The organism is Agrobacterium tumefaciens (assembly GCF_013318015.2).
Lineage (GTDB): Bacteria > Pseudomonadota > Alphaproteobacteria > Rhizobiales > Rhizobiaceae > Agrobacterium > Agrobacterium tumefaciens.
This window is the reverse complement of sequence record NZ_CP115844.1, coordinates 1-57210: the sequence shown is the minus strand read 5'-3', so window position 1 is coordinate 57210 and position 57210 is coordinate 1. Positions and strand designations below refer to the sequence as shown.

53 protein-coding genes and 4 pseudogenes (1 of these 57 only partly in view) are annotated in these 57210 nt (G+C 58.0%); 24 read left to right on the top strand and 33 right to left on the bottom strand.

The features are described 5' to 3' along the window. Window positions 1-936, bottom strand: partial view of a Fic family protein gene (locus G6L97_RS26435; RefSeq protein WP_236776399.1) — the 5' portion only. Its footprint begins 276 nt before the window's first position; the window shows 936 of its 1212 coding nt (coding positions 1-936); it begins with the start codon at window positions 934-936; the stop codon falls past the left edge of the window. Between G6L97_RS26435 and G6L97_RS26430 the strand changes: the two genes are divergently transcribed. Next, complete coding sequence (locus G6L97_RS26430; RefSeq protein WP_236776398.1) at window positions 925-1062, top strand: hypothetical protein; 138 nt, start codon at window positions 925-927, stop codon at window positions 1060-1062. The genes G6L97_RS26435 and G6L97_RS26430 overlap by 12 nt on opposite strands. Window positions 1063-1100: 38 nt before the next feature. Here G6L97_RS26430 and G6L97_RS26425 read toward each other — a convergent pair whose 3' ends face one another. The 3 genes from G6L97_RS26425 to G6L97_RS26415 all read right to left on the bottom strand — a co-directional run bounded on the left by G6L97_RS26425 (window position 1101) and on the right by G6L97_RS26415 (window position 2347). Continuing rightward, the gene (locus tag G6L97_RS26425; RefSeq protein ID WP_174004475.1) at window positions 1101-1346 is read right to left on the bottom strand and encodes a hypothetical protein; all 246 of its coding nucleotides are present in this window, start codon (window positions 1344-1346) and stop codon (window positions 1101-1103) included. 172 nt (window positions 1347-1518) lie between these two features. Continuing rightward, window positions 1519-1830: a DUF736 domain-containing protein gene (locus tag G6L97_RS26420; RefSeq protein ID WP_174004473.1), complete on the bottom strand. Its 312-nt coding sequence runs from the start codon at window positions 1828-1830 to the stop codon at window positions 1519-1521. Window positions 1831-2194: 364 nt separating this feature from the next. Beyond that, on the bottom strand, window positions 2195-2347 hold the full coding sequence (locus G6L97_RS26415; protein ID WP_174004471.1) for a hypothetical protein: 153 nt from the start codon (window positions 2345-2347) through the stop codon (window positions 2195-2197). Window positions 2348-2416: 69 nt separating this feature from the next. Between G6L97_RS26415 and G6L97_RS26410 the strand changes: the two genes are divergently transcribed. Continuing rightward, a complete protein-coding gene (locus G6L97_RS26410) occupies window positions 2417-3559 on the top strand; it encodes an AAA family ATPase (protein ID WP_174004469.1) in 1143 nt (380 codons plus the stop codon). Between the two features lie 186 nt (window positions 3560-3745). Next, window positions 3746-4120 (top strand): annotated as a pseudogene (locus tag G6L97_RS26405) (primosomal protein N'); the annotation flags it as partial. Between the two features lie 65 nt (window positions 4121-4185). Here the strand turns inward: G6L97_RS26405 and G6L97_RS26400 are convergent. The 12 genes from G6L97_RS26400 to G6L97_RS26345 form a co-directional block, all read right to left on the bottom strand. Continuing rightward, window positions 4186-4368 (bottom strand): hypothetical protein, encoded by a 183-nt coding sequence (locus G6L97_RS26400; protein ID WP_174004467.1) that lies wholly within the window; start codon window positions 4366-4368, stop codon window positions 4186-4188. A 290-nt stretch (window positions 4369-4658) separates the two neighbouring features. Beyond that, window positions 4659-5600, bottom strand: coding sequence for a hypothetical protein (locus tag G6L97_RS26395; protein WP_174004465.1), 942 nt, complete (start codon window positions 5598-5600; stop codon window positions 4659-4661). Beyond that, entirely contained in the window at window positions 5600-6148 is a 549-nt protein-coding gene (locus tag G6L97_RS26390; protein ID WP_174004463.1) for a hypothetical protein, read from the bottom strand. Before G6L97_RS26390 ends, G6L97_RS26395 begins: the two co-directional genes overlap by 1 nt. Further along, complete coding sequence (locus tag G6L97_RS26385) at window positions 6148-7074, bottom strand: ArdC family protein (RefSeq protein WP_174004461.1); 927 nt, start codon at window positions 7072-7074, stop codon at window positions 6148-6150. Before G6L97_RS26385 ends, G6L97_RS26390 begins: the two co-directional genes overlap by 1 nt. Window positions 7075-7259: 185 nt before the next feature. Further along, window positions 7260-7679, bottom strand: coding sequence for a helix-turn-helix domain-containing protein (locus tag G6L97_RS26380; RefSeq protein ID WP_174004459.1), 420 nt, complete (start codon window positions 7677-7679; stop codon window positions 7260-7262). A gap of 33 nt (window positions 7680-7712) precedes the next feature. After that, complete coding sequence (locus G6L97_RS26375; protein ID WP_272438529.1) at window positions 7713-8156, bottom strand: ProQ/FINO family protein; 444 nt, start codon at window positions 8154-8156, stop codon at window positions 7713-7715. 150 nt (window positions 8157-8306) lie between these two features. Further along, window positions 8307-8906 carry a hypothetical protein gene (locus tag G6L97_RS26370; RefSeq protein WP_174004455.1) on the bottom strand — a complete coding sequence of 200 codons (600 nt, stop codon included), beginning with the start codon at window positions 8904-8906 and terminating at the stop codon, window positions 8307-8309. Window positions 8907-9287: 381 nt separating this feature from the next. Then, window positions 9288-9653, bottom strand: coding sequence for a dsRNA-binding motif domain-containing protein (locus tag G6L97_RS26365; protein WP_172691417.1), 366 nt, complete (start codon window positions 9651-9653; stop codon window positions 9288-9290). Then, on the bottom strand, window positions 9650-10537 hold the full coding sequence (locus G6L97_RS26360) for a DUF7007 domain-containing protein (protein WP_174004453.1): 888 nt from the start codon (window positions 10535-10537) through the stop codon (window positions 9650-9652). The genes G6L97_RS26365 and G6L97_RS26360 overlap by 4 nt, the downstream gene beginning before the upstream one ends. Then, a complete protein-coding gene (locus tag G6L97_RS26355) occupies window positions 10534-11007 on the bottom strand; it encodes a hypothetical protein (RefSeq protein ID WP_174004451.1) in 474 nt (157 codons plus the stop codon). The genes G6L97_RS26360 and G6L97_RS26355 overlap by 4 nt, the downstream gene beginning before the upstream one ends. Window positions 11008-11103: 96 nt before the next feature. Further along, a complete protein-coding gene (locus G6L97_RS26350; RefSeq protein ID WP_174004449.1) occupies window positions 11104-12867 on the bottom strand; it encodes a ParB/RepB/Spo0J family partition protein in 1764 nt (587 codons plus the stop codon). Between the two features lie 417 nt (window positions 12868-13284). Continuing rightward, window positions 13285-13608 carry an integration host factor subunit beta gene (locus G6L97_RS26345; RefSeq protein ID WP_174004447.1) on the bottom strand — a complete coding sequence of 108 codons (324 nt, stop codon included), beginning with the start codon at window positions 13606-13608 and terminating at the stop codon, window positions 13285-13287. A gap of 65 nt (window positions 13609-13673) precedes the next feature. Between G6L97_RS26345 and G6L97_RS26340 the strand changes: the two genes are divergently transcribed. Together G6L97_RS26340 and G6L97_RS26335 are read left to right on the top strand one after the other, a co-directional pair. Then, complete coding sequence (locus tag G6L97_RS26340) at window positions 13674-14033, top strand: transcriptional regulator (protein ID WP_174004445.1); 360 nt, start codon at window positions 13674-13676, stop codon at window positions 14031-14033. Window positions 14034-14117: 84 nt separating this feature from the next. Beyond that, the gene (locus G6L97_RS26335) at window positions 14118-14501 is read left to right on the top strand and encodes a ParB N-terminal domain-containing protein (RefSeq protein ID WP_272438528.1); all 384 of its coding nucleotides are present in this window, start codon (window positions 14118-14120) and stop codon (window positions 14499-14501) included. 82 nt (window positions 14502-14583) lie between these two features. On the opposite strand, the gene G6L97_RS26330 is transcribed toward G6L97_RS26335, so the two are convergent. The 4 genes from G6L97_RS26330 to G6L97_RS26315 form a co-directional block, all read right to left on the bottom strand. Continuing rightward, window positions 14584-19671 (bottom strand): lactate dehydrogenase, encoded by a 5088-nt coding sequence (locus G6L97_RS26330; protein WP_174004440.1) that lies wholly within the window; start codon window positions 19669-19671, stop codon window positions 14584-14586. A 100-nt stretch (window positions 19672-19771) separates the two neighbouring features. Next, window positions 19772-20173, bottom strand: coding sequence for a DUF3085 domain-containing protein (locus G6L97_RS26325; RefSeq protein ID WP_174004438.1), 402 nt, complete (start codon window positions 20171-20173; stop codon window positions 19772-19774). 13 nt (window positions 20174-20186) lie between these two features. Continuing rightward, on the bottom strand, window positions 20187-20795 hold the full coding sequence (locus G6L97_RS26320) for a DUF1419 domain-containing protein (RefSeq protein WP_174004436.1): 609 nt from the start codon (window positions 20793-20795) through the stop codon (window positions 20187-20189). A 141-nt stretch (window positions 20796-20936) separates the two neighbouring features. Continuing rightward, window positions 20937-21899, bottom strand: a complete 963-nt coding sequence (locus G6L97_RS26315; protein ID WP_236773705.1) for a DUF3991 and toprim domain-containing protein — start codon at window positions 21897-21899, stop codon at window positions 20937-20939. A 271-nt stretch (window positions 21900-22170) separates the two neighbouring features. Between G6L97_RS26315 and G6L97_RS26310 the strand changes: the two genes are divergently transcribed. From G6L97_RS26310 to G6L97_RS26290, 5 genes and pseudogenes are all read left to right on the top strand, one after another. Continuing rightward, window positions 22171-22437, top strand: a complete 267-nt coding sequence (locus G6L97_RS26310; protein WP_323131710.1) for a helix-turn-helix domain-containing protein — start codon at window positions 22171-22173, stop codon at window positions 22435-22437. A gap of 37 nt (window positions 22438-22474) precedes the next feature. Beyond that, window positions 22475-22906 (top strand): helix-turn-helix domain-containing protein, encoded by a 432-nt coding sequence (locus tag G6L97_RS26305; protein WP_174004432.1) that lies wholly within the window; start codon window positions 22475-22477, stop codon window positions 22904-22906. 225 nt (window positions 22907-23131) lie between these two features. Further along, window positions 23132-23815 (top strand): annotated as a pseudogene (locus tag G6L97_RS26300) (SOS response-associated peptidase family protein); the annotation flags it as partial. Between the two features lie 409 nt (window positions 23816-24224). Further along, complete coding sequence (locus G6L97_RS26295; RefSeq protein WP_174004431.1) at window positions 24225-24902, top strand: hypothetical protein; 678 nt, start codon at window positions 24225-24227, stop codon at window positions 24900-24902. Between the two features lie 149 nt (window positions 24903-25051). Continuing rightward, window positions 25052-25293 (top strand): annotated as a pseudogene (locus G6L97_RS26290) (transposase); the annotation flags it as partial. On the opposite strand, the pseudogene G6L97_RS28275 reads toward G6L97_RS26290, so the two are convergent. Both G6L97_RS28275 and G6L97_RS26285 read right to left on the bottom strand, forming a co-directional pair. Continuing rightward, a pseudogene (locus G6L97_RS28275) lies at window positions 25294-25496 on the bottom strand (IS66 family transposase); the annotation flags it as partial. It abuts the pseudogene before it with no gap. A gap of 41 nt (window positions 25497-25537) precedes the next feature. Beyond that, on the bottom strand, window positions 25538-26059 hold the full coding sequence (locus G6L97_RS26285) for a hypothetical protein (protein WP_174004429.1): 522 nt from the start codon (window positions 26057-26059) through the stop codon (window positions 25538-25540). A gap of 123 nt (window positions 26060-26182) precedes the next feature. On the opposite strand from G6L97_RS26285, the gene G6L97_RS26280 reads away from it, so the two are divergent. From G6L97_RS26280 to G6L97_RS26270, 3 genes are all read left to right on the top strand, one after another. Next, a complete protein-coding gene (locus tag G6L97_RS26280) occupies window positions 26183-26569 on the top strand; it encodes a helix-turn-helix domain-containing protein (RefSeq protein ID WP_174004427.1) in 387 nt (128 codons plus the stop codon). A gap of 77 nt (window positions 26570-26646) precedes the next feature. Continuing rightward, the gene (locus G6L97_RS26275; RefSeq protein ID WP_174004425.1) at window positions 26647-27465 is read left to right on the top strand and encodes a hypothetical protein; all 819 of its coding nucleotides are present in this window, start codon (window positions 26647-26649) and stop codon (window positions 27463-27465) included. 273 nt (window positions 27466-27738) lie between these two features. Further along, window positions 27739-27945 carry a hypothetical protein gene (locus G6L97_RS26270; protein WP_174004423.1) on the top strand — a complete coding sequence of 69 codons (207 nt, stop codon included), beginning with the start codon at window positions 27739-27741 and terminating at the stop codon, window positions 27943-27945. Window positions 27946-27949: 4 nt separating this feature from the next. Here the strand turns inward: G6L97_RS26270 and G6L97_RS26265 are convergent, their stop codons facing one another. Continuing rightward, window positions 27950-29494, bottom strand: coding sequence for a M36 family metallopeptidase (locus tag G6L97_RS26265; RefSeq protein ID WP_174004422.1), 1545 nt, complete (start codon window positions 29492-29494; stop codon window positions 27950-27952). A gap of 218 nt (window positions 29495-29712) precedes the next feature. Here G6L97_RS26265 and G6L97_RS26260 point away from each other — a divergent pair, with 218 nt between their 5' ends. Both G6L97_RS26260 and G6L97_RS26255 read left to right on the top strand, forming a co-directional pair. After that, on the top strand, window positions 29713-30660 hold the full coding sequence (locus G6L97_RS26260) for a hypothetical protein (RefSeq protein ID WP_174004420.1): 948 nt from the start codon (window positions 29713-29715) through the stop codon (window positions 30658-30660). A gap of 8 nt (window positions 30661-30668) precedes the next feature. Further along, a complete protein-coding gene (locus G6L97_RS26255) occupies window positions 30669-30983 on the top strand; it encodes a hypothetical protein (protein WP_174004418.1) in 315 nt (104 codons plus the stop codon). Between the two features lie 186 nt (window positions 30984-31169). Here G6L97_RS26255 and G6L97_RS26250 read toward each other — a convergent pair whose 3' ends face one another. Further along, window positions 31170-32234 (bottom strand): hypothetical protein, encoded by a 1065-nt coding sequence (locus tag G6L97_RS26250; protein WP_174004416.1) that lies wholly within the window; start codon window positions 32232-32234, stop codon window positions 31170-31172. A gap of 175 nt (window positions 32235-32409) precedes the next feature. Beyond that, window positions 32410-33552 (bottom strand): hypothetical protein, encoded by a 1143-nt coding sequence (locus G6L97_RS26245; RefSeq protein ID WP_272438527.1) that lies wholly within the window; start codon window positions 33550-33552, stop codon window positions 32410-32412. Window positions 33553-33563: 11 nt separating this feature from the next. On the opposite strand from G6L97_RS26245, the gene G6L97_RS26240 reads away from it, so the two are divergent. Continuing rightward, the gene (locus tag G6L97_RS26240; RefSeq protein WP_272438526.1) at window positions 33564-34424 is read left to right on the top strand and encodes a hypothetical protein; all 861 of its coding nucleotides are present in this window, start codon (window positions 33564-33566) and stop codon (window positions 34422-34424) included. Between the two features lie 173 nt (window positions 34425-34597). Next, window positions 34598-36343 carry a DUF262 domain-containing protein gene (locus tag G6L97_RS26235; protein ID WP_174004412.1) on the top strand — a complete coding sequence of 582 codons (1746 nt, stop codon included), beginning with the start codon at window positions 34598-34600 and terminating at the stop codon, window positions 36341-36343. Window positions 36344-36444: 101 nt separating this feature from the next. Here the strand turns inward: G6L97_RS26235 and G6L97_RS26230 are convergent, their stop codons facing one another. Continuing rightward, the gene (locus tag G6L97_RS26230) at window positions 36445-38280 is read right to left on the bottom strand and encodes an SIR2 family protein (RefSeq protein WP_174004410.1); all 1836 of its coding nucleotides are present in this window, start codon (window positions 38278-38280) and stop codon (window positions 36445-36447) included. Window positions 38281-38886: 606 nt separating this feature from the next. Between G6L97_RS26230 and G6L97_RS26225 the strand changes: the two genes are divergently transcribed. Continuing rightward, the gene (locus tag G6L97_RS26225) at window positions 38887-42300 is read left to right on the top strand and encodes a DEAD/DEAH box helicase (protein ID WP_174004408.1); all 3414 of its coding nucleotides are present in this window, start codon (window positions 38887-38889) and stop codon (window positions 42298-42300) included. After that, window positions 42297-44096 carry a hypothetical protein gene (locus tag G6L97_RS26220; RefSeq protein WP_174004406.1) on the top strand — a complete coding sequence of 600 codons (1800 nt, stop codon included), beginning with the start codon at window positions 42297-42299 and terminating at the stop codon, window positions 44094-44096. The genes G6L97_RS26225 and G6L97_RS26220 overlap by 4 nt, the downstream gene beginning before the upstream one ends. Window positions 44097-44312: 216 nt before the next feature. Here the strand turns inward: G6L97_RS26220 and G6L97_RS26215 are convergent, their stop codons facing one another. From G6L97_RS26215 to G6L97_RS26205, 3 genes are all read right to left on the bottom strand, one after another. Beyond that, the gene (locus G6L97_RS26215; protein WP_174004404.1) at window positions 44313-45623 is read right to left on the bottom strand and encodes a hypothetical protein; all 1311 of its coding nucleotides are present in this window, start codon (window positions 45621-45623) and stop codon (window positions 44313-44315) included. Between the two features lie 352 nt (window positions 45624-45975). Beyond that, window positions 45976-47046 carry a hypothetical protein gene (locus G6L97_RS26210; RefSeq protein WP_174004402.1) on the bottom strand — a complete coding sequence of 357 codons (1071 nt, stop codon included), beginning with the start codon at window positions 47044-47046 and terminating at the stop codon, window positions 45976-45978. Window positions 47047-47188: 142 nt separating this feature from the next. Continuing rightward, the gene (locus G6L97_RS26205) at window positions 47189-48286 is read right to left on the bottom strand and encodes an RHE_PE00001 family protein (RefSeq protein ID WP_174004569.1); all 1098 of its coding nucleotides are present in this window, start codon (window positions 48284-48286) and stop codon (window positions 47189-47191) included. A 230-nt stretch (window positions 48287-48516) separates the two neighbouring features. On the opposite strand from G6L97_RS26205, the gene G6L97_RS26200 reads away from it, so the two are divergent. The 4 genes from G6L97_RS26200 to G6L97_RS26185 all read left to right on the top strand — a co-directional run bounded on the left by G6L97_RS26200 (window position 48517) and on the right by G6L97_RS26185 (window position 50863). After that, window positions 48517-48759: a type II toxin-antitoxin system Phd/YefM family antitoxin gene (locus tag G6L97_RS26200; protein ID WP_045025105.1), complete on the top strand. Its 243-nt coding sequence runs from the start codon at window positions 48517-48519 to the stop codon at window positions 48757-48759. Next, the gene (locus G6L97_RS26195) at window positions 48759-49178 is read left to right on the top strand and encodes a type II toxin-antitoxin system VapC family toxin (RefSeq protein ID WP_174004400.1); all 420 of its coding nucleotides are present in this window, start codon (window positions 48759-48761) and stop codon (window positions 49176-49178) included. The genes G6L97_RS26200 and G6L97_RS26195 overlap by 1 nt, the downstream gene beginning before the upstream one ends. Further along, a complete protein-coding gene (locus tag G6L97_RS26190; protein WP_174004398.1) occupies window positions 49168-50334 on the top strand; it encodes a site-specific integrase in 1167 nt (388 codons plus the stop codon). Before G6L97_RS26195 ends, G6L97_RS26190 begins: the two co-directional genes overlap by 11 nt. Window positions 50335-50617: 283 nt before the next feature. Further along, window positions 50618-50863: a hypothetical protein gene (locus G6L97_RS26185; protein WP_174004396.1), complete on the top strand. Its 246-nt coding sequence runs from the start codon at window positions 50618-50620 to the stop codon at window positions 50861-50863. A gap of 461 nt (window positions 50864-51324) precedes the next feature. Here the strand turns inward: G6L97_RS26185 and G6L97_RS26180 are convergent, their stop codons facing one another. Further along, a complete protein-coding gene (locus G6L97_RS26180; RefSeq protein WP_174004395.1) occupies window positions 51325-52527 on the bottom strand; it encodes a GGDEF domain-containing protein in 1203 nt (400 codons plus the stop codon). A gap of 172 nt (window positions 52528-52699) precedes the next feature. Between G6L97_RS26180 and G6L97_RS26175 the strand changes: the two genes are divergently transcribed. Continuing rightward, window positions 52700-53557: an alpha/beta fold hydrolase gene (locus tag G6L97_RS26175; protein WP_236776397.1), complete on the top strand. Its 858-nt coding sequence runs from the start codon at window positions 52700-52702 to the stop codon at window positions 53555-53557. A gap of 28 nt (window positions 53558-53585) precedes the next feature. Here G6L97_RS26175 and repC read toward each other — a convergent pair whose 3' ends face one another. The 3 genes from repC to repA form a co-directional block, all read right to left on the bottom strand. Beyond that, window positions 53586-54800: a plasmid replication protein RepC gene (repC, locus tag G6L97_RS26170; protein WP_174004393.1), complete on the bottom strand. Its 1215-nt coding sequence runs from the start codon at window positions 54798-54800 to the stop codon at window positions 53586-53588. Window positions 54801-54997: 197 nt separating this feature from the next. Continuing rightward, window positions 54998-55996: a plasmid partitioning protein RepB gene (gene repB / locus G6L97_RS26165; RefSeq protein ID WP_174004391.1), complete on the bottom strand. Its 999-nt coding sequence runs from the start codon at window positions 55994-55996 to the stop codon at window positions 54998-55000. Continuing rightward, window positions 55993-57210, bottom strand: coding sequence for a plasmid partitioning protein RepA (repA, locus tag G6L97_RS26160; protein ID WP_174004389.1), 1218 nt, complete (start codon window positions 57208-57210; stop codon window positions 55993-55995). The genes repB and repA overlap by 4 nt, the downstream gene beginning before the upstream one ends.

Below are 57210 nucleotides of genomic sequence, written 5' to 3'. Positions count from 1 at the left end.
ATCCATCAGCGCGGCGTCTGGCAAGCGGACCTCTATCCTGCCCCGTTCAGTAAGCTGCAGCTTTTCGCTGGCGGCTGCCTGACGGATTCCATGAGCCACCGAGATCAGCTGCTCCGCAGCGCCTATCAAACCAGCTCGCGCTACAACCGCATCGCGATGGGCGTTTCTTTCTTGCTGGCCGGAGAAGATGCCGGTCGATCCCTTGTAGGATCCATAGGAATTCGGATCCAGTTCGATCCGTCTGAGAACTGACCGATCGCCAATGATCCCTGTGAGGGCGGCGTGGCGGATGTCCTTGATGATTGGCGAGGGGTCCTTGTAGACTACCGCGGCGATCTTCTCGAACTTGGTATTGCTGCCAACGAAAGTGCTATTTGCGGCCAGGGCCGTGTTTATCTCAGCCTTCGTCAAGACCGGGTTCATCTCGCGCTTGGGGACGATAACCGGTCCTTGCTGAGGATCCGTCGAAGGCCCAAGCCCCGGCAAACGGCGAAGCATGTTTGCAGCCTGGGTCTGGCCAAGAGTTTCGATCCGAACGAATGGCTTCAGATAAAGGTCGAGGTGACCTTTGCCAGGAGCGTCCAGTTCTTTCGTCAATGCGTTGAGATAGTCGGTCTTGTTGGTCTGCGACCAATCGATGTGGATTCCTGCGCGGCGACAAAGCTCAGCGTGCACGGTCATGATCGTGCGCCCGTTTCCATCAAGAAATGGGTGCGCGTATGCGAGATAGCCCATGATCTCGCCCGGCTTGGTCCGCATCGTGCTGCGGTCGGCCGCCATTTCGAGGGCGGTCTCGACAGCTCTGCGAGAATCTGCGGGATGAGAGAAGAGATCGAAATTGCCATTCTTTCCGATGGCACTGCCAGGAGCAGTGACGGTACGATCCTGGCCAGCCCATGGATATAGGCCCGAAAAAAGCTTCGCGTGGGTCTGCAAAACGTCTTCGTAGGAAAGTTCGGTTCTCGACTTGAGGTAATCGAGCGCGAAATCGAGTTCGCCACGGAAAGCGGCGTGTTCCAGCCGTTTTACCGCAGTCTCATCGGCACCTCGGACATTCCTTAGATACCCTCGCGTGGCGTAATCACCGAAGGGGTCGAACGTCATGCGGACTCGAGATACTCACCATACAGGGAGGTCGCCTGCTCAGACGTGATAATGCCCTTGCGGCGCATGGTAACCACAAGGTCCTCTACCTCATCATAGATCACGTCATCCCCCGACAGGCGCGTGATCGTATCGGCCATCTCGTCAGTCGCGGTACGCTCGGCAACAATGCCATGCTGACGTGCCAACGCGCGAATGGCCTGCTCGGGGGTGGTGTCGGAATGACGGACTGCATGTGCCATGACGATCCTCGCTTTGTTGAAACAATATGTAGCATAGACGGTTAGTTGAATCGAGAGCGTCGCGCTTCTGCCGGCTTTTGGAGGCTCTTCGAAGTTTATTGGACAAAAGTGTTCCCGTCCTGCGTTAAAACGAGAAAGAGGCCCCGCCTGGTTGGCGGGGCCGTCGGGACCGTCAGTCGCGGTTGGGGCGGGACCAGATCAGCTGGTAGCCGTCCTCGCCTTCGACCTCGGAGAGCGTCGCGTAGATCGGAGCCGGGAAGCTCGGATCGTCGAGCTTCACCGAGAGGTAGTCACGGTCAGTTTGCTCAGAGCGCTTCTGCCAGGCGGCGCCCAGCTCAACATTGCCGGCATAGATGCGGAAGTGCGGGCCCTTGTCGGAGGGGGTCTCGACGCGGGCGATGCGGGCCTTGACGTTGAGAGCGAGGGTGCGGATCGAGCCGGTGAAGCCATTCTCGGTGGAGGTGAAGGTGCCGATGGTTGCCATTGTCATGTCCTTTCGCTGGTTCCGGGCCGCGCTCTTCGCGGCCTCGATGGCAGTCGCAAAGACCGGGGACGATCGGACCGCACCCCAAAGGGGCTGAAACGAAGTGAAAGGCGGCCGGGAGAGACTTTCTTGGCACCGCGAGGAATGGCGGCGACCCGGGGTCCCCGCTCGACTGGTCGAGTGGGGTGGGTTCCGACAGGGGAAGAAAGTCGCGGACGGCCGTTGCGGGAAAACGATCGAGGCGAAGCCGCTCTCCGGTCAGACATGCCTCATCGAGCCCGCAGAAGAGCCGGACGCATGAGCGGGAAAGAAAATGGCAATGGCAATCTATCGAATGAACACAAAGTGACAGGAGTAATCGGTTTTAGCGGAAGCGGCTGATTTCTGTTATGGGGTCGGCAGACATCTGGCCGAGCGCCTGATCGACCATGCCCGTTCCGTCGTGACTGTCCATGCGGGCAGCGATGATGCCTGTCGTCTCTGGCAGGCCATGGGGTTCCGCGCACTGACCGGGCACATATAGGCATACCCTGCGCCTCGCATGAGTGGCTTTCTTTTCATCCTGATCTTCGGCTAGGAATAGGGCATGCTGCTTCGCTCGATGTTCGCCGCAAATTACCGTTCGCTGCGCTCGATCCGCATGGATCTCGCCGGCGTCAATCTGTTCATCGGCGAGAATGGCGTCGGAAAATCCAATCTCTATCGCGCCCTGCAGCTCGTCCAGGCGGCGGTGCGCGGCAATCTGGCCTATGAGATCGCGGCCGAAGGCGGGATGGCCTCCGCACTCTGGTCCGGCCAGCGCCGGCAGGAGAAGAATTTCCGCATCAAGCTCGAAGTGGAGGTTCTTGATGAAGAGCGGGCGGTGACGTTCCGCTACCGGGTCGAGGCGGGGCTTCGTCCGCCTATCGACGCGGCGGGCTTTGCCTTCGAGCCGCAGGTGAAGGAGGAGGAGCTTTCAGTAGAAGCCGGTTCGCGGCCCGTGACGATGATGAAACGCGCCGGGCCGGGGATTATGGTGCGCGGGACAAGCGGTCCGATGGAGGAGTATCCTGAAAAGGCCATGACCTCCGAGACGGCAATCGCGCTGCTCGGCGATGCCGGCAACTATCCGGAAGTCGGCGCTTTTCGGCGATTAATCGACGGCTGGCGGTTCTTTCATGGTTTTCGAACGGATAGGGATTCCGCCCTGCGGCAGCCCTGCCTTGCCGTGACCTCGCCGCTGCTGGATCAGGACGGCGGCAACATGGCGGCGGTTTTCGCGACGCTTGTTCATACCCGCGGGGACACGGTGGAGCTCGACAGCGCGGTTGCTGCAGCCCTTGGCGGGGCGAAACTGCATGTGCCTGAGCCGGGTGAATATGCGGAATTCGGCCTGGTTTTTCCCGATTTCCCCAAACGGGTGTTTCAGCCGCGGGAGCTTTCCGACGGGCAGATTCGCTTCCTTGGGCTCGCTGCGGCGCTGATGTCCTATCGCCAGCCGCCGCTGATCGCGCTCAACGAGCCGGAGGCGAGCCTGCATCCGGACATGCTTCCGCCGCTGGCCGACATGATCGCCCAGACGGCACGCCACAGCCAGATCTGGATCGTTACCCATTCCGAACTGCTCGCCGCCGCCGTTCAGGAGCGTTGCGGCACGCGGCCGCGGCGGGTGATCCGAAAGGAGGGCGCCACCTGGATCGACGGCATGCGGCTGACCGGCCTCATCGACTGCGAAGATGAGGAAGACTAGTCCTGTTTAGGGCCCGGTTCGGTGGTTCAGGTGCCGGTCGGGCCCACGGCAACCGATCGGCGTCATGTGGGACGGCGACATCGACGACAAGCTCGATCTCAAGAAGCTGAGGCCGATCACGCTGGTTTTCGATTACCCAACGCTTTCCACGGAGTGCGCGATTTCGTCGACTGAATGGCATTCGAATCTCCCCTCATACGCGAAAAGGTCTCGCGCGGAGTGGTGACCGGGGAAGTGAAGGTGGTGGCAGGCGGGCGGTCAGTACTGTTCCTGCCCTTCGAGGATCTCGGCCTGATCATCGTCGATGAAGAGCGCGACCCCGCTTACAAGCAGGAGGACGCGGTGTTCTACAACGCGCGCGATATGGCGGTGGTGCGGGCCGGATCGGCGATTTTCCGATCGTACTGGTTTCGGCGACGCTTCGGCGGAAAGCCAGGTCAATGGTCTGGCCGGCGCTACAACACCGTGCACCTGCCGACCCGTTTCGGCGATGCGGCAATGCCGGACCTGCACCTGATCGACAGGAAGCCGCCACGCCGGATCCTAAATCCAGCATATATCGCATTTCTTTCTGTATATGCTGGATTTATATCGGCCTCGGCGGGTCTTCTGCCCGCCGTGCCGGCTCAATGAGCCGGGCGACCATCGTAGGGGTCGTACTCGTACATGATCTCGACCTCATCGCCATCGATTTCGTCTGCGGGAAGGACGCCGAACTCGTCGCCCGATCTGAAGAGAACGACGGGGACCATGAGTGTGCGTGCGAGATCAAAGGCGTGAGATTGTGCGAGGCTGAGATTGTGCGACATGGCGAAGAGGCTCCATCCTGGAGCGGGACCATTCCCGCTCGATGGCTCCTCCAGAAGTCGAGCATCCGGCCGCGATCACCGCAAGGCGAAGCCTGCGGCGGCACGCTTGCGTAGTCCGACCCTTTAGGGGTTGATCGTACAAGGCCGGGGATCGACGGAGCCCATCGACAAAGAGCGGGCCTGGTTCTGCTCCGGGGTGGCACTGACAGATATGGCGCGCTATTTCAGTCTCGCCGCCGCTGTCCCGCCAATTACCAGGCATCATCGCCGCCGTTCATCATCCGCTCGGGTTAGAGGCCGCACATGCCTTCACACTCGTTGGGCCACAGATCGAGTTGGCCATGATCGGCCGCCGTCGAAAGGTCGACATTCTCGAGCGGCACACAGGATCGATGCAGGTAGACCTCGCCGCGGATCCCACGCAGCCCCGACCGGATCGCCCTATCGACCTCTATAGCATCAGCCCATGCTTCGGGATCATGATCCCGTATCGCGCGCCAGCGGCCATTGTCATGGAAAGGGCAACCGATGCAGGCGGATTTCGGGGGCTCGGGATAGCCATGCCGGCGCAGCCAGGCCAGGCAGTCACAACGCTTCAGCCGCTGTTCTATCAACGGGTAACGCTTGATCTGCCATGCCTCGAAGCTCGGCTTCGCGCGCACGACCTCGTCGAGGCTTATGCCGATCCAGGATTCGACCACTGCGAAATTCGGGGAGCGTTTCCGGGTCAGTCCGACAAGCTCTCTCACCTTGCGGCGGATCGGCACGATCTTGAAATCGCCTGTGCACTGACGCCGGATCATACCGATCGATACCGTCTCGGTCGTCGTCTGCCGCCGTCCGATTTCGATCACCGTGCCCTCGTCGTCCTCGTCAAGGATCGGGATCTCTGTCCCCGCTGGCGTCACCATCTTCGTAAAGGCCGGGATCGACGCCCAGCGTCGCCCGTCCGCCGCCTCCATCAGGCCGTCGCGGATGTTGCCTGCCGAGACGACGTGAACCGGGAACGGCAAAACGTTCGGCGACATCAGCCACTCGAGGTGCTCATAGACTGCTTTCGGCTCCCAGCCGGTATCGGCGAAGATCGCGCAATCCGGCATGGGTCCGATCTCGCCATGGGCCGCCATCAGTGCCAGTGTCGTGGACTGGACGCCGGCGCCAAGCGACAATGCGCGCAGGCGGATGGGCGAGCGCGCCGCGCCCTCCCCGTCATGTATCGGAGCGTGGAGCATCAGCGTCCCTCCCCGTTTGCAGCAAGCAGCCAAAGCCGAAGGTCCTGCCGCATCCTGCCGATCGGCCCGTTGATCTCCGTGATCGCAGCATCGGCTTTCAGATAGCCGCCGTCACGGAAGAGCGTCACGAACTCACGCATGACATCGAGGTAGAGTTGGCCGCCAACAAGTGCGACCTCCATGAATGGTGCACGACCAAACTGCGTTATGGCCGCAATATGCATGCCGGCATGTTCGCCTGAGGGCAGGACCCGCCGCTGCGTTTTCGGGCGCGGCCACCGTGTTCCGAGACCGCCAGCCTTGATGGCGGCGGCGATCTCCCTGGTCATACGCGTATCGTAGATCTCGATTGGTGTATCCGCCGATCGAAACCCGAAATGTGCCGACAGGAAGGCGATCTTCGCCAACCTGCCGTCGGGGTCGACCGTGCGCAGTGTGCGCCATAGCGGCCCGTCATATCGCTCGATCGCTGGCATATATTTCGGACCATCGCGTTTCGTGGCCGAGCAGGCGAGGATCAGCAACCGGCAGGGAGAATTCGCGGTCATCACGCAGCCTCCCTGTGTTCAGCTGCCACCGGCTGCAAGCTGTGCAGATAATTTACAGCACGTTGGGCATGGGCGGCTGCCTGGAAGATCGCCCGCTTATCATTGGCAAGCAGGGCTAACCAAGACGCAAGGTAGCTTGCATGATCAGGTCGTGGCTCAAGTTCTGGCGCGATCCCGAGATCGGCGCACAAGAAGCAACTACCAAGCTCCGCGACCAGTTCTTCCCGGGCCCTTTCCGTTTTGTCCTTCGCATATCGGCTGAGGTCGCGCCCGACGCGGCCTTTCGTAGCCGTCCAATGAACATGCTCATGCCCCTGTACAGCCACCTCGGCTCCCGCATCTCGGAATGCCTCTGACGGCGGCATCTGGATATGATCGGTGGCGGGAGAATAATAGGCCTGGTTGCCACCGCGGCGAACATGCGAGCCAGTGTTGCGAAAGAACGCATCGGCATGTTCGATGCGTTCCACCGGATCAAACACAGGCGTTGTGGCGCCGTAATACTCATCTGGCAAACCGTCGATCTGAGCGATGTTAAAGACCGTGTATGCCTTGAGAAACGGAATATCCCGCTCCACCTCGCCGCCCTTGCTGTCGGTCTCCGACTTGGTGAAGCGGCTTGCATAGATAACCGTCGCTCCGGTCTCGCCCTTGCGTACAGCGCCATTCAGCTGCAAGGCTTGCTTGAACGTCATCCATGTCGGCGAGACATAACCGTGCGTCACGCTCTCCGACCACAACAGCAATACGTTTAGTCCGCTATAGGGTTCGCCATTGTGGCGCAGCGGCCGGGTGATCCGCCCGGTCGTGTTTGCGGCCGACCACGGCTTCATCCATGGGCGCACGCCTTTTTCCAGGTCAGCGACGATCTTGTCCGTGATCCGCGCATAGAGATCGGCGCGTTCGCCCTGCTCTTTTCTCTTCATTTCGTTGAACCTCCGTTTTCGGAGGTCGCGCCAATCGCGACCCCGTCACGGCGGTCCGAAGGCCGGGGAGATCAGGGATGAGCGCACGCGGAACGCGCCGCAACGGCGTGAAGGAGGGCGCAAGCCCTTGCGCGAAACCCTCGCCCCGGCAGGACCGGAGGCGGGACGGGTCGCGATGAGATCGATTATTGTGCCTCTTCCTCGGCGCGAGCGAGCGACTTCACCAGCAGGACAACTTTCTGCCGCACGGCAGCCGAAGGGATCTGCATGAAGGCGCGGTTGAGATTGACACCTTCATTCGACGTCAGAAACAGCGCGACCTCGTCGATCTCGCGTCTTGATTGGGGGTCCGTGCCATCTTCTGACGCTGCCTGACTTCCGGCGAAGAAATAGGAGACCGGGACCTCAAGTGCCTGCGCGATATCGCTAAGCCGGCTGGCGCCGACGCGGTTTGAACCCTTCTCGTATTTCTGGACCTGCTGAAACGTGATCCCAAGAGCCGCCGCCAAAGCCTGCTGGGTCATCCCCTTCACTTTCCGCTGCAGGCGGATGCGGCTACCAACTTCGACATCGATGGCATCGGGTATCTTTTCCCCGTTTCTCAAATCGTGTCTCCTTCTCGCGTCATGAACTTAACGTCAAGCGCTGTCGGGTGAGGGCGTATCACCCCTGACCTGCGCCTGCGATTGTCGCTCCCGCCGGATTTCCTCGACACGCACCTGGGCTGCCAGACGATCGTCCTCACTGACGGTCACCAGAGGACGAGCCTCGATGTCATGCCGCATAGCATCCGGCTGGGCGCTGGCGAGAAGATAGTTCTTGGAGCGGGCGTAGGCAGAGATTGCACGGCGCAGATGGACTGCCGGAACATCCGGCAGCAGACGAGCCCGAAATGCGTCAAATATGCCGATCACGAAAGGACGAAGCTGATCGCTGTCGTTGACGGGAAGAACAGGCGCGGGCGCGGCCAGCAAGGCATTTATGGCCGCCGCCTTGCGCAAATCCGAAGCGGTCGCAAGGACTGGTCCCTGGGACCGGGTCCAGGGCGCCGGTTTGCTATTGGCATCTATCGTTTCGTTCACCGCTGATCCCTTTAAAGCGTTCTCCGCAGCAACATATAGGCTTGGAGAACTAAGCATAACAGGACAAGCACGCAAGTCGGCCGGGATGCAACCCGGCCGACTACCACGTCCGACAGTAAGTTGGCGGAGCCGAAGCTCCGCCAGATAGCTTTACTCGAGGGCCGACATCTGCGCTGCGGCCGCCTTGCGGTCGAGTGTCTGGCCGGGATTCTCGACCGGCCGGTCGAAGGGCTTCCAGGTTTCGCCGACCACTTGCTCATAGGCAGCAACAGCGCCGACTGCCGCCATTCTGAGCGCGTGCGCCTGGATACCCATGTCAGCTGCGAATTCGCGCTTGCGCTGGGCGGCACTGTCGTAGCCGACCGGACCGTCGAGATCCTCGTCGCGGGCATCCGCAGCACTCTTGGCGGTGGCGTCACGCGCCTCGGTGACGGCGCGGGAGTAGAACTGGCCGGCGCCATGGGCCGATCCGACATAGGCCCCGACGATGCGCTGCAGATGGATCTGCATCGCCCGTTCGCCAAGGCCATCGGAAAGGGCGGTGGCGGTCTCGACGATCAGGCGCTCGTGCATGTCGCGGATGCCGTCGCTATCGAGAATGGCGGTGCCAAAACTTTCGGCGATCCGGAGCGCCTGGGTTTCGTCGGGGCATGTAAGGCGGACCATTTCGAGGGTGGCGCCTTTTCGCAGCGGCACGACGCGGGCGGAGGGGCGGGTTGATTGGCGGGACTGGGTGGTGGACTTTGCCATGATTGGTTTCCTTTTTGCTTCGCCGAAGCGTCGGCCCCCTGGCCGTTCCGTCCTTCGGTGCGGCGACAAGAAACCGGCGCAAGCCGGGCGGTTCAGGGTCCGGGCAGGCCAGATCGAGCGGAGAAGGCATGCGGTCAAGCGGGGCTGGCCAAGCCCTTGCGAAGCCCGCGTGCCTGCTTTGTCGAGAGCGGCATGACCGGCCGCCCCGCGGCGCGTCAGCGGCCTTGAACCGAACGGGCGCCGGTTCAGACCGCCACGAAACCGAAGGACGGAACGGCCAGAGGCAAACCTCGGATGTCGAAGTGGAGAGGAAACCATGCAAGACCTGCGCCAGGCCAGGCCAATCCACCCTTCCGCCCTCCCTGCCTTGCTTGCCAGCCATCACAGGCGCCGGATGTCACTGCTGGCTCGCGGCCCAGTTTGACCAGCGTTGCCGGGGAGAGCTGCACGGGCACGCAATGATGCAATTGCCGCTTCCTGCCGCGCGAGCTTCCTCGAGAGCGCATCGATTTCCGGCTGCCGCTCGGCGGTGATGGCGGCGAGATTGGTGCGATAGCGGTTGAGGAACGCGTCCGGCTCATGCGGTCTGCCACGTCGATACCTGGGTTTGCGCGCGCCAAGCGATGGTATCAGGGCGGTCATCTTGCGGATGATCTGACGCTCGATCATGCCGATCTGGTGCCGCGTCTGCCGGCAGGCGTCCTCCATGCGCCGCAATTCCACGTGGTGGTCGATGGAGGAGATCATGCCGCATCCCTCCCGTTCCATGATGCGAAGCTCGATGGGCCGTCAAATGCCGCATGCCGGGTCTCGTCTATGACGAAGCCGAAACCGCCGGCCTGATAGTCTACGGACGGCACCAGAAAGCGCCGTTCCTCGACGCCGTGATCGCGCCTGCCACCACGCGTGGCGATGACCTCCGTCATGCCGGGATGATGGTCCGAGCGAAGCGCGGAGATCACGACCCAGTCGTTGGCATGTTGCTGCTCGAAGGCGCGGCTATCCTTTGTGTGGGATTCACCGGGTGCGAGGCGCGTCCCGGAAATTGTCTCCCATGCGTCGGGCTCCCAATCCTTGAGTGTCCGTGCCGCGCAACGCCGCTCGAACCCAGTGAACAGGTCGGGAAAGGCGACCGCGACAGCCGCCCAGGCGGAATCCTCCTCGTACCAACCGTCCTGCGACCGCAACATCGGATGGACTTGCGCATTGTGATTTCCGGAGAGCTTGAAGCCTCCATGTCCCGCCGTGGTGTGGGAAACCACGCCCTCGGCATAGATCGTCGCGCCTTGCGACGGACCCCAGGGCGTATTGCAGTGTATCCGCGCCGGTCTGCGTGCAAGGCGAAGCAGCTCGCGGCTATTCTCGGCCTGTTCGAACATCCGCGCTCGAAATGCCGGCTCATCCTCGATCCTGCCGTGGTGAGAATAGAAGTCGCCCCGCGTGAGATCGGCAAGTGGCCGTGGAACCTGCCATGCGGAGCTCAGAAAATACTGACCGTCGCGCCCTGGCACCATGGCGAAGACAAGGTCTCCGATGCGAGCCACTGCGAGGCCGTCTGCACTTTGTCCAAACTCCACCCCTGAAGTGTCAGGGGTGGATGGACCGGCTGTTTCAGGAGTGGGACCCTTCATCCTGCGGCCCTCCCTTCGACGACATCGGCGGCGATCTCGTCGGCGGCCACGTCTTCAAGGACCGCTGAGGGGTAGCCGTGCCGCGACAGCCAGTCTTTCGCAGCCTCGCGGTTCGCCGCAAGATGCACGAGTTCGGCAGTGTCGCCGGCACGGTCGAACACGCGGCAACTGCCAATGGCAGGACGCTCGACAACGCGGAACGTCAATTCGGTTGCAAGCGAGAACGTACGGTGGATACGGATGGTAATGACTCCTTCGCCGCCAAAATCGCCTTCGTGCAGCGTGACGTTTGCCGGCAGGATGATGCTGCCGGCGGCGCGCTCGTCCTGCTTGCGGATCAGCCGGCCAGAGCTGTTGTTGGTCTTCCAGGCGGACAGCTTTTTGCGATGCCGTTCGGGTGGCCGCGGCGTGCCGTCGGACCATTGAAGGATGGCGCCGATCGGCGCCAGAAATGCGAGATGTGCAGACATGCGACTTCTCCCTGAATTGAGGGGTGCTGGAAACAAAACCGCCGCCGATGGAGACCAACGGCGGCGGGGCTGCATTGGGAGAGGAATTGGAAGCGGCTATTCCGCCGCGATCCCGTAAGCGTCCGGCTCCTCGTCCGGCGCGCCGGCTTCGGATCCATCGTCGAGCGCATCGGGAAGATCGTCCTCACCTTCGAAGGGATCGGCACTCTCTTCCTCAAGGGCCGCAGTCTCAGTGCCGCCGTCGATGTCGGCCTCTTCCTCATCGTCCACAGCCTCGCCGTGTTTGATCAGATCGGTGACGTCCTGGCGGTCGGGTGCAAAGAGCGCGGAAGCGTGGACAAAGCGTTCCTGACCGAAATGATCGACAAGAGCCGCCCGCGTCTCCCGCACCTTCTGGCGCGGAAGCACGTTTGCCTCCTTCGCCGCCGCCTCCAGCGCTTGCCGCGACAGGCACAACAGAAAATCTTCCGAACCCATGTTGGGCAGGAAGCTGTCGGCGCCGATGGCGTCGCCGGCGATACGCGACACCACGCCACTGTTCGACATGCCGCGCCGGCATGACAGCACGTCGATCAGCACCGAGCGGGCAGCGATACGCACCGTCTCCATGTCGAAGGCGAGCTTGCCGTCCCCGGAGAGCAGCCGGGCGGCATGGCGCCCGAAGCGCTTCGGCCCGTACAGGCTGTCGCTGACGCCAGAATCGACGCGGACGTTCCGACCGGCGAAGGCAAGGACGAGCAGCGCCATCAGCATATCGTCCTCGATCGGTGCGCGACCGAGTGCCTCGTGCAGGGCATCGGTGCGAAAGTCGCCGATCATGTCCTGACCCTTCTGGGTGACATCCGGGCGAGGCTTCGGTGCGTCGATGATCGGATCATCGACTGATCCTGTCGCATCATTACCAGCGGAAGCATCACCCCTACCCTTCTTCTTGTCTTCGGGCATGCGGAAAGCAACCGACTGCACCTTGCCGTCACGGTCGAGATACATCGCGACATGATCGGACTTCGACGGCTTGCCGTAGATGCGCTCGGCCTTTTTCGGGAGCTCGGGCTGGCCCCAGTTGTTGACCTCGACGATCGCGCCCTTCTTGGGAAGGTTGCTGGTCATCCATTCCTGCTGGGCGCCGAGGAAGGCCTCGACATTGGTCGTGTAGCGGCTGTCCTGATCGGCCGGCGCGAACAGGTCCTCGACCCATTCGATACCGTAGGCCTGAGCCAGATCGTCGCCGAAACTCGCATCCCTGGCGAACATGCGGTTCTTCGAAAGCGCCCGTGAGATGTTGTACCAGTCGGCGCGTTCGGCCTTCTTCGGCTTGTTGGCCTTCCAGACTTGCCTCTGTTCCTCGATCGACGCGGCGGCGATGGTGCGCAGCTGCTGCTCGTTCGGCATGTCGCCAAGCGCCATATGGTCGAGCATGGCCGGCAGAACATTGGCGAGAAGCCGCAGTTTGCGGATCTGGCGGACCGGCAGGGCGAGCGCCACGCCAATCGCTTCCTCGGTCCAGCCGAGGGCAACGAGCCGTTCGATGCCGCGCCACTGATCGATAGGATTGAGCGGCTCACGGGCGATGTTCTCGACCATCGAGCGCATGGCGCCGTTGTCATTGGCCGCCTCACGGACGATGACGTCGATTTCCTCGAGGCCCGCGGCTATCGCCTGGGCGACGCGCCGATGCCCGGCCTGAATGATGTAGCCGTTTCCGCCATCGGTTTCCGGCGCGACGATGGGTGGCTGGATGATGCCGACGGCCTTGACCGTTGCCAGCAGCAGCGCATCGGCCTGCGGTGACGATTTCGAGCGACGCGCGTCGTCGGGATTGTTCTTCAGCGCACGGGGATCGAGTTTGAGGATCTGCATGGGATTTGCTCCTTCCGTGTTTCGGGGCGGCGGATCGCCACCCCTTCCTGTCTTCACTTCTTTGCGAAGACACTTCCCGGACCGCGGAGCGAACAGGCCGGTGCAACTGCGGCCGAGCATCCCTGCCGCGAAGATCAAGCGGGGCCAGGAGCCCTGCGAAGAACCAGTGGCCGGGATCGCGCAGGCGGCGGTTGAGCGCCAGCGTCAACGGCCTGGGCGATCTGCGAACGGTTTCCTTCTCTCTCGGTTTTTCTTTCTTTTTCCCACTGGGATCACACAAAACCGGTCGCTGGCGCGCAGGATTTGCGGGGCGAGGACACACGCGAGAGCGGCCCATGGCCGGAATCTTCCACTCACGTAACTCGATCGCCGCGGAATTTCTGAAGCGTCGTTGCCAAGGGGCCGGCCATCGCGCGATTAGCGCTTGCGTCTACGTCCAATCGGTTTGGAGGCGGCCTCGCCTTCTGCATTCAGCCGCAACTGAAGCTCCTTGCCGGCCTTGAAGAACGGAACCCACTTTTCCTCGACGAATACCGCATCTCCGGTCATGGGATTGCGTCCCGATCGCGACGGACGGTTTCTGATGGAAAATGTTCCAAAGCCTCTCAGCTCGACCCGGTCGCCATTTTCCAGCGCCTCGGTAATGTCGTCCAGGATCGCATCAACGATCCGCTCCACATCGCGATGATAGAGGTGCGGATTGCGTGATGCGACGATTGCGACAAGCTCGGATCTAATCATGCTGGTTTCATAGCGAAATTGCCTTTTTTGGCAAAGTGGGTAAATGGTTGGAAGAGGTATGCCAAATGAAAGACATGCAGCGCGAGCAGCTCTTGCTTACCATGGTCGTCAATCAGATTTTGCGCAACCCGCTCACCGGGGAGTCGGCCAGCTCGCGAATGAAGCAGGTCGCGTTGATGACAGTGATATATACATGCATCCCCCGTAACAGCCTTGTCAGCCTCAGCGATTTGGGCAGGATCACCGGTTTAACCCGGGCGGGCATCATCGAAACCATCGAACCGCTTGTTCGACGCGGCCTTCTGATAGAGACGATGGGAAAAAACTCCATGGGTCGGGGTACGGCGCGTTATTTCGAGGTTGCTTCATCCTTGAAGCCGACCGTTGTAACGGGGTCGGGCGTTGACTTGGAGCAGAAATGCTGACGGGCACCGCACCACGATGCTATTGAGCCGACGCCGCAAACGGCGGGTGCCACTGACACAATGATCGAAAAGCAACAGAAGCAAATGCAAATTTTCACGGAATATAACGGCAAACGTTTTGTAACGAACATGGATTTCCTCCTTGCGGACGAAGAGGATTATGCCACCTATCAACTCAATGCGGCGCGGCTCAACGAAGAGCTCGGCAAGGACCCATTCTTTTGGGCGAACGATCGCAAAGCCGTCCCGATGGAGACCGACTTCAAGCCCGGTAAATATCAGTACTGGATTGCCGCGCTCAATAGTCGGGAGGAAATAGCGATCCCGATCCTGACACAGACGTTCGAGGGCGATGTTACGGTCCTTTCCGGCCGCCACCGCATCATGGCTATGATGGATACGGGTTTCGAAAAGATCCCGGTGCGGGCGAAAATCACGCTTGGAGAAAAGCTGGCCCCTCTCGCATAGAGCACCGTATTAAAGCAATAGCCCGGCCCTCTCTCCTCGGCGATTCGCAGGGGAGAGGGCCGGCTTGCAGGCCAGAGTTCGGTTATGCCGCGAGCGCGTTTTCGTCCGGCGCGGACTTCGCGAGCGCCTCCTCAACCTCTCGTAACGCATGGCGCTTTTCCGCCAGTTCATCCGCGAATGCAAAGGCGCCACCCTGCCGTGACTGGTAGGAGATCAGCCGGCGTTTGTATTCCTCCAGCCGCTGGCGATAGCGCTCCCGCTCCTCCCCGAACCCGTCGAGCGCATGTTCGAGACGAGAGATAGCTCCAAGCGGCGTGACGGTCACCGGCAACTCAATTTCATAATCCGCGCCGGTGCGTTGAAGCAGGGTCTGGTAGTGGTAGTTGTCACCGCGCCCGAACGTTTCGCCATCATAGACCAGATCGAAGCCACCGATCGAGGCGATGACGGTCTCGCCTTGGCTCTGGAGCTGGACGTGGGTCAGGATTTCCTTCATCAGCGCCCTCCCCGCCTCCTTACGCTCTCTATAGGTCTCGCCCTTGACGTTGATCGCAAAAGCATCACCTGAGGTCGGCACAAGCCGCACGATATCAACTGCGATCTCGCCAAGGCGACGGCTGGCGGTTTCGATCTCGCGCTCGGCGTCGCGGATCTGCCGACGCACGGCGAAGAGATCGTCATCATGGGCGGCACGCAGCCGTTCCAGACGAGCAATGTCAGCCTCCAGTCCGGCCTTCTGCATCAGGCGCTCGTCGCCTGAGGCTATCGCCTTGGCCATGGCGAACTGGTTGGCCTGCCCCTCGTTCAGGTCCTCCAGCCGGCGGATCGACGTATCGCCGGACAAAGCGGCTGCAATGAACCTCGCCTTGCGTTCGTTGTTCTGCCACATGGTGGCGTCGAGCGAGCCTTGCGTGGCGTAAGCGTAGATCTCGACCTCGTCGTGCTGGTTGCCCTGACGGACGATGCGCCCCTCCCGTTGCTCGATCTGCGACGGCAGCCATGGCACGTCGAGATGGTGGAGCGCTTTCAGGCGAAGCTGCGCATTGACGCCTGTGCCCATCGTTTCCGACGACCCGATCAGGAAGCGAACCTTTCCGGCGCGTACATCACCGAACAGCCGCTGCTTGGCCTCTGTCTTTTTGAAGTCCTGCATAAAGGCGATTTCAGACGCGGGAACGCCCATGCGGATCAGCTCGTCGCGGATCCAGCGATAGGCGGAAAACCCTCTGCTCTTCTCGACATTGATCGTGCCGAGATCAGAGAAGATCATCTGTGCGGCGCCCAGCAGTTCGTAAGGCTTGCCATCAGGACGAACATACTCGTTCTGGGACGTCTGCTTCCAGATGCGGTGGGCGTTGCGCACCAGAAGATTGAGCTTGTTGTCCGGCTCGTCGTCCATTGCCGGCATCACCAGCCGCAGGTCGATCGCCGCGTGACGACCATCGGTGATGACCGACAGCAGAATATCGTCTCCAGGCTGTGCCGGTCCATCACGCTGCTCTATCGCCTTGATGCGGGTTTCGAGGATCCTCTGGTAGGTCCTGAACGCCGGCGTCGGTGCGGCGGTAAGGATCTGTCGCTTGCCCGTCGCGATCTCCGGAACCCTTACGTATTGCCTCAAGTCCTCCGGCGTCACCACGTCGGCAAAAGCGCGGAACATGGCGATCAGTTCCGGCACGTTGACGAAGGACGAGAAGCGGCTGACCGGCTTGTATTTGCCTGACGGCTGAAGTTCCAGTTCCGTTTTCTCGTCACCGAAGTTCGAGGCCCAGGCATCAAACTCGTGCAGCCCGCGCTCGCGCAAGGCCTCGTGGCCGAGCAGCCGCTGGATCGAGAACATCTCGCCGAGCGTATTGGTGATCGGCGTGCCCGAGGCGAGCACGAGCGCGCGCCCGGGATTCTTCGTCTCGATATACCGGCTCTTCACATAAAGGTCCCACGCCTTCTGCGAACCATTCGGATCGATGCCCTTCAAGGTGCTCATGTTGGTGGCGAAGGAGAGCTTGCGAAACTCCTGCGCCTCATCGACGACGATCTGGTCGACGCCGATTTCCGAAATGGTCAGGAGATCGTCCTTGCGGGTGGCAAGCGCCTCCAGCCGCTCCTGCAATCCCTCCTTCAGGCGCTCAAGCCGCTTGCGCGACACCCGGTCGTCGCTCTCCACCTTCACCAAAAGATCTTCATAGAGCTGCAATTCATCCTGGATCATCTGTTGTTCGAAGGTCGAGGGCACGCCGATGAACCTGAACGCCGAATGCGTGATGATGATCGCATCCCAGACGGCGGTGGCGGCGCGGCTGAGGAACCGGGCGCGTTTGTCCTTGGTGAAGTTGGTCTCGTCGGCAACGAGAATGTTGGCGGCGGGATAAAGGGCGAGAAACTCGCGTGCCGCCTGCGCCAGGCAATGGCCGGGAACGACCAGCATCGCCTTGGCGATCAGGCCGAGCCGCTTCTGCTCCATGATGGCCGCGGCAAAAGTCATGGTCTTGCCGGCACCAACGGCGTGGGCGAGATAGGTCGAACCCGCCGAGATGATCCGCCAGATGCCGCGTTTCTGGTGGGCGTACAAGGAAAAAGCGCTCGACGCGCCCGGTAGCTGCAAATGCGAGCCGTCGAATTTCCGGGGCGCGATGTTGTTGAAGCGATCGTTGTAATCGCGCGCCAGCCGGTCGGCCCGGTCCGGGTCGGTCCAGACCCAGTCCTGGAAGGACTGCTTGATCTTCTGCAGCTTGTCGCGGGCAGCTTCGGTGTCGACGACATTCAGCACCCTGCGCTCGCCACCAGCGTCCCTGAACGTATCGAAGATCTGCGGCACGCGACTGTTCAGGGCGTCAGACAACAGCTCGCCGGCATGACGGCGGCTGGTGCCCCATTCGGAGGTCCCTGCACCACTGTAGCCAAGCTGACGCGCCTCGACCGTCCACGATCCCAGTTCCGGCAGATGATGGATGCGGATCTCGGCGCCCATCATCTCGCGGACAAAGGCGACGACGTCAGAGGCCGGGATCCACGGTGCGCCGAGGCGGGCGGTGATGTCGGAGGGGCGAAGATCGGCCGGTTGGACATCCTGCAGAGCACGCACGTTGCGCTCATAGGAGGGATCAAGCTCGGCTGCGGCCTGCGCGGCGGCGAGCTTGGTACGGACTGCGCCTGAAAGATAGGCATCGGCTGTCTGCCAGGATCCGTCAGCCGGGTCGCGAAACACCTCGTCGCCGAGATCGGCAATAATGGTGGAAACGTCGAGATGCAGCAGTTCGGCGATATGATCGAGATCGACATGACCGCGTTCGTTGAGTACGACCGCCAACGCATCAGCCGCACTGGTGATGACAGGCGACATCGGCGGAGCGATCACACGGGTAGCGAATATCGGACCCGGCTTCGCCGTGTCGGTCTCCAGGTCATAGTCTTCGATCGACGCTACCAGCCAGCAATCAGGGTCGTCGCGGAAGGGCGCGAGGTTCGGCTGGCGATGGGTCTCTTTCACCTCGCCGGTCTCCGGGTCCTCCTGGATGGAGACGGTCGTGTGGTTGATCGGCCCGAAATCGCGCACGAAGCTCGACCAGGCGATGCGCAGTCGAATCTGGTGGTCCTTCCACGGCCGGTCCAGTTCCTGGGCCTTCAGCACCGCCCGGACAGCGTCGCGGATCGGGATCAGTTTCGAAATGATCCGGATATGCTTCTCTGAGACCCCGTCGCCGGAGCGACCCTTACGCATGGTTACCGGCATGGCCGAACCGTCGAGCATCTGCATCAGACCCTTCGATCGGTCGAGGAAAAAGCTGCCCTCTCGGATGGCGCCGTCCCTCGGCTGCAGATCAACGATCTCGCCGAGTTCGTCCTCCAGATCGATATCGATCGGCGTCGGCTCGCCGTCGTAGAGATCGGCGGGGAGAAGGTCGATGGCAGCGGAAAGCGCGGCTTCCAGATCCTCTCCTGCGCGCGGCAAGCAGGTGTAGGTCTCGCCAAATGGTCCCGACGTCAGCGCGTGGCGACCAAGCACGAAGTCGGGATGCCGGGCGAACCAACGATTGACGCGGATGGCGCCTTCATCGTCTGCAGCCGGCCTGATCTTATCGACATCGAGCCACAACTGATTGCCCTCCGGCTTACCCGCCTTGCGCTTGCGGAAGAAGAGGATGTCGACGACGACATCCGTGCCGGCATCACGACGGAAGGTGCCCTCAGGTAGCCGGATCGCCGCAATCAGATCGGCGGATTTTGCGATATGCGCTCGCGCCGTCGTATCTGACTTGTCCATCGTGCCATGCGAGGTGACGAAGGCGGCGAACGCGCCGGGCTTCAAAAGGTCGATGGAGCGGGCGATGAAATAGTCATGCAAGCGGACGCCGAGCGACCGATAGGCGCGGTCCGAGCGGACGGTGCGATCGGAAAAGGGTGGGTTGCCGATGGCGAGATCGTAGATCGGCGCCAGATCGGTGCGGGCGAAATCCCCACTGATGATCCGGGCCCTCGGCTGCAGCAGGCTGGCGATGCGAGCGGTCACCGGATCAAGCTCGATTCCGGTGACATAGGTGGCCTCACGATAGGCCTCCGGCATCAAGGCCGGGAACAACCCCGTGCCGATGCCCGGTTCAAGGACACGACCACCGCGCCAACCAAGCTTCTGGATGCCCGCCCAGATCGCCCGGATGATGAACTCCGGGGTAAAGTGGGCATATTGGGTGCAGCGTGCTAGCGACGCATAGTCGGCTTCGGAAACCGCTGTTTCGAGCGAGGTGCCTAGATCGTTCCAGCCCTGCCGGAAATCGACCTCGCCCGGCCGGCGGAACATGCCGTTGGCGAGCTCGCCGGCGCCGAAGCCGGTAAAGCGGATCAACTGCGCCTGCTCCTTGGGCGTCGCAGGCCGGTCCTGCCTGGAGATGTTATTGGCAACGAGGATTGCCGCAACATTGGCGCGGGCGCGATCCTTCCACGACGAAGGCAATCCGCGATCGCCATCGAGATAAAAGTTTGCCCGAAGGCCTGCGCGCCGGGCTGGTGCGGCTGCAATTGGCAGAGCAGGCGCAGGCGTCGGTGGCAGGGGGTCCGGATCGTCGTCATTGGCGGCATCAGGCGCGAAGCTGCCGAAGGCGGTGACGCCGAGACCCAGGCCCGACGAGAGTGCGGTATTACCAAACATATCGAGCGTGAAGGGATCGTTGCTCATGATGAATCTCCTTGTGAAAGCACGCGCTATCCGTCCGCCACAGGGTTGGGCGGCTGGCATGCGCTGATTGACGTCAGGAATCCTGCTGCGGGCCGGGACGTTACGACCACTCGATGATGAAGAGTTCCATCGAGTCTTCATCAAAGGTGATGCCGAGATGTCTCGCTTTGGGGGTGGCGGCGATCATGGTCTCCAGTTGCACGGCATCGATGAATTCGACGCCGTCATCTCCCCCGAACGTCCTGCGCTTGACCTCGAACCAGTCGTCGTTCGTGCGGGGATCGCATTCGAGCGCATAAGCGACGAAAGGCTTTTCGCCGTCCGGCAATTTGCCGTTCGAGCACAGGTAGACACCGTGATCGCCGACCAACCAGACGCCCGGCTGTTCGTCGCGACCGGGATCAAGACCGTAGTGGGGATTGCGATAACCGCCGTTTACTTCTGCATCGGCGCGACCGCGAGCGATCACCGCCCGCACGGATTCAATCGGAAAGGAAAGCATCGCACCCATCTCCTCACGCTGCGGCTGCCGCATCGGGCAGATGGCGCAGTTGGACAGGCAGTTTGGTGGCGATCTCATCGTCGGTCAGGTCGTCGAGTAGCTTCAACCTCGCAGATCCAGCTGCGGTGTAGAGAGTGATGACGCGTTGATCCTGCAGATATTGCGGGGAGGTTTGATCGGAGTAGCCGCGGTAGGCGTCCGCCGTGGCACTCCAGATGTGCTCGAGCCGCTCTTGCCGCGTCATCGCCCTCACCGGGCGCGTTTCCCGCTCGATGATCGCCAGCCGCATGGCTTCCACCGACCGGCCGCCGGCGAGATCACAATATCCATGGAAGAAGCGAATGGCCCCATCGATCCGCAGCGCGAAGAACACCGATGTCACGGATCCGGCCAGGAATTCGCGCATTGCGAACATCGATCCCCGGATCCACAGCGGCGGCAGGATCTCGAACACATAGTCGTGTTCACGCTCGGAAATTTCGAACCATTCGCCGGCATAGAGCGCGCTCGCATCGCCGTCGAAACGGTGAGGACGTTGTGCATGCCGATCGAACATGCGGAACATCTGATGGCGGTCGGCGATGCCCTGGAAGACTTTACGGATTGCGGAAGGGGTATTCATTGGCGGCTCCTTTGGCCCTGTCCGGACCGAAGCGCGGTGCTGCCCTACCGGCTCACCATCCTCTTCAGTCCTTCACGACCCCTCCCCTCAGGCCGCCTCTCCGTCCGGGCGGGTCAAGGGCCGGCACAGCCGGGCGAAGCTTCACCCTTGACGCGACTGGCGGGCATGCGGCAGGCCTCTCCCTCTTTTCCTCCTCTCTCGTTCTTCTTTCCGAGATACCTTCAGAACCTCGTTCCAATCCTCTTCGCTCGGCCGCAGGCGCGTCCAGCCGCAGCCGACCTCCTCGGCAATGTCGCGAAGCCGGCCGGCGAATGTTTCTCCCTGGGGATTGGCGTCGGTGGCAGCAACGAGCTGCACACCCGGTCGGGATACCAGTGCTCGGATCGCCGCTTCCGTTGCGGGCGACCAGCCCCCGCCGGTGCTGAGATACACCGTGCCTTCGCGGACGCCCTCGATTGCGGCAAGGCTCATGGCGTCTATCGCGGCCTCGGTGACGCAGATGCGGCCAGCATCGGGCGGACCGAACCGAAACAGGATCTTTGTTCCGCCGGTCGCAAAGCCGCGCCAATTCAGGCCGCGTTCTTCCCAACCCGTCACCTGGCCCGCATCATCCGTGTGAGCCGCCCACATGCTGCCGTAGGGACCTTCCCGCACGATATCCGTCGCAATAACTGCCTGCAGAAGAAAAGATGGCAGGTACCGTTCGGAACAAAGGTAGCCCCACGTGGCCGAGCCCCGCCATGGTTTGCGGCGGCTTGCCCATCGGTCCGGCGTGGTGCCGGGAGAACCGCCGCCCCTTGAGGGTGGTCTCCATTGTGGTTCGGCCAGTTGATAACCGACCAGTTGGGCAACCCGATCCAGGCTCTCCAGGAAAGTGACACCATCGAGATGCTCCACAAGGGTAAAAACGTCTCCTTTGGCATCGCTGAGCGGATCGAACCAGCCTTTGCCGTCGTGATTGACAATGATGATCTCCGGCCCGCGGCGATGCTTGACCGCGCGGCGCGTGCTTTCTTTGGCGTCAATAGAAAAGCCCGCCTGCTCCAGCACCGCACCGCAGCCGACCTTTTCCCTCAGTTCTTCAACTTGCTCTTTCTTCATCATCTTCCCGCTCCTCTGGCCGGTCCACCTTTCTGTCCTGTCGCTCCAACGTGAGCCACCCTTCCACCAGCCGCGAAGAGCAAAGGGGGCAAGGGCGACGGCGGCAAGTCAAAAAATATGAGGTCTCGGCTGTATCGCCCCGTCGGCGGCGAAGCTTCCCTTGCGGCCTGCCGCGCGCTGGCGGCACAGATCCCGCTACAGATGGGCAGTTCACGAATCTATCCGTATAGAATAGCCAGTTATTTAATTGACTACTGAATGTTCATGTGGAACCATGATGTCTCCACGTGAACTGCTGGCCTGGAATGTAAAGAAACTTCGTGTCGCGAAAGGAGTGTCGCAAGAGCGACTTTCTCTCGAAGCTCATCTCGAACGGGTGGCGATCTCGCAGATAGAACGCAGACGAATTAACCCGGGCCTTGATTCACTCGGAAAAATTGCGGAGGCTCTCGGTGTCCCCATTGGGGATTTGTTCAAAGAGCCGCCAGCCGGCGAACCGGAGCCGACAAACCTGCGCCCTGGTCGCCGGAATTCGACCTGATGCGCTGACTGGAATTCAGTTGTTTCGGGGACACGATATGAAGAATGACCCGCATGTGGTTGATGTCGCCATCGGCCGAGCCATTCGGAAGAGGCGCTTGATCAACGGTGTCTCTCAGTCCGGACTTGGTGCGCAGGTCGGCGTTACCTTCCAACAGATCCAGAAATATGAAAAAGGCACGAATCGCGTTTCGGCCAGCATGCTCACGGAAATTGCTCATGCGCTGCACGTCGATGTGCGGAGTTTCTTTGATGCTGTCGACGCTCTTGGAAGCGATGGGCCATCCCGTGATATGAGCGTCAACGCCGCGGAAGTCCATGTCACGCGCGAGACGGTCTCGCTCAATCAGGCTTTCGCCCAGATAAGCGATCCTAGGCTTCGCCGGAAGATTGTGGATTTTGTGCGGGCTGCCGCTGGCGCCACCAATGAGAACGAACATCCTCAGAACGCCGCGGAACAGCCTGCGTAAGGGCTTGGGCAGGAAAACGGACGATGGTGCCGTCCCAACCCAGCGGGTTCACTTGCAAATGCCGGTGCAGCCTTTTCCGCCTAGCTACGTGTCTTTGGCCAGTCCACTTTAGGACCGCCCTTATTGGCGAACTCCCCTTTTTTCGTGAACCCGCACAGATAGGCTTAGAAGCGTACAGAAGGCAACGACTGAGATCGCAAACGCTAGCCATAACGGGGTCAGAACAAGATGAACCCCGACCAGATGGGGCCCATCGTCCGCAACACGGCCGACGGAAAGAAGCAGCTCGTGCACGCGCGCTGGGGCCTGCCCTCCCCCCCGCTTCGCCCTGGAGAAGACGACCAAAGCCAGAGCCGAGAAGCTCGAGGCCAAGGGTAAGCCCTACGATCTTGAAGAACTGATCCGCATGGAGCCGGATCGCGGCACGACCAACGTCCGGAACCTCAATCTTCCGCATTGGAAACGATGGTTCGGCGTCGAGCACAGGTGTCTCGTCCCTGTCACCAGCTTCGCCGAACCGGACCCCGCGAGCAAACAGGAAGGCGGCAATGTCCCGAATGCCTGGTTTGCTCACGACGAGACGAAATCGCTGATGTTCCTCGCCGGCATCCATGTGCCGCAATGGAAAAGTGTTCGGAAGGTTCGGAACGGGCTAACGACCGACGATCTTTATGGTTTTCTGACTACGGATCCAAACGACCTCGTCAAGCCGATCCATGAGAAGGCCATGCCCGTCCTGCTGCAGACGAAGGACGAAACCGATATCTGGATGCGGGCGCCCTGGGAGGAGGCAAAGGAGCTTGCCCGGCCGCTTCGGAATGACGCGCTGATCATTGGTCGCGGGAACCCTATGGATCATCGATCGTGTCAAAGGCCGGCGAACCAATGGAGGCAGACAGGCTGCTATAGAGCCCCTTAGTCAGAACCCATGATGAAATTGAGATGCGATATCTCAGTTTATAGAGGCCACATGTAGCCGAAACCGCCACCGGCACCAGGTCGGTCGATCCGTGAGGTACTTGCAGGCCGTGTGCCGAAATAGTCAGCAGTATGCTGACAAAATTCGATGAGAATGTCGTATCAAGAAATGTGAACTTTCCACTACTCGCATCAAATCATTCCATAGGCTGTGTTCCTAGAGAATATTGCGTGCGGGGTTAGCCGTACCAATTTAATAACATTAGGCGCTGGGTCGCCGAGGAGGCTAAGAGATGGTTCGCAAGAAGGACCTCATTATCGTCATCGCATGATGGCAGGACGCCGCCACCCAAGGTGGCGGCGTTTCTGTTTGGATGTTCAACATCAGGGGAGAGCTGATTTGAAGCGCGTGGCCGTAGAACTCTTTCTGATGGTTCTGAGTGCAGTCGTCGGAGCTTATTGCAGCCAGTTTATTTTCCCTGCCTGGTGGGCCAGGCTCGATCACTCGCTCTATGAGAACTACAAGCTCAACGTGTTCGGTGAGCGGTTTGTCCTGTTCGTGGACCCTAGGACGGTCGACAATCCAGACGATGTGAACAACGGCTCGAAGGTTTCGATCTACAGGTCGTTCTGCGGGTGGTCGTCCTCCTATTGCCTCCTCCAGAGAATGAAGATGCAGCCTGACGTCCCGATTAACATCTGGGAATTTGCGGACGGTGACCGAGACCTTGTGGAAGTCCACATCGGCGAGATGGCATCAATCCTGACAGCGGTGTCGATGAACTCGAAGACGAGGAGCGTCGCGCTCTATCACTTGGATACGCCGCAAAAGGCTGGCTACATCGGCACCGGCTACAGTTGCCACTTCTTGGAGGGAAGCACCACAAAGGAGATGTCTGAGTATTACGTTTACTGGGGAAAGGTGGACGGCCTCGTCTCCGACCCGGCGAATGGTACCAATGAGCGCGGCGAAAAGGTGTACATGGGCCTGGACAAGACTATCGTCAACGTGCTCACGACCTACCGCAACGATAAGGCCCGCGCAGGGAAAACCATCGCCTTGCCGACAGCGTGCTAAATGCGGCCGTATTTGACGAGAGTGCCGTCCGAAGGACGAAAGACCCGTTGGTGGTGAAGGCGAGATGGCACCATCTCGACGCTTTACCGGGCGACGTTCGCAAAGGACCGAGGCTGTGTAAAAACTCGGTTGTGATGTAGAATCATCTTGTCGATGCCATAGACTTGACGGAAGCTGGCTTCGGCCGGACATCGCCCGCACAAACCGACCGCCCCTCATACCACCCATCGGCATTGCTGAAGCTTTCATCTACGGCTCCATGAACCGCATTCTCTCAAGCCCTCTGGAACGGGAAGCTGGACGGAATCTCGAGGTGATGTGGCTGACCGGTCGGTTGGTCCCTAACCACAGAACCATAGCCGACTTCCGTAAAGACAATGGGCCAGCAATGGGATATCCCACGATTATATCCGGCGTCTTCATCGACTGAAGGACTCCCGTGTCTGGCGTGGGCCGCCGCGACCAGGAAGATAGGTGGAGGCCACACCGGGCTAGGCATCTCCGCTCCACGGTAGGCCGTCATGGATCCAAGGCCCAGAAGTATGCGGTCTTGGTTTTTCGGGAGCCGGGGTCGGGGACTGGCGACATCAGTTCCCGGCGATTTTGACGCCTGACTATTAACGGTCTTCGCGAAGTCAGCCACGATTGTCTGCTCTACTACCTTCATTGGAGGTAGGATAGAGCTCTCGAATAATTTGGGTAACGGTCGTGAATGTCACCAGAAACATTGGTGGGTTGAGGACGGCATCGCTTCCGTGCATGAACATATTTCGAAGTTCACGTAGATAGGCAATTTCGGATTGAATAAGACCCTGTTCCCTAGCATTTCTGAGAAGTTCGTTCAACATCGCGGGTTTCGGCTTCCCATTCCTGTCGGTACGGCCCTCAAATTGTTTACCGATACGCTCCCGAAGAGCCAGTTCAAGACAAGGAAACGTCTGCGCGGCGGCGAGCGTGAGCAAGTCGTAACTGAAATACGAGTAGATGTAGGCATGGCGCACCCCGTCGTGAGACCGCCTAACGTTAGTGGGCGTCATTTCGAAAAGCTCACAGTTCAGCATATCGCGATGAAGATCGCTGATCGTGCTCCCCGCGAAACCAGCTAATCCCGCGTAGTACGGATCAGGTGCCAACAGCTTTTCGGCGCTCTTGAACATAAATCGACCTCGCTGCCAGACTGTCGCTCCAACAAGGGTCCGGGATGGCGCCCATCTTCACGCAGGCTAGACAAAAAACTGAGTGTCGTCTAGTATATACTAGAATGGTATAAGGAGGCTGCGATGCCAAAGGACTCCAAGCTGCTTGTCGTTCCGGTGAAACCGAAAATCGCCCGACGCCCGCCGAGACACATGCGTGCTCGTAATTTCCTGATAGAGTTGCCTGATCCCTTGACCAAAATCGGTTTGGAAGAGTGCACCATTACGATCGTTAAAGGCAAGCAAACCCTCAAAGGGCTGACAAAGGACAAGAAGGCCGTCCATATAGTGCTCCGCGATGGCGGTAACGGTTTTCAAGAGCAGATTGTCTCCGTTTGTGCAGCGCTTTCCCCCCGCGAACGCCGGATTGAGGCTAAGAAACTTCGCAAGGAAGGGCTTTCGCAAACTGCAATTGCTGCCAGACTTGGTGTTTCTCAAAAAACGATCTCCAACGATCTCGAAGGCAGATAGTCTTGGGGAGGCTTCAAAAGCTGAGGCTAAGTGCCATGTGGGCGTAACGGTTACGCCTGAGCTAGCGCGAGGAGTGCATGCAGAGGAAGATCGTTGACAGCAATGCAATGCAATCTGACGCGCTCCGACTATTCTTAAGTTCGTCTCCAAACAACTTCGCGGTTCTCAACGACTACGCTGCTATGGAGGCTTACAAAGGCGATACGCTTAAATCGATTTTCCGGTCGATGGAGATCGTCTGTGAATTTCCGCGCCAGGTTATCGTCTTGAAGACCACAGGCAAAATCTGCTCCCTCGTTGGACGCGGTCGGGGCCTTCAGCGGCGGATGATAGAGTCGAAGCAGACCCGCGATTTTCCGGCCTTTTGCCATCGTCTCAGAGCTGCCGAGAATGGAAATCCTTTACTGCTGAGTCAGCTCTTGGAGAGCGGACGAGCAGCAACGAGCCAAATGGACCGCATCCTTGCGAGTGCGCCGATTCTTCCAGCGGCGATCAAGGAGCTGCGTGAGATTTTCTCAGATGAGGAACTGAGAGCAATCCGATTGGATCAACCCTTCCCCGCTACTCTGATCGAAAAGGTAATGGAGTTCATCGTCGAATTAACGTATAGCGCGATGAAAACTCATCCAAGCCCGCCGGCTCGCATTCGGACTATCGATGAACTACAGAACACTTTCCTTTTTCGTCACTCGGTCGCAACCCTGGTTTGGTCGCTCGACTGGATTGCGCGAGGCGGAGCAGACAATGTCCGTCCCGACCGCTTGAGAAACGACGTGATCGATGTGATATTTGCGACGTATGCGACCTTTTTCGACGGCCTACTGTCATCCGACGAACGTGCACAACGGGTATATTCGGGCACCAGCGCAATTTTTTCTCGACTAACGCGTACGTAGCGCAAACGGCAAGGATCGCTGTTATCTAGCCCGCCACTGCGAAGGGTGTTGCCCGCCCAGGCTGAATGGCCGTATGGACAAAAAGCGGTGCCTTTGTCCCAACGAACACCCTAAAGGTCCACAAACTCCTTGACAGACGGAGTGGTGATTGACGCGGATCGCCGTGCCCGCATAAAAGTGTTAGAAGGAGAAGCAGGATCCACTAGCGTTTTGGGGATCAATTACTTATATTGAGAACCACAAAGTGGGCGCGGTCCCGCTGGAGAAGGCGCTATGAAGAACAGCAATAGTTCAAATAAGGCGACTAAAACACTCAAAACGACGGAAGATGGCAACTTCCTCCAGTCGCTGAGAAGACACGGCCAAGTCAAAGAGACAACTAACCCGGACGCAAAACTGGGTCCGGGCCAAACCCATCTGCTCATCAAGAAGCCGGGCTCGGCAGATGTTCTAGTCGAAAAGCGGAAGTCATTTTTCTAAGCTTCTACTTACAGACGTGACAGGCACACCGGAATGCGGCCCGCTCAAGGACCAGTTCCTCGCCGCGCCGGCGCACGACGTGCGTTGCCCTCTCCCCGTATGCGAGATAATCGGCAGCCCCCGCTGAGGAGGCCTTAGGAGATTTTGCCGCAGCGGCGAAGTCGATTTGTTTCCTCTGAACAAGCGTTTCAACGAAATCTCGGACTTCAGAGGAGATTGAGGCGGCCGGATCGACGGCACCAAGGATGGCCGTCGATCCGCCCACGTTGCCGACCAATGCTACTTGTGGTGCATAAGCTTTGACATGGTCGAGCTTGTCATCAATGCCGGACAGATCGACCTGTCGATAACTTGTCACCTCAGTTTCCGCATCAACACCCAACGCGAAATCGCGCGTAAATATTCGAGCATCGACATCCACATTGAAAATGGAGCGGAGAGCATTCCGCGCAGACGTTGATAGGGCCGACGACTTCTTCGCTCGCCTTGCTTTCTTGCGGTTGGGGGTGGACAAAACAGCGCCTGGTACCAGCATTCCGACGGAACTCAGCTGGATCCCATGATTGGCAAAAGCCGTTTTGATATGAACCTCGTTTAACCCGGTACCATCCGGCTTGGTTCTTTCTGCGCGATCAGCCAAGATCATCGCGCGCCCAACCGAATCGAGAAATCGGGGCTTCACCGGCGCTGCCCTCGCCCCAGCAGCCAAGAGCCGGGTGGCGATTTTACAGGCAGACCAAAGCCCGTCAGTTCCACCGCCGCTCTCGCGAAAAATCTCGAGAATCAGGTCGTAATAGCAACCGGACGTAAGCTGACCGAAGCTATGGACCTCGTTAATTAGTGCTCCTGGCTTGCCGTCTGACGGAAGGGATTGCGGAAAAGCCCATTTAAAATTGTTGCGACCGCGACGTGGCTCCGCAGCGTTGTGGGTTGAAGAAACAGCTTTCGCGATGGTTTCCGATAGTTGTTCTGCAGTTGCCTCGACGTAGTTAGCCGAAATAAGCATCGGGTCGTTTTTGAGAATGTCTTCGCGGATGTCCGCATCCGAGAGCGCCGTCATGATGGCCATACAATCTCCGAAGCCTTCGTGAAAAGCTCCGACTTCGAGCATGCTTACATTCCACAGATCGGGTCGCAATGCATCGAGAATAGCGTGCCCTACTTCATGAGCGACGACGTCTGTGCTGGCGCCGGAGTAAATGAGGGCTTTTTTCAGCGGAAACACGAAGAAGGAAACGCTTGCGCGGTCGTAATAGGCGTTGAGGTCTTGTCCGGCATTCGGGTAAAGCGCGAGTTTCAATTCGCCCGCTTTTCCCCTCCAGCCCGAGATGGGGCCTGCAATAGTCTCGAAGATATCGAGCGTCCTTATCGCGCTTTCGCGTGCCTGCCACGCGACGAAATCGTTACTGGTGATGGGGTAAACTGCCTCTGGTGGCAGCCCGACGATATCCAAGCCAACTTTGTTTGTGGCTCGATCTGAGATTGGCGTGATCTCTTGCGCAACCGCCCCCGGCGCAGCTGGATCATTTGCAATGAAGTTGATCGACATGTTCACCCCCGAAGACGCTGCGCCCTTTTTGCGCTGACATCGATGCGCCCCACACGCTCCGATGGCAAAAAATACTATGACGGCGTTCTACAAATGTACAGATGCAAGAATCGGAGGTGGCAACATATGGAATAATACTTGGAGCTGAGCTGAAGCCCCGTTGCAACTAACTCGAAACGATGGTTAACTTCGCCTTAAAGGTGTCCGGGGGCGGGGCTATGAATAATAATTTGGTGCAAAAGGCCGCGCTTTGCGCGGCAACAACTTCCTACTTGGCGGGATGCGCAGTAACACCGCTATCCGATGATTTGCCGGGTGTGAGTACAACACAGATCATCCAGAGCATTCGTTGCGAAACACGCCATGCACTGGCAGAATATCTGAGGGTAAATTTGGCTTTCCCGAAAGATGACCCCTATGCCCGGCAGGTGGCGGCGGCGTGGTCAGGAGATCACTACGCGAGATACATCGACTTCCGGAAGCTAACTCCTAGAATGAGGAGTTACCTTGAGTATTTTCAAAATGCGGCGATCGTTTATGACTTTTCGTTCAACGTAACCGAAACGAATAATACGAATGCGGATTTTGACTTCATTCGAACCGTCACGCGGGGAACACTTTCGCTTGGGCTGAAGGCGGGGGCGGATCTCTCCCGCAGCAATATCCGAACTCAGGCCTACAGCGACACATTCCGCGGCCTGCTGATGGACGTTCAGAACGACTACTGCGAGAAGACTGCGAAGGGGGTCAATTTCGCCTATCCCATCACTGGCAAGATCGGGATGGACGAAAAGATACAAAGCTTCGTTGACTCTTCCCTTTTCAATGGCCTTACCGGCAAGGCAGGACAAGGCTCACCGACCACCGTCGATGAAACCGAGTTTATCACCAAGATATCTGGATCGGTTGCTCCTAAGGCCGAGCTGACGAACGCGCTGAAGGCTGGCGGCGTAACTTATGACACCAGTCGAACTGACAAGCACAAAGTTATTATCGGCCTTTCCATTCCTGCCGATGTGACCTTCAAACCTGCGACGACTACACCGCGATATGTAGCTCTGCGCCCGGGGGCTACCCCGGCTCAGAAGCAAGCGGCCGACGCCGTAAATCAATTCATTAACCGGTTCGAGGCTGGCCGGACCATCATCTACAATAACGGTTTTTAGGGGGTTGCATGGCTAAGAAAGACGAGAAAATCGAGACCGCCCCGGTCTACTACAGAGGGCGACGGAAGACCTTGAAAATCGATGCCGCGATGCTTATCGACATATTCAAGATGTGCTCTGAGAATGGCCAGCTCGATGAGCTTCAAAACCTTCTGGTTGAGCGAAAGTCGGTCATAAGCGTCGAAGCCGAACTGGCAAATGAGGTGAAAAGGCTCTTCTTTGAAAAGGAGTTGCACACCCGCAGCGTGCTGGCGGCCTCCATTACCGGTTACCGAGACCCGAGCTGCCCAGATCCGTACCATTGCCAGCATGTACGGCGTTGAAGGAAAAGGCGGAACGGTTCAACGAGGTTGTCGGCCGTGCGCGGATTGAATATGTTGCGCGCTCGCGTATCGGCATTGCAAGTCCATCACCAGCGTTGGGTAGCCGCGCTTCTGAAGAGACCCTCTCGGGAACCATACATCCTCGCTTTACATCTCTCTTAGCGCAGGCTTGACTCGACGTGACACCTACGCGGAGCTGCATCTGCCGGACCGGAACTCACCGCCGTTCCGGTGAAGGTCTGTCGACCCAATGGCTGGCAACGTCCATTCACGCCAAATCTGATCAAGAGCTTCCTTCTCCTCCGGTAGATCGCAAAGGCTCATGGCGTATTCCGCCAGGTTGGCGAGCCGTTTTAGCTTTTGGTCCTCTTTGAGAGGCGGCTCAAATGTCTCGTTTAGTCGGGAGCGCCAGGCAACGAACTCCAGTCCATCGCCAGTCGCGAATTCGTCCCGAGCAATCGCCGTGGGAATGGCCGGGGCAACTACTGGATCGAAAAGGAAAGGCAGAACTCGAAATATCAGGCGCAAGAGCGGGGCGTCACGGGTGGCGATTACGGTCTCGCCGGTCGGCTTCTGGCCAAGTGAAATCATGGCCGGGAAGAAGTAATAGATTCCAAGATCAAGCGACCTGTTTCTGAGATAGGCCACGGATAGATGATCCACCTCGTCTTTACGACCGGGTTGAAAAGCGAAGAACGCCTGGACGAACGAGTACGCCGGCTTCGCGTCACCGGGGAGATGTATTGTCTGACGCGCTTTAAGAAAGAGGCTCAATGCGCCCAGTGACAACATCATGCCTGCTCTAGGCACGTTGGCCTTGCTGATTTGAACGAGCTCGTTCATCGCCTCATCAACGTTGCGCTTCTCCAGGAGCTTTTTGATAATAGCAACGTAGAAGAAGAGAACAGTCCAGTTGTACCGCAGGCCCGCCGAATTTTCGCGCAAGATATTAGCGAGATCATGCGCATAATTTCTGCGAAAACAAATACCATGCTCCTCGTAACGGACGAGGACATCCTTGATGCGCCGCTCAGTATCAGTCTGGAATTGGTCGTTCGCCAACCACTCTTCGGTCAGGGCGGGCAGCAGGTTCACGATGATCTTGTGCCGCGGCATGCTGGTTGGCAGTTGCTGAAGCCAATTCGGGCTTCGATAGCTGTTGCTGTCGGGGATAAGCTCAAACGGTCCCAATCCCGGCCGTAGGTTATAATAAGGCCATACCAGAGCTGGTCCTCCGGAAACAGCAATCATACGCTCGACATAGGGGACGGGCTTACTCTGAGTGACGGGTTTGAAAGCCTTGCCTTTCAGCGGAGCGAGCCGCCGGCTAAGCCATCGGCAAAGAACGCATCGCGCCCGGTTCCTTATTTTCTGCAACTTTGAGAGTTTAGTAGGTTTCATAGGTGATTTATCAATCTCGTTCCATCTACCCTCTCGGTAGACACACGTTCTGGATATAGGCTTGGTTCTCCGCGATGACGGAAGAGAGCACTGCTGTTGCCAAGATCTTGACCTCCTCCAAGCTTTGCGGATCGGGCGAAGCGATACCGCCGTGCGCTATCAGATTTCTCACCTTTCTCAATCGCTCGAAACGAGCCACGCATTGGTCAGATAGAGTCGTCAATGCGTGCTCTCGCAGCCAGGAGAATTGGTTCTGAAGCTCCCTCTTTTTCTTTGGTGGCAAAGTCGCAGAGCTCACGGAGCTCACAATGGAAGGGTAGTGCTTGGAAAACTCCGTTTTCGTCAGCAGTTCAAGCGCGATGAAAAAGAGCAAAAACTGCTTGGTTGGGTCGGTCTCCTTCAGCGCCAGATCGAAGAACCCTGCAACATTCCTGTCCAGTTGGGAGGAGCGTTCCAGGGCGGCGGTGACCCGAGCTCTGACTTCCTCAGCTGCGATCGGCTTGGAAACAATGGCGTAAGCTGTCATGGAAAAGCTCATGTCGCGAAGCTGTTCGCCGCTCGTTGCGTGACCATAGTTCATCGCTTCAATTGAGCGAAAAACTGTATGCTCACTTGAAAATGCGATCGCCAAGCTGGAGACAACTCGTGGTCCAACGCGCTCGTGCAGTTGATCCAGCTCTGCCGTGGCACTCTCGCAGCCACCATTGATCCAAATCTCGTTTCCACTCCTTAGGAAATGAGTGGCCATAAGCTCGTGTTCATCGGTCGGCCCGATTTTCAGCACCAGATACGGCCCGATCGTGTTGTTTCCCTTGCGCCATAGAGCCTCATCTTCCACGAGCTCGTCATTGACAAGAGCTCGACAGGTCTCGTTTACGCTTCCGCCAATAGCGAGGGTGTAATGATGCCCGTCAATTACATGACTCAGCGGACCAACGATCGGAAGGTCTGTCTTAAAGCCTTCAATATGGTAGATGAGCAACCGGCAAAATCGGCCCCGCAAGTGGCCGCCTTCTTCAATCCTGCTGTACCCCGCGTCCTCCCAGATTTGGTCGACCATACGGATCATTTTTCTCTCTTCCCCTGCTAGATAAAGTTCCCGCTTGCAATTTTTACGATCACTATCTGAAATATCTTCTATATTGGTAATCTGGTGAAAGAACACCACAGGGGGCAATCGTGGGCGAGGCAAAAACGAAAAGACGGCTGGCGCATCCTTCGCCGGAGGCAGTGAATGCCCGCCGTACGGCAATAGTCAGTCTGTTTCAGGAATTGGGCATCGACATTAGCCAGCCCGGTTTTTACGATCAGCCAAATTTTGTCGCACAAGAGCGCACGGACTCGCGGTTCGCGGAACGCTACGCCGAGTGGGTGTTGCTTCGCGAGCGGGATCAGACCTATGACGCGCGCGTCCAGACTATTGTCCCTCAGGTGACAAATATCCTGCAGCGACGGATCGTGCAGCACGGCTGGTATGGCGCCTGTATCGCGATGACCGCCATTTTGACCCGCATTTTGGACCGGCTCGGTATCTGGAATATTCCGATGCGTGGTTCTGCATCGGTCTATGCCGAAGGAGCCTCACGACATTTTGCGATCATCGACCAAAACGAAGGAGCCGGTTTCGATACCGGCCATATGTGGGTAATTGCGCCTCCGTACGATGTCATCGACGTAACCTTGCACTATCAGCGGTGGAGAGGAGACGCCTTCCAACGACACGTTCCGCCGATCATTCTCGGCAAGGGGCTGGCGAATGTTAAGCCTCGCGCTCAGGATGTCATCGCTCCGGAACTCCGGTCACAGATGCCGCGCGACCCCGACATCCACTACACGGTATTCCCGGACCAGCGGCGCGTTCTGGAAGCATTCCCGGCAAAAAAATTCATCTCCGGCTCGACCGATATACGCTACGTGCCTGCTGGCGTGAGTTTCCCAGACCTGCCACTGGAGCGGATTAACGAAGAGGCTAGAGCTGGGGTGCCGGCGATTCAAATATGGACGGACGATATCCTGCCAGGACTAGGCAACATGGCTTAATACTGAAAAGCGACCAAACCCTCCCTCTTCACGACCAGCAATTTCACGGGGCGATCGGCACCTTCCTGATGAACCAGGTGCCATCGGCAACAGCGGCGGCGGCGTTGGATTGCCAGTAATGCATCACGTGGCTGTATCTCGCACCTTTTCACGAAACAGACAGAGAGTATTTAATGTATAAGCCCGGCGGCACCATCAAATCCTTGCTCGATAAAATCGCAAACCAGGATTACGTCCTGCCTGCAATTCAGCGCGAGTTCGTATGGTGGCCGGACCAAGTCTGCGAACTGTTCGACAGTCTTATGCAAGGGTATCCGTTCGGAACATTCCTGTTCTGGAAAATCGAGCAGGAGCGACGCACAGAGTACAAATTCTATGATTTCGTCCGTCACTATCATCAACGCGACCGCTTTCACTGCGAGTTTTTGCAGACCCCTCCAAACCGCGAACTGACCGCCGTTCTCGATGGCCAGCAACGCATGACCGCTCTGAATGTGGGGCTCCGGGGTTCCTACGCCTGGAAGATGCCTGGCAAGCGCTGGAGCACGGATGCGGCCTTTCCTGTTCGCTACCTCTATCTCGATCTCTTAAGCGAGCTTGATACTGAATCCGGATGCCGTTACCACTTCGAGTTTCTGACCGAGCAGCAGTCGATAAAGCCGGAGTCGGGCGAGGTTTGGTTCAGGTGCGGGCGCGTCATGGAGGAGGAGTATGATGATCTCATCGACAGCCTTGATGACCTTAACCTGGACAAAGAGGCCGTGAAGACGGCGCGCGCGACCCTGCGTCTGCTTCACAAGACGATCCACGACAAGGATCTCATCACCTATTATGAAGAGGAAAGCCAAAGCCTCGAGCATGTTTTGAACATCTTCATCCGCATGAACAATGGTGGCACGCCGCTCTCGTATTCCGATCTTCTCCTGTCGGTGGCCGTAGCCCAATGGGAAAAGGTCGATGCCAGAGAGGCCATCCATTCGCTGGTGGACGAGATGAACAAGGAAGGAGACGGGTTCAAGTTCACCAAGGACCTGGCTCTCAAGGCTGGCCTCATGCTGTCTGATATCGGCAGTGTTGGCTTCAAGGTCGAAAACTTCAACAAGAACAATATGGCGATCCTGGAAGCTAACTGGCCCCGGATCCACGACGCAATGCTGCTTGCTGTACAGCTGCTTGCATCCTTCGGCTTCAGCAGCCAGAACTTGCGAGCAGAAAGTTCAATTCTTCCCATTGCCTACTATCTCTACGCCCGCAATCTCGACGGAGCATATCTCCATCGCGCCGAGTTCGCTGCAGACCGCGAGGGCATTCGCCGTTGGTTGGTCCGCAGCATCCTCAAGGCATCCGGGATTTGGGGCAGTGGCCTTGATACGCTGCTGACGGCGCTGAGAGAAAAGATAAGCGCCCATGCCACGAGCGGCTTTCCGGTGGCGGAGTTGGAGGCGGTCATGGCCCTCCGCGGAAAATCACTGTCGTTCACGGACGTCGAAATCGATGAGCTATGCGACCTGTCTTATGGCGATGGCAAAACGTTTGCGTTGCTGTCGCTGATCTTTCCTGGATTCGACCTGTCTAGACACTTCCATGTCGATCACATATTTCCTCAGGGGCGGTTCTCCACCGCACAGCTGCGCAAGGCTGGCGTACACCAGGATCTCTGGGACGCGCTGCAGGACAAGCACAATCGATTACCGAACCTTCAGCTTCTGGAAGGCTCGATCAACAGTCAGAAACGCCAGAAGATGCCGCATGAGTGGTATGCCTGGATCAAACCGGACGAAGTAGCGCGCCAACAATACCTCGCCGGGCTCGAGATTGCGTCGCTCCCTGAGGATCTTAGTGCTTTCCAGGAGTTCTACGACCAACGCCGCAAGGCGTTGAAAGCGCGCATTGTCGTGGCGCTGAATCCAAATGAGTGATGCCTTTGCCGATGCACTTTAATACTGAATTTGGGAGGTGTGAACCGTTCCTAACTTACCAGTTCTAGCCCGCTGCCCGGCGTTGATAGCAAGTCGCCGCTTTACGTCTCTGACCAGAGCGGCGCTGTAACCTTCTGTCGGGTGGTTTCCCGTACGCGCAGCACATAGTCGGGATGAAATTGGCAGGTGGCGATCGACTCTTCGAACAACCGGTACAACTTCTCTCTTTCATCAAGCGTTGGCGCGAAATCGATTAGCGTCCTGTACACCCTCCAGGCGGGAAGCCCGTACAGAGGCATTTTTTCAAGTCGCTTTCTAAGTTGGCTTGCGAGCTCCGTTGATCCGGTCTGTTGCGTCCGCGTGTCCAAAGCCGTCACTTGACCAACGTAGTTCCCTATTTGCTCAAATATGTCACCGGATGATCGGTCCCTTCTGGAAGAGATAGCAGTGACGCCGACATTGGAAAGCTGGGCCACTTCCTGCTCACACAGATCGACAAGGGCGTGCTCGCCAACATTGAAGGCTCGGCGCTTTAATGCGCGAAAGCGGACTATCAGGCTTTCCTTGAGATCTGAATCTTTGGGATCGCGCGCGGCGGATTCCAGCAAGAGGCCCATCCATTCGACTTTTATCAGATGGCGCTTGCGGTCTAACGGATTAGTCAGATTCTTTATTAGATCGCGCACGCGGCTGAGAGCCGCGCCGGAGCGTTTTTCATCGCCGGCCATGGAACAGGCACCAGACTCCCCGATAGCATGGGCGATTCTATCCCTCAGCGGCAACGACGCATCCTCTGACATCGCTTTGTTGGCGTCCGCGTTATCATAGTATCTCATACTGTGATTGAGCGCATCGAGGCGGACGAGTTCGAACTCGCGCGACAACGTTTGGTCTTCCGACCCAGCCTGCTCTATCCGCAGAGCTGAACTTGCCGCCGTGGGAATGCTCAGCATGGCGAACGCACGTGCGGCCCACAACCGTCGGCCGCTTTGGTCAAGCGCATTGAGGAGTTGATCTGACAGCAAAGCCGGCACAACGGGGTTCCTAGCCTCTGGTAGATCCCGAGAAAGGAGCGGCACCATATCCGAAAGAAACTCGCGCATATCTCCGCAGATGACCGTTGACCGGCGGCGATCCTTGTTCAAAACCTTTTTTGCATTCGACGTGAGGTCCGGAACGCCATTTTTTCCCCAAGCCATCCAATATAGGTTATCAATCTCCAGGTCATACAACTCCGGGCAAACTTCAAAATCCAGACCCGAGTATCCAAGCACCAGTACAGTCTTGCCCAATAGGGATCCCATTGTCCGCTTTTTCCAGGTAGGCATCTCCTTTTCCTGCTCCAGCGAAAAGATCATGGTTTTTGGGTGACGCGCACAACCGTGCAACTTGAACAGAGTCGGCGCCAGAGGCAGTTGGTTCTGGCCCGAAGCTACCTTCCTAGCGGCATCGCTCCGCCGGACTATTGTGTTGAGAAACTTTGTAAGTTGCAGATCTTCATATGCCTGCTCCAAGCAGGTGTCATAATTGGTTGTGACAGCGCCCCGCAATCGTCCTTGCGAAAGCAGATGGGCTATCGCTCGATGGCACTTGTTAAACCCGACTGTTTCTGGACCTTGAGCGGCACCAAAGCGTAGAAAGTAGTTTGAAAAAACTCGTGATAATCTCGTTCGAGCGGGATGCTCCTGCAGCAGTGCCTCATAAGCAGCACCTTCGATGGCCGACGCGAATGTTGCGGCATCAAGACCCGCCGCCTCGCAAAGAGCGCGGGCGACAGCCTGGGATGTGGGGCGTGCGCCTTGCAAAAGCGTTGGTTCGAAAATCGAAACCGCACTACCAAAAAGGACGCCCGGTACAGCTGAGCTCAACTCTCTGAGAAGAACATCGTAGCCCTTCCCACCAATGGAGATTATGTCGAAACGATCATCGCTGGACATATTCAAATTGCCCGATTTCTAGTTGTGCCGCCAATTCATATTATCGGTCCAAGCCAAGTCTAGTCCAACTGCAACTGAAGCAAGCTATCGTTGTCCTGCTAAAATGCGCTGGAACTTATCTGACGAGGAAGTTCCGTCGCTTTCAAGGTCGTCATATGCTTGCGGGAGATCTGCTGCGAATGATGTTGCCAAAGAAATTACCACTTGCGGCAAGCACATGCGACACGGAAATCCCGATTTCCGAGGCCAGCCGATCTGTTGCCGTCTTTAGGCCCTGTCGGCTCGACGCTGCATATTTTGCCAACTCGAAGAACGTTGTCGGAACATCGGCATGCTGGTTGACGCGTGATTTGCGATAGAATGACAGTCTGCTCCATATTTCTCGAGTGGAGCGGCGAGTTTGAGTATTTCGTGTGGGGATCTGGCCGGGTGCGGGAGCCTGAATTTTTCCGATATTGAACACGCGCAATAAGCCGACAAAGGATCAAATTCCACAGCATTTGTTATGTAAATCCGTCTGGCTTGCTTTGCTTGGGGCGAAGTACTTCGGTAAGCTTCCTTGACGGCGACGATTTCCTCAGCCGTAGACGGCAGGGATGAATATTGATGGCAAAATCCGCGCGAGCCGCTAAGCCAACCCTCGACTCCAGATTTAAATTTGCGGAGGCATCGTTTCATGGTCTCCCGGGCGGATGGACATCATTGCTCACACCCGCCACGGGCATCGATGACGGCGAACAATACTTGCTTCGGCTGTTTAAGAAGACAGGATCTGCGATCGATGCCGACCTGAGAAACCTGATCGGCCGAGGTTTGAGACGCATACGCCGTGTCCTGTCTTCTAGGCTGGCGCAAGAAGTTCTGGTCTCGGTACTTGAGGTTGTGGAGGACGACGACGAGATTGGCATCCTGATGCTTGATCCTGGCAGTCCGTTGCGAGGACACGCACAGGGAAGCCGTGGGCGACAGGGCCAATATTTGGTTAGCTCCGGCCGACTTATCTTCTGGCGCAATATGGTTCGAGTCGCGCGCGGTCTTACATTATGCCACGACGCCGGCATCGTGCACGGTTCGGTCAGCGTTTACACCATTTTCTCCCACGGGGATGATCGGGAAGACTATCGCCTCGGAGGCTACGAGACCTGTGTGCACATCGCGGATTCTGGTTTGGCGGGTGCTGCGACGTTGACACAGTCTGCCCGCGCAATCTCGTTCCGTCAGGACTGGATTGACCTCGGGCGTACTGCATCTGAACTGCTAGGTGTTGAGACCGCACAGCCGCCCGCCCTGCTCTCCATAGAGCGGCGCATCCTCGAAAGACTAAGCAACCCGCCGCAATTCCAGCTGTACGACGGCCGGACTGTCCTTCAAGAATTGGCCGAGGTGGTGGAAGAATTAGAGAGAGCCGGCTCAAGCACCGACGCCGAACTGGTTCTGTACCCGTCGAGACAGGCACTGCAGAGCGATTTAGCGTCGCTGGCGTCTGGAGCGATTGCGGCCAGTGACGTCGAAGCAGTACTGGCATTCGTTGAGCGCGATCTACATGCTCCGAGCACGCGAGTGGCCGTTTCAGACCGCGGGCTCGTTCGAATCGTAACCGATCTCGCCATCTATACGATCGAAATCGTCGATCCGAAGGTCGGCAGTATCCGAGACGCTCACAAGAGGCGGCCGGGCGACTGGAGCGCCTACGATGCCACCGATCTTACTCACCGCATACATCTTGCCCGTAATCGTAATAGCTCGGATGACCGCGTCCGATGGCTGGGCCCAGCGGCCAAAAACTGGACAGAATTAGGCTCGTATGACGTTAAAGCAGTCGCCACCAATGATAGTCCCATCTGGTACGCGCTTATCCTGCTCGAAGCATTCTCCCTGTTGCGAGAACAGTTCAGGATTTATCCCATCGAAGTGCTGACGGGACTTAAGAACGACAGAGGCATGGTTTGGGTAGTGCCCGTGGCAGATGCTGGCCTAGATGACAGACGAGCAAATGCGGGGTTCAAGCCTATCGCTGAATCAATGGCCCGCGAATTGTCCAACGACGACGGTCGCGCAAATTGGACATTGTCCCGGTCGGACACCCTTGGTGGCGACAGGGAACGTGCGCCCCAATTGAACTTCGAGGGTACCGAGGTCATTGGCGGTAAGAAGACCTATGCCTTCACCACCGGTGACGTTGTCGTTCCCGACCACTGTTACTTGCGACCCCGTCGCGACAGCGGCTTCGAGAGAGCAGTTCGCCGTCGCTTGCAGAATATTGTCGCTGCACGGAGCAATGTCGAGCTTCTGCGCGCACTTGACGATCCGGCACAGGTGTTGATGGATGAGGCCCTCAGGGATATTGCCGCACCTGGTCCCGTTCCGTCGGGCACGGACCAGTCGAAAGCTGCGGCCTGGAATGCAATTCGCGAGGGCCAATCCATCAATTTGGTCGTAGGCCCCCCCGGGGTCGGCAAAACCTACCTGATCTCCAATCTCGTAAAGAGTATTCTTTCCTTGGCACCCGATGCCCGTATCCTGATTGCCGCTCAGAACCATGACACGCTCGTCCACATGGAGAAGGAATTGAAAAAAGAGTTGCGAGGGGGATCCCAAATCGTGGTCAGAATCGAGCGAACGCAGACAGAAGAGAAAGACAGCACTATGAGGGCTCGATCGAGAGACCTCCTTCAATCGGCTTCCCTCCAGGGTGGGGCGGCCCTGATGTTCAACCAACTCCGGCAGATAAAGCAGGCGCTCGATCCGATTGATGATGCGGAACAGGCAGAGGGGGATCGTGTTCACCGTGACACGGAGAACCTTCTGGTGAGATCTTCCGATATCACCTTGGCGACGACCTCATCGTATGTCATCGAGGAGATGATTGCTGACGGTGACCAGTTTGATTGGACGATCGTCGAGGAAGCGGCCAGGGCTAATGGTGCCGAAATGATCGGCGCGCTGCTGTTGGGAAATCGTCGGCTGCTGATTGGCGATCATAAGCAGTTATCACCGTTCGATCATCTTGAGCGCCAAAAAATGTATGACGGGGCGCGCGCTGCCGAACTGCTCCGCGACGCGAGGACCAAGCTTGGGGCAATCAACGACCTACCCTCCGAGGTAGACGAAGCGCTTCAACAGATCAGCGACGATCGGGCCTTGTTGCAGGATGTTCTGGCGATTTCCGCTCGCATGGAAGAGCCTTTCCGCTCCACCGCACTGCGGGAGGCCGAGAGAGAAAAAACGACAGGACGTGCCAGCCGTTTCGTGAACACTTTGCTGGAGCAGAGCAGAATGCATCCCACGATTTGCCGCGTGGTCTCCACTACGTTCTACGGCGGTGAACTCGTGCCGTCAGATAGAGTCGTGCAGCGCAAGCCCGCTGTCGTCTCTCATGCCACCCTTCCCAACTCCCCCGTCATCGTTTTGAACCTGCCTCCATTAAGCAAGGTTGATCGCCCTGCATTCGAGGTCAGGGTCGGGCGATCCCTACGTAATGACGTCGAGGCAAAAGTCCTCCTCGACGCGCTTAAGCACTTACGTCCTGTCGTATCTGACGACGGCCGGCTACCGACGCTGGCGGTCCTTTCACCATACAAAGCCCAAGTGGATCACCTAAAGCGATCGGTGGTACGGCAAATAAAGCAGCCCGCCGGGACGCTGCAGGGTTTCGCTAGCCCGAGGGGCGACGGAAACTTTGTATTCACCAGCGACAGCTTTCAAGGCAGCGAAGCGGACGTCGTCCTCGCCAGCTTGGTCCGCAACAACCAACTCGTAGGTTCACGCGCACTGGGTTTCATGAAAAACCCTCAAAGGGTGAACGTGCTGATGAGCCGCGCTCGGCATAAATTGATTATCGTATCGAGCCTTGAATTTATCGAGGATGCTGTCAACGGCGTTTATCCGGACCGGCTGGGCGGCGAACTCGATTTCCTCTTAACGATAGTCGACGAACTGCGCAGGCTATCGTCGATAGCCGACGTCGGGCAGAGCGCGCGGATCGTCGATCTAGATTCAAATGGTGCTGTGAAGCTGTGAAAATTTATATTCCCGCATGGCACTATCGTGCACGCGCCATCGTGCAACGCACGTGGGGCTGGAGCCCCATAGAGGAGATGATCCTCCTTGCATTCGATCTCGAACCAGGCACGATCGCTGATATAAGCGGGCGACTGGGTATTCCTCATCAGGTAGCTCGGGCCACGGTCGCTAGGCTGATGCAGTTCGGTCTGGTCGAGCTGCGGGTATCTCCCAATCCTGTGTTTTCGACCAGTCCCACGGGACGCGAATTTATCCGAACGGGCCGGGCATTGCCCGAGCGCATAGCCGAGCGCGAGATGGGCATCAGCCTTGTGCTTGAGAAAATAGGACATTCCGTTCTTCGAAGAAAGGACGTCATCATTGTTCCTACCCAAGGGTTTGAATACGAGGGCCCCGCTGTCGCATTTCCGATTGGAGAGCAGCCTGAGACTGACGAGACCATGGCTCATCGGGTCAGTCAGTTCGTGTCTCAATCTTTACGCCCCGGTGAATGGCTTCGCGGGGTCCGAACGACCGGCTCTGTGATGGAGAAGAAATTCCTTGAAATCGACCTTGGCGCTTTCAAGAGGGGAGAGATCCCCGAAGGAGCGAGCGGCGACCTCGTTGCTGCGTTGAAAGAGACCCTCAAGACGACTGTTCTCCCTCGAGCGTCGAGGGGCGAACCATCCGTCCCGGCTCTCGTGCACACGACCTTTGCTCCCGATCAGCTGATCGTTGGGTCCGTCGAGCACATAGAGCGCTTTGAACGCATCGTAGGAGCTGCAGTCTCGGACGTCTTCGTTTTGTCGACGTTCGTCCTCAGTTTGTCTGACGAAAGAGGGAAACCGCACCGGGAGCGTATCTATCGCGCGCTGGAAGACGCATATCGGCGTGGCGTACGGTGCCATTTGTTTTTTGGAACGTCACTAGAAAAAGTGAAGCACGCGCGTGCCATGGAGGAACTGTATCAGAGACTTTCAGCAGTAAAACAGAGCCGCGGCTTCCTTCTGATCCATCGTGATAGCGTGGGGAGTCACGCAAAATTCCTTGCCGCCGATGATGGCCAAGGTGGAGCAATCGTTGTGATCGGATCCTGCAACTGGTTGTCCTCCCCCTTCTCCGCGGTGGAAGTGTCGGTCGAACTCCGCGAACCGATGGCCGTCGCGGCTGGCCTGGACCTACTCAAGGGAATAGCCGTTTCGCTCGCCAGCGCAAGCCGGTCGGTAGAGATACTTCAATTCTTCGCATCTGAGGCAAGACGGACACGTCCAGCGCTTTCCAACGGCTCTGATCACCCGTCAACAACAAGGGCACGGTTGACCGTGCTCCGCGCGCAAGACCATGGACACCTCTTGCGAAAGGCGGCCCATAGCGCGAAGGAGAGCTTTGTCTGCATTACGAACAAAATGGGTGCCACGGTCGTCCCCGGATTATTGAATCCTGCTGAGGTCGCGGGGCGTCGCCTAAGGGACGTGCGCATATTCTATTCACGCCAATCCGGTCCGACCAAACGCAAGCACATGATCGCTCACCGTAAAAGGCTGGAGGGAATAGTAGAGGTCATACCTGTGCGCGAACCACAGGTTCATGCAAAGTTTCTCGTGTGGGACCGCGATGACGTGGTCGTCAGCACGATGAACTGGGGCTCCCAATCCGGATCTGAAGCCGATCCTCTGGATGAGGTCGGCCTGCATCTGGAGGCGCCCGGCATAGCTACCCATTTGCTGACGTTGTTCGACGAAAGCCTGAAGAAGGTGTTGGATGAGGTTGACATTAACGGCGGCGAAGAACTCTTCCTAGAGAGAGGGGAATAGCGACGTCTGCTAGAGAAATACCTGTCGGGCCGCGCGACGTGCAAGCTGATGCTCTTTGACGCCGAACAATACGACCACCACCTCGCGTTTGCGCGGATCGCATCAAGCGCCCCGTATCAGCGGACCGGTCTGTCCACAGCGTTGACTCAGTAGCTTCGAAAACGATTAGCAGTGGGGTAAGCGGCCAAGACAACCCGCCTACCGCGGGCAGCGAAGTCATTTGAATGGCGTGATTGCTGGATCCGGTTCTCCGAAATCGAATTCGATCCAGTCGTCATTGTCATTTTCGTCTGTCTTCTCAACCGTAATCGCCACAGGCAGACGTCCGCCCGCGACCTGTCTCAGAAACACCGCGCTAACGTCGCTCATGCTGTGGGACAATGATCGGGCAAATTCGACGTTGCGCGCTCCGTTGTCGTCAAAGGTCCGCAATCCCGCAAGGACTTCGACCAGCTCTCTCGAGCTGACTCGGATCTTCTGCCCACTCAATTTATAACCTCCGTGATGGCCCATTTCATACTGTGCCTCGCGCGCCCGCAGCGCCCCGTTGACCGGCATATTCACTGGTCGCGGGAACTTCTCAAGCATGGCGCGAAACGTGGTTTCGAGTTCTCCTCTCACCGAGCTCTCATCACGGCATACTAACGTGGCATGAGTGCGCAGCTCCGGTTGGGTCGGTGGAAAGAATGGCCTTCTTCCTTCGCGGATCGTGAGCAGCAAGACGAAGTCCAGTGACGAATACTGGCGAAGGCATTCTTTGGCGATTGCCTCAGCACTGACGCTCCATGGTGACGCCTGCCGCTCCGCGAGGGCAGCACAATCCCCGTCGCCAAGGAATATCCCGCTTATCCCTTCCGCTCCGCGAAGCTGATCCGCCTTTGCCTTAAGTGCGTTAAAGAGCGGGTTTTTGTCCTTGATTGTTGGGACGTCATAAGCCGCGAAACCATAGGTGTTAATCGGCGATTTGGAGGGGTCAATCACGATCTCGATGCCGACGTCCTCGTCGGCGATCGTCACTGTCAAAACTTTGGCCCCGGCTGCGAGCTGCTCACGAAGTTTTGGCAGTATCTGTTCTTTAACAAATTCGGGCAGCTTCCGCTTCGAGGGGAGCTTGAGGAACGTGCGCCGCCCACGGGCGCCGAGTTCTTCGCGCGAATGTATTCGCATATCGAGACCACCGATCGGCAGTTTGAGCTTGTCTTTCGCCTTATTGATAAGCTCACCTAATTCGGCATGCGGATTTTGTACGTCGAGACCGTCGTCTGAAACGCTTGTCACATCGGCGACGAACCGGGTGACGTCGCCATCGAACCACACGTCCGGCCTTCTTCCGGAGGGAAGCGCATTCTCGCTTTCGAGATCCCCCGTCATCGCCAGTCCGTGCAACACGACGACTTCCCACATCGCAGCGACACGGTCTTTGCCGGGTTCATTCAGCCGCGCGACGATTGCGTCGACAGCTTCATTGTCAATCTTGCCGCGTAGCTCATCAAGCCGGCGCTGCAAAGCGCGCCTCGCATAAATCATGCCAACCCCAGCCGTGCCCCGTCCACAGCGCTCTCCTCTGAACTCTCTAAAAGTCGCCTATCAACTTTCCAAATGTCATCCCATACCTGAAACCTCGCTACGCGTCATCTTGAGCAGCCCCAACTCCTCTAAAATCCGGAGCGCGGTTCAAGGTGCGCCGGAAAACTGATTACAAGCCGATCATGTCCCGGGGCCGAACTCTCCGGTCACCTGAAATTCACGCAAGGTCGTCAGAATCCGGTCTACCGGCTGTAGTGCTTGTGACAATCGATCGGATAGTTTTGAAGCCGCTGTTGAACGACTGTCGATGAGGGCGGCACAAAGCGAATTAGACCCAATCACGCTCAGACAGCTATTCGCCGGCTTTTTTTACCGGTATCGGCAATACGATCACATCGGACGGCATTGGTTCCGTCGAATGGAAATCGAGAGTCGAGGTGTGCAACACACCATTGTCGCCCTGACGGATGACAATGGTCATCTTTTTTAGCCCCAGGCCTTCATGGCAAAGCCAATCGAGCACCTTGTCTGCCCCGCTCTTCAAGGAAGCCCACGGATCAAGACCACGATCGATATCAGTGAGATACTTTGTGATGACGCCAGCCACGACATCCGTCGAACTAAGCAAGTCCTTGAAGCCCATTTCATCGACTTCAAAAGGTGTCGCACCTCCGATCACCCCATACTTACGGCCTACTGGACCATATATTTCGAGGAGGCGCTGGAACAGCTCCAGTGTGCTTTTGTGGCCCGCTTCATTGGGGACTATTGCATCATGGTCGCTCATCCAGAACAGATTTTGCCCGTTGCACGCCAAGAGCGCGGACAGAAACGCCACCTGATGGGTCACCCGCAGGGCTTTCTCGGCGACCGCATCCTTTGGCACGACGAGACCTGCGCTGCGGAAAATTTCGCTGATTTGCTCGCGGTGCGCCCTGTCGCCGGGGCCAAAGAGCGAGCGGATCTTTGTGTCGACAACTGTCGTGAACAAGAAACCCGGCACGAGATCAAGACCCTCCAGGTACTCCGGCAGGGCTCGTTGGATTTGGCCCATGCCGAAATCCTTAAAGGCAATTTCTTTGGTACCGAGACCATGTTTTACGCGAACCTCGCGCATTCGGCTCGTGAGAACTTCGACGTTGTTGTGACCGCATACAAGCGTGGAGTATGCGCGATAGTTCGAGGAGGTCTCGCCGCCGTAATCGGAGAAGATTGCCACTGTTTGGTTGCCAAAGGAGGACAGGTCCGGAAGCAGCAGTTTCCCTCGAGCATCGCTTTTCTTGATTTGCTCCTCGATAATGTGCGCAAGATCGGAATATCCGCCGGCGTAGCGCTGCTGCATGACATCAAGTTGCGGTTCCATCAGGACGAGCTTTCTGGCAATTTCCAGCAGAGCCTCTGTTTGAGCATTGCCGTCGATCAAATCGCGTCTCCCTTCTGAGTGGCCTTCATCAATCTCGAACGCTGAGCTTCTTTTAGGGGCAAGCAATGAACCATGCTAGGCTCGCCAATGGCGTCTCTCGATCGGATTGCCTTCCGCCCGGCCTGCAGCCCAGTCCCGCACCTTACAAGATTCCCCATGCCCGAAACCTTCCCCTGCCCGTCATCTCCCGGAGCGGCAGCTGCGCCGCTAAATGCCGCGCACCTTGGGGGCTAACTCCGAGCTCTTTAGCAATCAGGTTGGCCGAAACCACGGGCCGCGCCACGACCAGGTCGACCAGCCTCGACAGGTTGGAGTTGGTCCGTTTCCTCGATGCCTGCCGGTCCAACTGCTGACGGGCGAGCAGAATTCGGTCATGCTCCTTCATCCCGAGTTCGGCAGCCGCCGTGAATGCCTCGAGCATCGCCAGCAGCCGCGTGATCCGGCTGCCGGCATGGCGCTGTTCCCGCCGGACGCTCCGCAGCCCCACGTTGAGCGCCGGCAGATGACCGGGCGCCGTGCCATCGCGGCGAAGTAGCGAAGCGACCAACTGGCGGCCGAGCTCATTGCGATGCTGAACCACCTCGATCGCGTTCCAGGCGTCGAGCAAAATTGCGCCGCGCAACACGGGCGACAGACCATCGGTGTCGTTTAGAACCCCGCGCCACTGTTCCAGCCGCTCGTCTTCGTCCCAGTCGACATCGTAGATCAGCGGATCACGTTCGTCCGGCGATCGCGGAATAAGGGATCCGTCGAGAACCGCCGTGCTGCGCGCCAGCACCGCATCAATCTCGGCGTAATCGTCGCCGTCGATATCATCGTCCCGCGCAAAACCATCGTCGTTCTCACGGACTGCAGGCGCAAGACCAGGCCGCGCTGGATCGCGGTCGTCCCCCACTCCCCTCCCCCGCAAGCGGGAGAGGCCCGCAGCGCTTAGCGCCCACCCGGGCGGGTGCCCGAAAATCTGCCGACGGGTGCGCAGGATCGAATGGGCAATGGTCAGTTCATGTGTCGGGGTGCGGATGTCGAGGCGGGCGTCGTGAAGGACAAGATCCTCGAGGTGGACGAGTTCGCCATCCACCCACAGCGAGGCGATTGCATCGGCAAAATTCTGCCGTTCGAGAAATCCGTCGCGGATCGGCGAACGGGCGATGCGCTCGTCGAGGCGCGCCAAAGCTTCGCCAGCACGGGCGGCCGGCGAATTTAGCTCTCTCAGATCGATGTTGGCGACATCATAAACCATTGAAATCAAATTGCATGACTTCCGTAACGAAAGCAATCTCGTTATTTACTGGCGTCATGCATTGCTTCATTTGGCACGTGCCTTCACTAACGATAGTATTCAAGTATCGTTAATGATATGGTTAGATCTTGACCAACTTGCAGAGACCGCCGTATGATCGCGCAGAATGTCGAAAAACGCTGCAAACTGACGTCTGCTCGACGAGAGAGACATACCCTGGAGCAATCAACATGACTGTTACCGTCAAGGTCGCCGAGGCCAAAACCCATCTGTCCGATCTGCTGGCCAAGGTCGAAGCCGGCGAGGAGGTGATTATCTCGCGCGGCAACACGCCCGTTGCCCGGCTGACCCGTATCCGCCGCGACAACGACGTCGATGCGTTGATCGCCGAAATCAAGGCCCAGCGCGTCGGCCGGCCCGTCACCACACAAGACGAAATCCGTGAATGGCGCGACGAAGGCCGGCGTTACTGATGTCCTTCGTTCTCGATGCCTCCATCGCCGCCGCCTGGTTTCTGCCCGACGAACAACACGACGCCGCTGATCGACTGATGTCGGAGATACGGTCGACGGTCGGTCTCGTGCCGGCACTGTTCTGGTTTGAAACCCGCAATTTGTTTCTGGTGGCCGAACGGCGCGGCCGGCTCCGCCCCGGCGAACCGATTCTGCTGATGACACAGCTGCGAGGGCTGCCGCTCGAGGACGCCGGATCGGGCGGAGATGGCCTGGTGCTGGAACTGGCGACCCGTTACACGCTAACCGCTTATGATGCGAGTTATGTCGCGCTTGCCAGAACACACGGTTTACCTCTCGCAACTGGGGACCGAAAGATGGCCATCGCCGCCCGCGGTGAGGGGATTACCGTCGTTGGACCGCTCGAACATGAGCACTGAGCTGTCGCTTGCAGGAAATGACGTTCTCAAGCGTGCCGAAGAACTGGATGCGCTCGATGCCATCCTGCCCTTCGACCGGCGCGACCAACTTGCCGAACTTCTGACCGACGACGATGTCGCGACGCTCAAGCACCTGGCCAGCGAAGGCATGGGCGACAACACCATGCGGGCCCTTGCATCCGACCTTGCATATCTCGAGGCGTGGTGCGTGCTGGTAACAGGCACTCCCCTCCCCTGGCCTGCCCCCGAAAGTCTGCTTCTGAAATTCGTCGCTCACCATCTTTGGGACCCAGTTGAGCGGGGAACCAACGCCGATCACGGCATGCCCGCGGACGTCGCGATCGCTCTCCGCCTCAAGGGCTTGCTGAGAAGCGCCGGCCCGCATGCGCCGGCGACCGTTCGCCGCCGGTTGACGAGCTGGTCGATCCTGACGCGCTGGCGCGGGCTGACCGGATCGTTTTCGGCGCCGTCGCTAAAAAGCGCACTCCGTTTGGCGGTTCGCGCCAGCAATCGACCCAGGCAGAGAAAGAGCAAGAAGGCTGTCACCGCTGATATCCTTGCCAAACTGCTTGCGGCTTGCGCGGGCGATCGGCTGGTCGACCTGCGTGACCGGGCGCTGCTGCTGATGGCTTTCGCATCCGGCGGCAGGCGCCGTTCCGAGGTCGCGGGACTACGTGTTGAGGACCTTGTCGAAGAGGAACCGGTCCGCACCAATCCCACCGACGAGCACTCCCCTCTCCTTCCCTGCCTCACAATCCATCTCGGCCGCACCAAAACCACCACGTCAGACGATGATGAACATGTTGTGCTGATCGGCCGACCGGTGACAGCGCTTAAGCATTGGCTTGAAGAGGCAAAGATCGAAGCGGGACCCGTCTTTCGGCGTATCGACCAGTGGGGCAATCTTGATCGGCGCGCGATGACGCCGCAGTCTGTCAACCTTATCCTGAAAACGCGCATCAGGCAGGCCGGGCTGGACCCGGCACAGTTTTCCGCCCATGGATTACGCTCTGGTTATTTGACCGAGGCGGCAAACCGCGGCATTCCACTGCCTGAAGCCATGCAGCAATCCCTGCACAAGTCGGTGACGCAAGCGTCGGGATACTACAACAACAGCGAGCGAAAGATGGGGCGTGCAGCACGGCTCGTTCTCTGATCAACGGATCGCCTGTTGGGGATATTCGCCACGGGCTGCGGCCTGGCTCACATGTCGATGTGCGTGAGCCCAGGCGGAGGAATAAGGCGGCCTTTGCGGGAGAGGTCGAAGTCCTACGTTTTCATGGTTCGCGAAGCACTTGCAGCGCAAACCGGCACGCATGGTGTCGGTAGCGATCGCAAACAAGACCGCCCGCGTCGCGTGGGTAGAACAGAGGATGAAGAGGATCTTGGTATTATCCTGTTCGCCGCTCATGACGGGGAGTGGTCGCCAGCAGGGGAAAATGAGTATATTTTTTATTGGTGCCCCCTGTGATCCGTCGCTTTTAGATGACCCCCGTGGCCGCTTCGTGATGGAGCAAAAAGGGCGGGAGTGGGTTGCGGTCGTAGACTATACCGACACCGAGATGACGCTACGCATGAATTTGGGCGCGGGGTGGGTGTTTGAATTGCGCAGCAACGGAAGCGGCAATAGCTGGACGGCAGTACGCGATGGCGAAACAATTCGCGGGACTGGGTTGTTACTCTGATATGGTGCCGATGTAGAAGGGCGGGAGTGGGCAAGCCGCCGCCTCCGCTACGAATACAGAGACGACGGCGCGGCTCCCTTATCACCAAATTGGGGGAACGGGGGCTATTCTAGCGCCTTGGAATGAAGCTGGCTTTCAAAAATTTGATGTAAAACCAGGAAGCGGAAGATCAACGCGATGTGCCTGGCAGTTCGCGGCATGAGGTGGGGAATTTTACACGCGGGAGGGGGACAATTTCTGAGGCCCGATCGGTATCACCAGACATGGGTTTTTCCTCTCTCGCCCGCCATCCTTTTGGCTGCCGGTCGAAGCCAAAAAACACCTTTCAGCCGTAGCCGTCGCGAAAGTGAATTCGATCTCGATGTCGGAATACCGACTATGGTTCCTGGCGAAGCCTTTAACAGCTGCCAAAATTTGATCCCTGGGAAGGTGACCACCACTCGACAACGCCGAGACCTGACTCAAGCGGGATAGCCACGAAGAGTGAATGGGTCTGCAGTATCGTCGACGGTTGAGACGGTGGGCGGATTATCCGATATTGTCCGGTTGCGGCCCGATCGCTTTGCCTCGTAAAGTAACGCATCAACCCTTTTGTACAGTGCTATCCAGGATTCACCTGGGTTCAGCGACCCTGCACCGAAACTCGCTGTTACGGGGGGTATATCCAGCTCCTCGAATTCGCAGACCTGGATTGCCAACCTCAGGCGTTCAGCACATTCCTGAGCTTCCCTGGCCGAGGTATTTGGCAGGAACACCGCGAACTCTTCGCCGCCCAATCGCCCAACGATATCACCCTTGCGAATGCACCGATCCAACTGTCGCGCCACGGCCTTCAACACGATGTCACCAACGTCATGACCGTGCTTGTCATTGATGCCCTTGAACTTGTCGATATCGCATAGCAGCAACGCGTGTGCGCCCTTGCGGAATTGACCCGCTATTCGTTCCTCGAAACCGCGACGGTTGAGAACGTTCGTCAAATGGTCAATGTCCCGCTCCCGCCGCAGGTCATCGATAAGGTCGGTGACAGCGACGGCGAGGATCGCCATGGCGAGACCTGCCCCCAGCACGGCGAGCGAGAGCTGCAGAACCTGCCAGAAGACCGAGTTTGCGAATGCCGCCGCACCTGTCGGCGCTGAAAATCCTATCGTGAGAAAAGTCCGAGGGAAAAACTGGATGGAGAAAACCAGCAGGATCCAGAACAGGACCCTGTCGACGAGACGGCCTCGAGCAAGCGCCGACAAACGCAAGGCGGTCACCAGAAGAACAAAGCCGTATCCGAAATTCTGAATGTAGACCCGTGCAAGCAGGTTTCTGTCGATGTAGAAGAAATACGCCAGAAGCGCCGTGAACGCACAGACGATCATGACATCGGCACATGGTCCAAACATCTTTCCCGAGCGCAGCAAAAGCCCCTCAGCTGCTGTGACAACGGCCGCGGTATAGATCGCACCCGAGACAACGGCGTTCGGCCCAACGCCGGATGGCCAGCCGAATATCTGCGAAGCAGCTCCCAAGGCGAAGAAAACACAGGCGCATGCCAAAACCAGAAGGTAGTGGCGTTTGCGGTCAATCAGCCAGGTGCAGACAAACGAGACTCCAAAAATCGACAGAATGCCGGGGATGACCAACTGAAGCGTGGTCCTGACAATCGCAGTATCCATCCTGTTCAATCCGAGTTTTGTGGAGTTCGCCCCTGCAGTGGTCCTCTGTGCGATTGCGTCATACAAATAAGGGCTTATTAAACTGAAAAGGAAATAGCTCAAGTTGAACCGACTAAAGCCATTGTGACCGATTTGATGACACGGGCGACGCCGGCTCTTGTATGGCCAAGGCTTGGGTGACAGGAAAAACAGAAATCTAGGGTGCAGGATGGAACAGGAAAAAAAGATTAAAACGTCCCACGGTCAGATTGCAGTCTACGACGCACCTGGCGACGGACTTCCGGTCCTGATGATTCACGCAAATTCCATGTGCAAGGAAACATTTCATTTCCAGATTGAGGCCCTCGCCGGCAAACACCGTGTCATCGCTATCGACCTGCCCGGCCACGGCCGATCGTCTGACGCGATTGATCCGCTGCTCACTTACAATTTCGGCGGATACGCTGACGCGATCCGCGAAGTAATTGAAGCACTCGGCGTTGGGCGTTTTGCCCTTCTGGGCCACTCACTGGGTGGTCACGTCGCTTTGGAAGTCATGCGTCGCCTTCCCGAGAAAACTGCCGGCGCTATGATCTTTGGAACGCCCCCGATTCCGCCAGGCCCTGAAGGTGCGGCGCTCGGTTTTCGGCCTGATCCCGAATTCGCCTACACAGGAAAACCCCTCCTCATCGATCAGGAGGTGGACATGGTGGTTAAACTTGCGCTCGGACCGGATGCCGCCCACGACGAATTCTGGAAAGCGACAGTCAAGCGGACGGATGGACGATCCCGTCAGATGATGGTCGATGCGGCCCTGTCGGGTAAACACCTCGATCAGCGCGACCTTGTCGAAACCTCTTCTGTACCGCTGGCCATCGTCAACGGCGCCGACGATCCGGTGATCGATCTCGACTACATCGACAGCTTGAACTTCAGGAACCTCTGGGAACGCGGTCCGATGCGTGTGGAAAAGGTCGGGCACGGACTTCACTGGCAAACCCGTGACCGTTTCAACTCTCTGCTCGAGAGTTTTCTCGCCACCATAATATGAGTGGGGGAAGGGGCGGCACTTCAGCATATTAGCCCGCCTTCTGACCGTAGCCCGCATTCCCGCGCATCAAGGCCATGAGCATGGGCCCGAGGGAAAACTCTCCTTTCTCCGCCCGCCGGGTCAAGTCCCGCAAATAGCCGCCCGCCGAATTGATCTGCCCTGCCCTCTCAAGGATGCAAGCCATCGCGGCCGCCGCATTTTCGGGGCCCATGGTTTCGCAAGCCGTTTGATACGCACTTGGGCTGACGCCAAGCATCGAGCGAACAACCACGGCAGCCGACATCAGATCTCGCCAGCTTGCGATCTGGCCGCCCGGCCCATAGTCGCCTATCTGCGGGCACGCCTTCAAAACCATGCCGATTGGAAATGCCTTTATCGGCTCGCTCTTCGGCTGGCGGGTCTCTCTCGGCTTTTCGTCCTGCTCTTTTTCAGAGCTAGGTTCAAGTTCATTGTTGGATTCGGGTTTTGAATTCTGTATGTGCCGCTCTCTGTGAGCACCATTGGTGCTTATATTTTCGAAATTATCCATAACATCCAGACGGTTGATAACCTCGTTGTAAAGGATCTGCATCTCGTCGAGAATTTGCGCCAGGTCAGACGATGATGGCGTCCGGGGAATACGGCGAACAATATCCAGATACACACCTTCAATTGCTTCCCAGTCCCCTTCCGCGCCTTCCTCGATCGCCGCGCTGATCACCTTGCGGACGTCACGCCGGCACAGCGTAAGACTCTCCTTGGCCTTGAGAAACTCCCGCCGATTGGTAGCGACTTCTTGAGCTGCCAACGCAAATTCCTCCGCACGAGCCAGCAGCGGAGAAAGATCAAAGCCAAACGCGCGCTCAATCTCCCCTGCGCCGTCTTTTCGGGCGTATCGTTTGCCATTGGGGCTGTCTTTTCTGACAATCATTCCCGCGTCGACAAGGATTGCCAGATGCCGACGAAGCGTAGCTCCTGACATCCCGTTGGCCCGAACCATCAGCTGAGCGTTCGAAGGAAATACGATCATCTGCGCGTCCTGACGCAATTCCTTTTCCGGATAGAACGTCAGGAGAGCATCAAGGACCGCTATCGAATAAGGAGGCAGCCTGAAGGTTTCGCGCGCTTCTTTGACATCGCGAAAGATCATCCATTTGTCAGCGCTCTTGCCTGACTTGATTTCGGTGACGGCGATCTGCCGCTTCACCAGAGCAAGCGTCATCGGCCGCCGCCCAAAAGGCGTCGTTACATTTCCCGTTTGCATTTCTTCAGCCCTCACAAAATAGGCAAAAGAAATCCGCTCGCCAAAACAGCGCCAAAGACTCTTGACTGGGATTCGGGGAAATGCGATTCTCTAGTTGCGACACTATAAGAAGGGCTTCCACGACGGCGACGTTTGGGGGCCTTTTCTTTTGCGGTTTGATCTCCTGGTTGCGATCGGATTGTCAGCTGACAATCGAACTAATGGTTTGTTTCAGAAGAGTTTTCTTTTTCGAACTGCTCAACAAGATCGCTCATTCTGGCATCAAGGAACTGTGCAAACTCTTCTGATGTAACTGTGATTTTGGCGCCTTTGGCTGTTCGTTCCATTGATGCGAGAACGATGCCCTTGCGCGTGCGGATTTTACCGCCGGTGTCCTTCTTCGAAGCTTTGGGGCCTTGGGCCTTCGCCCACAAACGGGCAAACCGTTCATTCGTATCGATTGCTCCGAACTGAGGTTCGGCGATGGCGACGGCAATCCGGTCCGCCGCTGCTTTGTCCTTCAAAAGTTCGGCAAAGGCCAACCAGCGCGGCCGTCCGATCTTCGAAGCAGGCCCGATCGCCATGATGATATCTGTCGGGATGGCGTCCGCGACCTGTAGGAGCCGCGATGTCTCAGGCTTGTCGACAGACAGCGCCTGGGAGATTCTGTCGCGATCAAAACCATGCTGCTCAAGTCTTTTTGCAAACAGGGCGCGCTCGATAAAACTGAGATCGATACGTGGCCCATTCTCTTGACCTTGCGCGACAATCAGTTCCTCGTCGGAGAGTTGGCGCACGATCGCCTTAACCGGGCGTTCCAGAACAACGGCTGCACGCAATCTGCGATGTCCATAAGCCGCTTGGTACCAATTATCCTTCGTCGGATGTGGCCGAACGAGAATAGGAACCTGCTGACCGCTTTCGCGCATCGAAGTGATCAGTTCATCCAGAGCAGCATCGTTTCCAGTCGGAATACGATCCTGAATGAACGAAGCCTCAATCTGGTTTGGACTTAACTCGACGACTTTGTCTCCGGCAGCAAGCGCAGACCGCAACTCTTTGGCCGCAGCGGCTTCATCTCCGAGCCGGCCGAGGGACAAGTTCATGGCGCGAACAGCGCCTGCCGGTTTGTGTTGTGGATGGGGCTGAGTGCCCACCTTCGGTGCTTCACCGCCGGCAGAACTAACCATATTCTTGAGAATGTCCCGGCCCTTCATGTGCGCCCCCATGAGCTCTTGAGAAGAGCTTCTACTTCAAGATTGACCCCATCCATGGCCTCTACCGCGCGATCGTAGGTCTGTCTGTTCATGGATTCTCGTGCAGCCTCGTAGATCGTCTGTTTCGATAGGCCGGCATCGGAGATTGCGGTAGACTTCACCATCATGGAGGTAAGGACACGATCCCCGAACAGGCTTCGAAGGAATGCAACGATCTGCGCTTGCGGCCCATCGTTGGGCTCGTACCGCGTGACCAGATATCGCATCCAGTCGTATTCAAGATTCCCCCCGGCATCTTTGACCACCGACAAAAGATCCGACGTCATCGCCAAAAATTGGTTCATGGATGCAACGTCGAGCATTTGAGGGTGGACAGTGATCAGGACTGCCGTTGCAGCGCATAACGCCGAGAGTGTCAGGAAACCCAATGTCGGCGGGCAATCAATAACGACTACGTCGTACCGGTCAGAGAGATCGGTGAGCGCATTGCCGACACGCATGAAAAACATGTCGGTTTCAGAGCCGTTTCGCTCTGCAAGAGCTCTTGGCGTGTCGTGCTCGAATTCGTGGAGTTCAAGATTGCCGGGAATCAGATCTAATCCCGGGAAATAGGTCTCACGAACCACCTCCCCTACAGGGCGACGAAGATCGTCGTAGCGAATAGCGCCGAACAGCGTCTCGTTTTCACCGACATCAAATTCCGGCTGATAGCCTAACATCGCGGACATGGATGCTTGCGGATCCAGATCTACGGCGAGAACGCGATAGCCGCGCAGCGCCAGATATTGCGCGAGATGCGTAGATGTCGTTGTCTTACCCGATCCACCCTTGAAGTTGGTCACTGCAATGACCTGAAGATGATCAGTTTCCCGACGCCCAGCCAGGTAGGCAGGCTTGGTTTTTCCGAGGAGCTGTCGGATCGTATTGATCTCGGACAAAGAGAACGTCCGCCGCCCAGCGGACGTTTTTTCGGAAGTCACCGAACCCTCTTGAGCTGCCAGATGACGCACGTAGCTGTCTGTCACACCGAGCAACTTGGCGGCCTCCGTACTGCTGAAGCGACGCAGCGCCTTTTGTGCGTCGGGCGAAAACAGACGAGCAGATAGCTCCTGAAGATTGCTGCTGAGCTTTGCAGAATCGTCCGCAATGGTTTTATCAATCGAAACGCGTTCGATTTTGCCGGCTGTCGTTTTATTTGCGGTCTTATTCGCCAT

Bases quoted from the DNA above. Each gene is read 5' to 3' on its own strand.
- G6L97_RS26425 (WP_174004475.1), bottom strand. From the start codon at position 1,346: ATGGCACATGCAGTCCGTCATTCCGACACCACCCCCGAGCAGGCCATT.
- G6L97_RS26420 (WP_174004473.1), bottom strand. From the start codon at position 1,830: ATGGCAACCATCGGCACCTTCACCTCCACCGAGAATGGCTTCACCGGC.
- G6L97_RS26410 (WP_174004469.1), top strand. From the start codon at position 2,417: ATGCTGCTTCGCTCGATGTTCGCCGCAAATTACCGTTCGCTGCGCTCG.
- G6L97_RS26400 (WP_174004467.1), bottom strand. From the start codon at position 4,368: ATGTCGCACAATCTCAGCCTCGCACAATCTCACGCCTTTGATCTCGCA.
- G6L97_RS26395 (WP_174004465.1), bottom strand. From the start codon at position 5,600: ATGCTCCACGCTCCGATACATGACGGGGAGGGCGCGGCGCGCTCGCCC.
- G6L97_RS26390 (WP_174004463.1), bottom strand. From the start codon at position 6,148: ATGACCGCGAATTCTCCCTGCCGGTTGCTGATCCTCGCCTGCTCGGCC.
- G6L97_RS26385 (WP_174004461.1), bottom strand. From the start codon at position 7,074: ATGAAGAGAAAAGAGCAGGGCGAACGCGCCGATCTCTATGCGCGGATC.
- G6L97_RS26370 (WP_174004455.1), bottom strand. From the start codon at position 8,906: ATGGCAAAGTCCACCACCCAGTCCCGCCAATCAACCCGCCCCTCCGCC.
- G6L97_RS26365 (WP_172691417.1), bottom strand. From the start codon at position 9,653: ATGATCTCCTCCATCGACCACCACGTGGAATTGCGGCGCATGGAGGAC.
- G6L97_RS26360 (WP_174004453.1), bottom strand. From the start codon at position 10,537: ATGAAGGGTCCCACTCCTGAAACAGCCGGTCCATCCACCCCTGACACT.
- G6L97_RS26355 (WP_174004451.1), bottom strand. From the start codon at position 11,007: ATGTCTGCACATCTCGCATTTCTGGCGCCGATCGGCGCCATCCTTCAA.
- G6L97_RS26350 (WP_174004449.1), bottom strand. From the start codon at position 12,867: ATGCAGATCCTCAAACTCGATCCCCGTGCGCTGAAGAACAATCCCGAC.
- G6L97_RS26345 (WP_174004447.1), bottom strand. From the start codon at position 13,608: ATGATTAGATCCGAGCTTGTCGCAATCGTCGCATCACGCAATCCGCAC.
- G6L97_RS26340 (WP_174004445.1), top strand. From the start codon at position 13,674: ATGAAAGACATGCAGCGCGAGCAGCTCTTGCTTACCATGGTCGTCAAT.
- G6L97_RS26335 (WP_272438528.1), top strand. From the start codon at position 14,118: ATGCAAATTTTCACGGAATATAACGGCAAACGTTTTGTAACGAACATG.
- G6L97_RS26330 (WP_174004440.1), bottom strand. From the start codon at position 19,671: ATGAGCAACGATCCCTTCACGCTCGATATGTTTGGTAATACCGCACTC.
- G6L97_RS26325 (WP_174004438.1), bottom strand. From the start codon at position 20,173: ATGCTTTCCTTTCCGATTGAATCCGTGCGGGCGGTGATCGCTCGCGGT.
- G6L97_RS26320 (WP_174004436.1), bottom strand. From the start codon at position 20,795: ATGAATACCCCTTCCGCAATCCGTAAAGTCTTCCAGGGCATCGCCGAC.
- G6L97_RS26315 (WP_236773705.1), bottom strand. From the start codon at position 21,899: ATGATGAAGAAAGAGCAAGTTGAAGAACTGAGGGAAAAGGTCGGCTGC.
- G6L97_RS26310 (WP_323131710.1), top strand. From the start codon at position 22,171: ATGATGTCTCCACGTGAACTGCTGGCCTGGAATGTAAAGAAACTTCGT.
- G6L97_RS26305 (WP_174004432.1), top strand. From the start codon at position 22,475: ATGAAGAATGACCCGCATGTGGTTGATGTCGCCATCGGCCGAGCCATT.
- G6L97_RS26285 (WP_174004429.1), bottom strand. From the start codon at position 26,059: ATGTTCAAGAGCGCCGAAAAGCTGTTGGCACCTGATCCGTACTACGCG.
- G6L97_RS26280 (WP_174004427.1), top strand. From the start codon at position 26,183: ATGCCAAAGGACTCCAAGCTGCTTGTCGTTCCGGTGAAACCGAAAATC.
- G6L97_RS26275 (WP_174004425.1), top strand. From the start codon at position 26,647: ATGCAGAGGAAGATCGTTGACAGCAATGCAATGCAATCTGACGCGCTC.
- G6L97_RS26270 (WP_174004423.1), top strand. From the start codon at position 27,739: ATGAAGAACAGCAATAGTTCAAATAAGGCGACTAAAACACTCAAAACG.
- G6L97_RS26265 (WP_174004422.1), bottom strand. From the start codon at position 29,494: ATGTCGATCAACTTCATTGCAAATGATCCAGCTGCGCCGGGGGCGGTT.
- G6L97_RS26260 (WP_174004420.1), top strand. From the start codon at position 29,713: ATGAATAATAATTTGGTGCAAAAGGCCGCGCTTTGCGCGGCAACAACT.
- G6L97_RS26255 (WP_174004418.1), top strand. From the start codon at position 30,669: ATGGCTAAGAAAGACGAGAAAATCGAGACCGCCCCGGTCTACTACAGA.
- G6L97_RS26250 (WP_174004416.1), bottom strand. From the start codon at position 32,234: ATGATTGCTGTTTCCGGAGGACCAGCTCTGGTATGGCCTTATTATAAC.
- G6L97_RS26235 (WP_174004412.1), top strand. From the start codon at position 34,598: ATGTATAAGCCCGGCGGCACCATCAAATCCTTGCTCGATAAAATCGCA.
- G6L97_RS26230 (WP_174004410.1), bottom strand. From the start codon at position 38,280: ATGTCCAGCGATGATCGTTTCGACATAATCTCCATTGGTGGGAAGGGC.
- G6L97_RS26225 (WP_174004408.1), top strand. From the start codon at position 38,887: ATGGCAAAATCCGCGCGAGCCGCTAAGCCAACCCTCGACTCCAGATTT.
- G6L97_RS26215 (WP_174004404.1), bottom strand. From the start codon at position 45,623: ATGATTTATGCGAGGCGCGCTTTGCAGCGCCGGCTTGATGAGCTACGC.
- G6L97_RS26205 (WP_174004569.1), bottom strand. From the start codon at position 48,286: ATGGTTTATGATGTCGCCAACATCGATCTGAGAGAGCTAAATTCGCCG.
- G6L97_RS26200 (WP_045025105.1), top strand. From the start codon at position 48,517: ATGACTGTTACCGTCAAGGTCGCCGAGGCCAAAACCCATCTGTCCGAT.
- G6L97_RS26195 (WP_174004400.1), top strand. From the start codon at position 48,759: ATGTCCTTCGTTCTCGATGCCTCCATCGCCGCCGCCTGGTTTCTGCCC.
- G6L97_RS26190 (WP_174004398.1), top strand. From the start codon at position 49,168: ATGAGCACTGAGCTGTCGCTTGCAGGAAATGACGTTCTCAAGCGTGCC.
- G6L97_RS26185 (WP_174004396.1), top strand. From the start codon at position 50,618: ATGAGTATATTTTTTATTGGTGCCCCCTGTGATCCGTCGCTTTTAGAT.
- G6L97_RS26180 (WP_174004395.1), bottom strand. From the start codon at position 52,527: ATGGATACTGCGATTGTCAGGACCACGCTTCAGTTGGTCATCCCCGGC.
- repC (WP_174004393.1), bottom strand. From the start codon at position 54,800: ATGCAAACGGGAAATGTAACGACGCCTTTTGGGCGGCGGCCGATGACG.
- repB (WP_174004391.1), bottom strand. From the start codon at position 55,996: ATGAAGGGCCGGGACATTCTCAAGAATATGGTTAGTTCTGCCGGCGGT.
- repA (WP_174004389.1), bottom strand. From the start codon at position 57,210: ATGGCGAATAAGACCGCAAATAAAACGACAGCCGGCAAAATCGAACGC.